We start from the raw sequence: 56,685 nt of genomic DNA on the forward strand, positions 1-56,685 counted from the left end.
AACCTAAGTCGATTTTAAGCTGCATGTCTGTTCTAAGGTCTGATATTTTGCGATAGTAGATCGATGAAGTGGATGCAGTGCAAAAATCATGTTTGGTGGCAATGGCGGAGGGGTTCCACACGTACCCATCTCGAACACGACCGTTAAGTCCTCCAGCGCCGATGGTACTTGGACCGCAGGGTCCTGGGAGAGTAGGACGTCGCCAAGCAACGGAAAAGCACTGCTGATCTCTGTATCAGCAGTGCTTTTTTGTATCCGATGAGATGCTGCACTTTACTGCGAACTTCGTCACTTTCCGTTTGATACTGTCATGCTGAATACTGCTATGTTACAAATTTTGCAATGCTTCAAAGCTGGAAAAAAGCAAGGTAGAGCTCGATTGCCGAAAAAACTTTCGTTGTTCAAATGATCGCTAAAGGTGGAAGTTCAGACTAAATGTATTTTATGCAGTAATTTTGCTACTTTTTTAAAAGGTACCTCGAACTAAATGTAATTCATACAGTAGTTTTTCCTTAATTTGCTTAAATCCTGATAATAGCTCCAAACTAAATGTAGGTTCTGCAGTTAGCTACCCCGAATAAGCCAAAACCTGTCAACTAAATGTAGGAAATACACTTAGATCATCCCTCCAATAGTGATATCTCCCCAGTATCCCCATCAGCGAAGAGTTCATTAGATGCGGACATGTTTAGAAATAACGTTTTGCTCCTGCATATGCTGCATTATAATATTCATCCCCAAAGATGTATTCCAGCTGGACGCCGTCCCGAGGATCCGTATCAGCGTTAATCATCAAATCATTCCCTAAATAGATAGCAACGTGAGTAATTGTTTCTGAACCATGCTCTTTAAAAAATACGAGATCGCCTTTTCTTAATTGATCTTTTGGTACATAGGTGCCATATTGGTATTGCCAATTGGACGTACGTGGCAATTTGATGCCAGCCCTGCCATACACGTATTGGGTGAATGACGAACAATCCAAAGAAACCCACGGTTTTTCACCACCCCAAACATAAGGAACATCAAACTGATCCTTTGCCACGGCGATGATGTAGTCCGCTTTTTCCTCCCAATTCGCGTTCGGTGATATTGAGGGTGGGGCAGTGGGGACATTAATCACTAGACCGGGAAGTATTTGATGAGGATCTTTTACCTTAGGATTGGCCTCAAGCAAATAGGAAAGAGGGATCCCATTGTGTTGAGCAATGTTCCAGAAGGTATCACCAGCTTGTACCTTATAAGTGGTTCTGGACACTTCGCTCGCAGGGATTAAACCGGATGCCGGTTTATGACCGTAAGGCAGGCTGATCAGCAGACCTCTCCAAATATTTTCCGGGTCAACTAAGGAATTGATCTTTTGTAGCTCGGACACATCTACATCAAATTCTTTGGCGATAGACCAAAACGTCTCGTTACCCTTGGCAGTATATTGATCATATGGAACCGCAAAACATGTTTGCGGGAGGATCGCAGTTACAAGTAGAACTGTGGCGATAATTAGCTTTTTCAAGTGAACCCCTCCGTTTATTTTTTTATAGAATATCCTGATATGCGGTTTACTTATCCAGAGAGAACATGTTTTTCTTGGACCCGCACTGATTTAATAATGGATTTACGAAATTCGTCTGGGACAGAATCGTAAACCTCTAGTGTCGATAGTAACAGGGTCGCAGGGGCTTGGGGAAAAGTAAGGCATCGTTAAGCAAATGGAAGAAGCATTGCTGTTTTGAATCAGTAGTGTTTTTTAATATTGCTCAGGGTTTTGACTATGATGTGGTACCTTAGGGACAGGAGATCCGCTATTTCCAGTTTTATTTCCAAAATGGCATCGTAAAGGACACAAGGTACGCTATTTACTGAAAAAGGTCTTCGAAGCCATCGATTTTGAGCGAATAAGGTCCGCTGTGTCCGTTAGGTCCCAAAAAAGCGTCAATTTTGATGAATAGCGGAACCAGGGTCCGTAAGAGTGCAGCTCTACAACTAATTGAAAAAAGCTGAACGACCTGACGGAAAGCCTTGACTCAAAGCCTAGACTCAAAGCCCTGACTTGAGCAGAAAGTCCGTAATCGCACCCTCCAGAATGCTTTCTTGAATAACTTCCCCGCCTCAGGTTACACTGAAATGTATAAGACACTCTTGGCAAAGTATGAAATTGTGATATAATAAAGTTAAAGTCAAAGAAAGTCAAAGTCAACAAACGGTAGCCATAAAACGAATTATACGGAGAACTTTGCCGAACGAGGCGGCATTTCGTGTCGGCTTAACGTTTGAGCATGGGAGGGATGTGGATTGCGTAATATCTCCGATATTATCGAACAATATCTCAAGGGTATTTTGCATCAAAGTCCTGAAGGAACCGTTGAAATTCAACGCAATGATCTGGCTGACCGGTTTTCCTGCGTTCCATCGCAAATCAATTATGTAATCAGTACGAGGTTTACTCTTGAAAAAGGGTACCTGGTGGAAAGCAAACGGGGCGGCGGCGGTTACATCAGGATTCGGCGAATCGAGCTGCCTGGTCCGACCAGTCTGCACACCCATTTGCATCACACGATTGGCGATGAAATGGGTCAATTAGCTGCAGAAGGGCTAATATATCAATTGGAGGAAGCCCGTTTTTTGAACAGCCGTGAGGCGGCCCTCATGCGAGCGGCCATCTCTAGGGAAGTATTAATGCTAAAATTGCCTGACCGCGATCGGCTTCGGGCAAGAATCATGAAAGCCATGTTGATTTCACTTTTAGGTTAACGAGTCTATCCGTAAGGGAGGGGACATTCCATGCATTGTCAGGAATGCGGCAAACGACCTGCAACATTGCATTTTACCAAAATTGTGAACGGCGAGAAGACGGAGTTTCATATATGTGAAGCCTGTGCCAGAGAAAAAGGCGAGCTTATTCCAGGGACTTCAGGCGGATTTTCAATCCACAACCTGCTGTCCGGACTGCTGGATTTCACCCCTGGCAGCCATGCCCATGGGAGCAAGGCTCCCGAGAACCTGCGTTGCGAGGAGTGCGGGCTGACGTATTCCCAATTCAGTAAGATTGGGCGTTTTGGATGCAGCTCCTGTTATAAATATTTCAATGACCGTCTTGATCCGCTCTTCAAGAGAGTACACGGCAATACGGTTCATGTGGGCAAAGTCCCCAAAAGGGTTGGCGGCCACATTCAAGTCAAGCGCAAGCTTGAGGATCTCCGCAAAGAGCTGCAGTATCGGATTCACCAGGAAGAATTCGAAGAAGCTGCGGCCCTAAGGGATCAAATACGCGAGCTTGAGAAGAACATTTCCGAGGAGTAGGAGGAGTGGGCGATGGCAAATCTTCGGTTTACAGAACAACCGCTTAGCGAATGGATGAGAAGCGGAGGCAAGGAGTCCGAAATCGTCATTAGCAGCCGTGTCCGAATTGCACGAAATTTGCTGAACAGGCCATTCCCTATGCTGGCAACCAACCAGCAATCCGAGGAAGTGCTGAATCAGCTGGAGAGCGTGCTGCAAGATCAAAGGATGCAGCAGTTCGGGCCGTTGTCATCGGTTCTTTTAGCCGATTTGGATGAGCTGGACAAACGGGTGCTTGTAGAAAAGCATCTCATCAGCCCGAATTTGGCTAATGAATCCAGACACGGCGCCGTCTTCATCAGCGATGACGAAAGTCTCAGCATCATGGTGAATGAAGAGGATCATTTGCGCATCCAATGCCTTTATCCAGGTCTGCAGATTGAAGAGGCATGGGAGAAAGCGACCGCAGTGGACGATATTTTTGAAGCTGAAGTCGATTATGCCTTTGACGATAACCGCGGCTTCCTTACCAGCTGCCCTACAAATGTAGGGACAGGACTTAGGGCTTCCGTCATGATGCATTTACCGGCGCTGGTTCTAACTCAGCAAATTAATCGGATTCTGTCGGCTGTCTCCCAGGTCGGATTGACGGTTCGCGGCATTTATGGGGAAGGCAGCGAAGCGACAGGGAACTTGTTTCAAATCTCAAATCAGATTACACTGGGACAAAGCGAATCTGAAATTATTGAAAATTTACACAGCGTCGTGATGCAGATCATCGAGCATGAGAAGTCGGCGAGAGAGAGACTGCTCTCGGAATCCCGCCTGCGGATGACCGACCGCGTCATGCGTTCCTATGGCATATTGTCATATGCAGCAATTATCGATTCCAAGGAGGCGGCTCAGCGGCTGTCCGACGTCAGACTCGGCTTGGATCTGGGATTAATCGATACGCTGCCTGTACAGGTGCTAAATGAATTGAATGTCATGACCCAGCCTGGTTTTTTGCAGAAAAAATATCAGGTCAGCATGTCTCCAGGCGAACGCGATATGTATCGCGCTAAGCTGATTCGAGAGAAATTGGGTAAATAAGAAACAACATTCATGGAGGTGTAGGAGTATGATGTTTGGAAGATTTACGGAGCGTGCCCAGAAGGTTTTGGCACTTGCCCAAGAAGAAGCCGTACGGCTTGGACATAACAATATTGGAACAGAGCATATTTTGCTTGGCTTGATTCGTGAAGGGGAAGGGATCGCAGCTAAGGCATTAATCGGACTTGGACTGGGCCTTGAGAAAATCCAGGATGAAGTCGAGACGCTGATCGGCCGCGGCCAGGAGCAGCCGGCAAATATCGCTTATACGCCGAGAGCCAAGAAGGTCATTGAATTATCCATGGATGAGGCTCGTAAGCTCGGCCATACCTATGTGGGAACGGAGCATATTCTGCTTGGCCTGATTCGTGAAGGCGAAGGCGTTGCCGCGCGGGTATTGAACAACCTCGGCATCAGCTTGAACAAAGCACGCCAGCAAGTGCTGCAGTTGCTGGGCAGCAGCGAGGCTGTATCCAGCCATCATGGTACTCCGGCTAATGTTAATACGCCAACGCTGGATAGCTTGGCTCGAGATTTGACGGAATCCGCCAAAGAGAGCAATCTTGATCCGGTTATCGGCCGAAGCAAGGAAATCGAGCGGGTCATTCAGGTACTTAGCCGCCGGACGAAGAACAACCCGGTGCTGATCGGTGAGCCAGGCGTAGGTAAAACGGCTATTGCCGAAGGATTGGCCCAGAAGATCATCAATAATGAAATTCCGGAAACGCTTCGTGACAAAAGAGTCATGACCCTCGATATGGGTTCTGTCGTAGCCGGTACGAAATATCGCGGAGAATTTGAGGATCGTTTAAAGAAAATTATGGACGAAATCCGTCAAGCCGGGAATATCATCCTGTTTATTGACGAATTGCATACCCTAATCGGCGCAGGCGGAGCGGAAGGCGCTATTGACGCCTCCAACATCCTGAAACCGGCGCTGGCCCGCGGAGAGCTGCAATGCATCGGGGCGACGACGTTGGATGAATATCGCAAGTACATCGAGAAGGATGCCGCGCTTGAGCGCCGTTTCCAACCGATTACGGTCGATCAGCCTTCCGTTGACGAAGCCATTCAAATTTTGCATGGACTTCGCGATCGCTATGAGGCTCATCACCGCGTTAAAATTACAGACGAGGCGATCGAACAGGCGGTTAAGCTATCCGACCGTTATATCCAGGACCGCTTCCTGCCGGATAAAGCTATCGACTTGATTGATGAGGCCGGCTCGAAGGTAAGGCTGAACTCTTACACGGTACCGCCTAATCTGAAACAGCTAGAGAACCGTCTTGAGGATATTCGCAAAGAGAAGGACGCGGCGGTACAGAGCCAGGAATTCGAGAAGGCAGCGGCGCTGCGCGATACGGAGCAGAAAATTCGCGAAGAGCTCGACATCACGAAGAATCAATGGAAAGAGAAGCAGGGCCGTACCGATTCCGAGGTAACACCTGAGGATATTGCGCAGGTTGTAGCAAGCTGGACCGGAATTCCGGTGAATAAGCTGAAGGAAGAAGAGACGCAAAGGCTGCTCAATATGGAGCAAATTCTGCATGAGCGCGTGATCGGGCAGGACGAAGCCGTTAAGGCGGTCAGCCGGGCGATTCGCCGGGCGCGTGCCGGACTGAAGGATCCGAAGCGTCCGATGGGCTCCTTTATCTTCCTAGGCCCAACGGGGGTCGGTAAGACAGAACTGGCTCGAGCCTTGGCCGAGGCCATGTTCGGCGACGAAAATGCCGTGATCCGGATCGACATGTCCGAGTATATGGAGAAGCACTCCACAGCCCGTCTCGTAGGTGCCCCTCCGGGATATGTCGGTTATGAAGAAGGCGGCCAATTGACGGAGAAAGTACGCCGCAAGCCTTATTCAGTCGTACTCTTGGATGAAATCGAGAAGGCTCACCCTGAAGTGTTCAATATTCTACTGCAAGTGCTGGAGGATGGCCGTTTGACGGACTCCAAAGGGCGCGTAGTTGATTTCCGCAATACATTGATCATTCTTACCTCGAACGTCGGGGCAGAGGCGATCAGACGAAATACGCGGCTTGGCTTTACGGCTGTAGACGATTCCGGGGCCGACTATGACAATATGAAGGGAAAAGTGATGGAAGAGCTGAAGAAGAGCTTCCGTCCGGAGTTCCTCAACCGGATCGACGAAATTATCGTGTTCCATTCGCTAGAGCAGAAGCATATCGGCGAAATCGTTACACTGATGGCGGAAGAGCTTCGCAAGCGGCTGCATGAATACGAGGTCGACTTCATTCTGACTGACCAAGCGAAGGAGTTCCTGGCTAAAGAGGGCTTCGATCCGGCTTATGGAGCACGTCCGCTCCGCAGAGCCATTCAGAAGCACATCGAGGACCGCTTGTCCGAAGAGCTCCTGACCGGCAACGTCAAGAAGGGCGATTCGCTGACGATTGATGTGGAGAATGGCAGCTTGACTGTGAACAAGACAGGTGCTTTTGCCAAAGAGGCCAAGTAAAATCTATAAATGAGCAATGCGGTCTGAATCATGTTTGCGAAGCGAACAATGCAAGACAGCCTGGGAAACTTCGGTTCCCGGGCTGTCTTTTCTTCGTATTTCCTATATTTCCGCAAAGAGCCCGAAAAGCCTTTACGTTAAATCAGAAACAATGGTAAACTTTGAGTGTTACCCTCAGTGGTTCGGGCTGCAAGGTTTGTTAAATTTTGCAGATATTCTAAGGAGAGAAAAATGGTTAAAGTAAAAACAAAGTTTTTTTGCACAGAGTGCGGATATGAATCGCCGAAATGGTACGGGAAATGCCCGGGCTGCGGTTCATGGAACTCCATGGTCGAAGAAACGGAGAAAGTCGTAAAGACGCAGGGCATGTCCTCTGGTCTATTTCATACGAAAGAAAAGCCGCTTCCCATCATAAACATAGAAAGCGGCAAAGAACCGCGCATCGTCACCGGAATCGGGGAGCTGAACCGGGTGCTTGGCGGCGGAGTCGTCCCCGGCTCGCTCGTCCTCGTCGGCGGTGATCCGGGAATCGGCAAATCGACGCTGCTTCTGCAGACGTCGCACGAAATGGCTCAAGCTGGATTGAAAGTATTGTATATATCCGGAGAAGAATCGATCCGGCAGACGAAGCTGAGAGCCGAGCGGCTTGGAGCCTTGTCGCAAGAGCTGTACGTTCTCTGTGAGAGCGACATGGAGTCGATTGAAGCTGCAATCGATGAGCTGAAGCCAAACTTCCTCGTCATTGACTCGATACAAACCGTATATCTGCCGGAAGTAACGAGCGCACCGGGAAGCGTATCTCAAGTTCGCGAATGCACGGCACGATTTATGCGCATTGCTAAAGGGCAGGGAATTGCCACGGTGCTGGTCGGGCACGTGACGAAGGAAGGGGCCATCGCCGGGCCGAGACTGCTGGAGCATATGGTGGATTGCGTGCTGTATTTCGAAGGAGAGCGGCATCATTCCTACCGATTGCTCCGGGCGGTGAAGAACCGCTTCGGTTCTACGAACGAAATCGGCATATTCGAAATGAACGAATCCGGCTTGACCGAAGTGACTAACCCTTCGGAGTTGTTCCTATCCGAGCGGCCGCTTGGCGTCGCAGGCTCTACCGTCGTGGCGAGCATGGAAGGAACCCGTCCGATGCTCGTGGAGCTGCAGGCCCTGATCGCTTCGACACATTTTCCTTCCCCGCGGAGGATGGCGACCGGTGTCGACCATCATCGGATGGGGCTGATCATCGCTGTACTGGAGAAGCGGATGGGCATGTTCCTGCAAAATCAGGATGCTTATGTGAACCTGGCTGGCGGAGTGAAGCTGGATGAGCCAGCCGTAGATCTTGCGATTGCCGTCAGCATTGCCTCCAGCTTTCGCGATATTCCGACCAAACCGGATGATGTCATCTTTGGGGAAGTAGGGCTTACCGGTGAAGTACGGGCCGTCTCAAGGGCCGAGCAAAGGGTCAAGGAGGCAGCGAAGCTTGGCTTCAAACGCGTTATTCTGCCCGAGAAGAGTATGAAAGGCTGGCAGAGTCCCGCAGGAATACAATTGATTGGCGTAAATACTGTTGCAGATGCGTTAGCTGTTGCTTTAGATTAGGGGGCATTAAGTTCATGAAGGAAAACACCCATGCGGAGAAAATGAATGATTTACTCAGGCTCGTTGCGCCCGGCACCGCTTTTCGCGACGGGCTTGAGAATGTACTCCGGGCCAAGACCGGAGGGTTGATCGTAGTGGGATACAGTCCAGAAGTAATGGAAGTTGTTGAAGGGGGCTTCTCCATTAACTGCGACTTCTCGCCGAACTACTTATACGAGCTGGCAAAAATGGACGGGGCCATCATCATGAGCGAGGACCTTAAGAGAATATTGTACGCGAATACGCAGCTCATTCCCGACTCCTCGATATCCTCGTCGGAGACGGGGATTCGCCATCGGACGGCGGAGCGGGTGGCGAAGCAGACGGGCAAGCTCGTCGTATCCATCTCCCAGCGGCGTAATATCATAACGTTATATCAAGGCGGGCTTCGTTATTCCCTGAAGGAGATTGGGGTTATCCTGACAAAAGCGAACCAGGCGATTCAGACCCTGGAGAAATACAGGGCTGTTCTGAACCAGGCGCTTACCAATTTGACGGCATCCGAGTTCGAAGAGCTGGTAACGGTGCCCGAGGTCATTAATGTGATCCAGCGGGTTGAAATGGTTATTCGGATTAAAATGGAGATCAAGCGGTTCATCAACGAGCTGGGCTCCGAGGGCCGATTGATCAGTATGCAAATGGAAGAACTGGTAAGCAATATGGAGGAAGAAGCGTGGCTGTTATACAAAGACTATGCTAAAGAAGACAGCGATGAAGCCATTCGGGAAATTATCCTCGGGTTGAAGCGGTCCAGCGATGATGAGCTGCTTGAAATGAGCCATATCACCAGACTGCTTGGTTATCCGGCCTCGGCGGCGACGTCAGAGGATTTAGTGTCTCCGCGGGGTTATCGCGTGCTGAACAAAATCCCGCGCCTGCCGAATGTTATCATCCACAACCTTGTCGAGCGTTTCAAGCAACTTCCAGGGGTGTTGATGGCGACGATCGACGAGCTAGACGAAGTGGACGGCATTGGCGAGGTTCGGGCCAGAACGATTAAAGAAGGCCTTAAACGACTGCAGGAACAAGCTTTTATCGATAGGCAAATTTAGAACCGCGGCCAAAATTTATTTTGGGAATTAAAGTAACTTGATTCATAATCCGATAATAAGATTATTGGAAATCTATACGAGGTGAAGAGATGATTACAAAATCACTTCCAAGTGTATTTACCCTAGGGAATTTATTCCTTGGGATGCTGGCCATTATTTTTGCATTCGACGGCAAATACAGCATGTCCGCGATCATGGTCATTGTTGCGATGCTGCTTGACGGCCTGGATGGGCGGGTTGCACGAGCGCTCAACGCCCAAAGCGACTTCGGTAAAGAGTTGGACTCATTATCGGATATTATTTCATTTGGCGTCGCCCCTGCCCTATTAATGTACACCCTTGCTTTTAGCGGGATTCATCCTGGAATCGCTTGGGCTGTCACAGCGATCTTCCCGATGTGCGGCGCGTTGAGATTGGCTCGGTTTAATGTGCAAAAAGGAATACCAGGGTATTTCATCGGCTTGCCGATCCCAGCAGCGGGCGGTGTTATTGCCACATTATCCTTGTTCCATAAGAACATGACGGCTCCCTACTTTATTTGCGGCATACTGCTCGTATCTTACTTGATGGTCAGTTCCGTAAGGTATCCGAACTTCAAGAAGATCGGCCTTCCCAAGAAAGGAATTGCTTTGGCGCCGCTCGTTATCCTGTTTGCGGTCATGGTCGCGGTACTTTTCCCGGAGGAATTATCCAAGCTTATCTTCATCCCGCTTGTCGTATATGCGGCCTATGGTCTTAAGCAGAGCTTCGACAAATTGCTTCACCGCGGCAAGCAAGTAGACGACGATGAAGCAGAGGAAGCTTATCACAACCGTTAATTTAAAAAGTAAAAGCATGAATGCCTGTAGTACGGCGTTCATGCTTTTTTTAATACACTTCTATAATGCAAGAAAAAACTACCGCTAGCTCGTACTAACATTCTGGAGATTGCGTTACGTCGATCGACGTTCTTCTTATATGATGGCGAGGGAGACAAACATCGGGGAGGGCAGTCCGCGCGCAGAGAGCGAAGACGGGGGAGCGAGGCATTACAATCTACGGCTAAGATTATACTCATCGAGTCCGGAGTTTTGACTTCGATTCTTGTCGCCGAAACTTAATCATACAGGTTCTGCGGTAATAAGGTCTGGTACTCGTCGATGCGGAGGAACCACCATGCACTTCGCAGGAGTCCTCCTACAGACGAACCTTACCATGCATTCGCAGAAGCCATCCTAGAGACGAACCCGCCATACACTTCGCAGGAGGCATCCGGCCGTTAGCCCGTTTTTAACCCGTTAGCCCGAGTCTAACGAATCTAAGCCACGTTATTCGTACATATTTGCTCTTAATGATAAATCTAACGATTCACAGCCACTCTATTTACGGTTTATCTTCTGTTTGGAGCTATAAACACTGAAATAACGTTACCAGGCTTCGTTACATTATGACAGGAGGGTGTATTTAAACAAATAGTGATCGTGAGATTCGTTATAAAGCTTCGGCCTCATGTCCCGGTCTCACATGCCGGCATTAGGGAGCTTGGAGGTTCGGCAGCGCAGTTTGCCACTTGCGATTAGCAGCAATCGTTTGCTGGCGAGATGTCGAAGATTCCTTCAATGTTCCATAGAGCGCATCTCCGCAAGGGGAGAGCGTGAAGGAACTCCACGTACCTCCGACGTTATATCCCCTTTGAGGAGTCCATGGGGCACAGCCCTTGGGCCCTCCCTAGACAGGGAGGGTCTGGGTGGTGCGAAGCTGCATTTATGATAAATTAAACAATCCTAGAGTGGAGCACTTCTGCGACTCCCGTTTGACGACTTCATCCATATCGATCTCAAGCAAGTTGCAGAGCGCTGACATATAGAAAAGGTTACGCCCTAACTCATTGGTAACTGCATCCCGGCAGTTCTCGCAAAGTTCTCCTTGAACATGCTTGCGGATCGTTTCCTTGGCATGCTGTAAATCCATGCCGGGTTCGAATTGCTGTTTTGTAGCGTGAAGCTCGATGCAACCGCATTCAGTCACCGATTTCGTGACGGAGCGGACGACGGACGCATTGGTTTGTCCCAACTTGGACAGGACATCTAGCAGACTGCGGTGACGGAGTAACAAATCGGAAACTTGTTCTTGAAAAGATTGAAGGCTTTGAGCGCTCATTTTTCCATCCACCTCAAATATTATGAATTGAGTTCATTATATGCCACAATTTCCCCTCATATCAAGCCGGAATTGCCGTGATGATGGGGATTGTCCCCTATTTTCATCCGAAAAAAAGCTCGAATTTTGTAGGTTGTCTTAGGTTATCGATATGAAGCAACCAGGGGCTCTCATCAGAAATACAAAACAGCCTGGCATAAGAGGGGCCGTATAATTGACCCTTATGCCAGGCATTGTGTCGAGCATCGAAAAATTTGAGAATTTAGAAAATGTCCCGTTACCTATGAATTAGTGAATTATTTGAAGCTATTCTGGTATTCCACTAAAGCTGCTTCCATGGCTTGTGCCCATTCATCCAGGAAGTCCTGCGCGCTCACTTTTCCCAAGAGTACGGATTGGAAGCCGGGCTCCAGTACGTTTAGCTGGATGGAGGAGTAATCCGGCAAATAAATGGGCGGGATCAGCACCTTGGTCGTCGGATCGGCGATCGCTTCGGACAGCGCAAGAATATGCTGGCTGTTCTTTACCCAATCACTGTTCAGGGAGTCGGCGTGAGTCGGCATTTGGCCGATGTTTTGATTCCAATAGTTTTGGCTCTCTTCACTCGCCAGGAAGGTCAGGAATTTCCAAGCAGCATCTTTGTTTTTGGAAGATTTAAAAATTGCTATGCCTACATTGTCACCACCGGTAACGACCCGATAGCCTTGCTGTGATTTTGGCAATGGAGAAGCTTTAAATTCTGAGGCATTCGCCCCGAATGCCTTGGTGTGTTCGCCGAAGGAGCCTAAATTATGCTGAAGCATGGCGGCGATTCCCGTATCGAAAACAGCGACCATTTCCTTATAACCGTTGGTTACATCACTGGTTGGCGTGTTTTTTCCATATAGCTGCACATATTTGTTCAGAAATTCTACGTGTGCTGGATCGTTGACCGTGGCTTTGCCGTCCTGATCAAAGTAATCGGTAATCCCGGAATAAGCATATAAAATTTCTGTCAGCTGCTTGGAGCTGCCCGAACCGCCGCGAATTGTAAAGCCATAACGGTCCTTTGAGGCATCCGTCAGTTGATCTGCCGCAGCAAAAAACTCATCAAAGGTTTGCGGCACGCTTACGCCTGCATCTTCGAACCAGTCGGCACGATACCACAGCGTACTGTAGTTGCTAGTATTCGGAATTTGATACAGCTTCCCATCCGGTGCGGAGCTGCGGCTGCCGTCGATTGCGGAGGCAGCGATTTTGTCCTTCTCGCTCCAACTGCCGAAGTAATCCTCCAGGTCCAGCAGAACCCCTTTGGCTACGAAGTCGGAAATCCAGAACTGGTTGATGCCGCCGATATCCGGCATATCATCAGAGGCAATGGCGACATCGTACTTTTGCTTGGCACTTGAAGCGGGCAAGCCTACGTATTCGACCTTAATATTCGGATTGGCCGTCTCAAAGCGTTTGATCAACTCTTCGTAATGCGGGGTGCGCTGCGGGCCGGAGTTCTCGTCCCAAAATGTAATCGTCACTGGTTTGTCGGGGCTGCTGCTGCCACTGCTACCACTGCCGCTATTGCCGCTGTTACTTCCGCTTTGGCTCTCAGCTTTATTTGAACCGCAGCCGGTTAGAGCTAAAGAAAGGATTAAAACGATGGCCAGTACTACGCCTGCATATTTTCTCATGTGCATCATGCGAGATTACCCCCTATAATCGCTCGAATAACTTCTTATTGGTCTAGCTCAAAGCTAATAAACCTGAAACATCAAATTCCTTAACCTTTTACCGCTCCGGCGCCGAGTCCTTGCACCAGGTATTTCTGTACGTAGGAAAACAGGATGACGACGGGCACGAGGGCAATGACACTGCCTGCGGCGAGAGCGCCGTAGTTAATATCGAACTCCCCTTGCATATAGCTCAGACCGACGGGCAGGGTGAATAATGATTTCTTGGTGATGAACATTAGCGCGAATAAGAACTCATTCCATGCTCCGATAAATGTAAAGACGGAGGTAGCCACAAGACCAGGTATCAAAATAGGGAGGATAACATGGAATATTGCCTGTAAGCGATTGCAACCATCGACTTCGGCAGCCTCCTCCAGCGCTTCCGGAATGCCGCGAATGAATCCGCTCATCAGTATGGCATTGAAGGGCAGCTGAAACGCAGAATACGTGATGATTAATCCAAGATGCGTTCCTGTCAGCTGCATCGCCTTGAACTGCATAAACAGCGGGATCAGCAGCATGGCGCCAGGTACGAATTGCGTACAGAGGAGCAGGAGCATGAAGGCGTTTTTCCCTTTAAAGCTGAAGCGGGAAATGGCGTACCCGGCCAGAATGGAAAGGACAAGCACGATCAATACGGTAGATAAAGCGATGAACATACTGTTCTTAAAAAACAACGAGAAGCCGACATTGTTCCACGACATAATAAAATTATCGAAGGTGGCCGGGGTCGGCAAGTATTTAATCGGCATTTTCGTGACGTCCGATTCATGCTTCAGCGACGTATTCAGCGTCCAATAGAATGGGACCATAATAAACAGGAGCAGAAGGGTAAGAGGGAGATAGCGATAGATGAAGAGACTGTAGTATTTTTCAAACTTGTGATTCATCCCTACTCCTCCTTCCCAAAGCCGCTGAATTTAAGGTACAACGCCGCAAATATTGTCAAGAGTATAACGCCGATCACAGTAAGCGCAGAGCCGTAACCGTAATTATTCGATTTAATCGCCTGATTGGCGATATACATCGGCAGGGTCATGGTCATGTTAGCGGGTCCGCCGCCGGTCATTGTAAAGATTAGGTCGACGTTGTTGAATTCCCATACCGCTCTAAGCAGGGTGGTGAGGATGATGGTATCTTTTAAATAGGGAAGCGTAATGCTGAAGAATGAACGCCACCTACCGCCGCCGTCCACTTTACAGGACTCGTACAGCTCGCCTGGAATGTTCTGCATCGCGGCCAGCAGTGTAATGGCGAAGAAAGGGATGCCCCGCCACAGCTCGGCCGTTACGATGGAACCGAATGCGGTACTCGGATTTGCAGTCCAGGCCATGTTCTGCGATAGGAAGCCGATCCGTTTGAGCAGATCGTTGATTACGCCAAAATGCTCATTAAACATAATGGACCACATCGTTGCCGTGATGACCCCCGAGATAGCCCAAGGGAGAAAGGCCGCCGCCCGGGCCAGCCCGCGGAACCGGAACGTCTGATTAAGCAATAGCGCAAGGATCAGGCCCAGGAGCAATTGCAGGACGACCTCGGACAGTACCCATTTTAAAGAGATGACTAAGGTAGAGTAGAAAATTTTATCGTTCGTAAATATTTGCGTGAAATTATCGAACCCGGTAAAGCCGTTAGCATAAGGTTTTGTAGGATTGTAATTCTGCAGGCTGAGTACAAACACGTTGGCAATCGGGTAAAAAAGAAATCCGACCAACAGGATGACCGACGGTGCGATGAACAAATATGGCCACCATTTCTTGTTGTTGATGACATTCATGAAGGCGATCACCATCTCCTTTAGAACAAATTTGCGGTCCGAAGCGCTATCGGATTGGCACAAATTTATTATAAAATTCGAAGATGGGCTCAGGAATGCAATATCTTATGACGAGTGTTTCATATTTTAGGAATCACCTTTAAAGGCTGAAGGCGAGCAGCCGGCATACTTCTTAAAGCAGGTGCTGAAATATTGCGCATTGCTGTAGCCGACCAGCTCGGCGACTTCATAGGATTTCAAATCTTTCATGCGCAGCAGTTCCATGGCCACTTTCATGCGCGTTTCCAACAGATAGTCGCTAAAATTGATGTTCTGCTCTTTTTTGAAAATATAGCTCAAATAAGTTGGGCTGATATGGACCTCGTCGGCCACGTCCTGCAAAGAAAGACGCTCCCGCATATAGTTTTGTTCGATGAAGTCCATCGCCTGCTTGACGATCTCTTTCTGCTGGTTTTCTCTGCTGGCATTAATGGCATTCGCCAAGAGAGCGACCATCTGCCGGATTTCCGCGAAAACCTCTCTAACCGTCTGCTTCTGGTGAATCAGCTCAGTTAGCCGGTTGAAATCATCTTCGTGAACGAGCTCGCGCAAATCGGCATCGGCGTAAATGAGGACGGCCGTTTCCAGCGCTTTTAGCTTTACTTGCTGCAGCGTAATGGAGCGCGCGCTTAGCAGCTTAGCTTCGATCTGCTCCAGAACCTGCTCGGCGTCTTTCTCCAGCCCTAGCTTGACCTTGAGCGTAAGAGCCTTCTCCAGGTCAAGAATATCAACGGATTGGGGGGAGAGGGGCAGTCCTGTATCCTGAATGGAGATCACCTGGTTTTTGCCGATGATGTGGCGAATTTCCAGTGCTGATTTAGCGTCCGAATAGGATTTGGTTACGCTAGCAAGCTGCCCGTACAGAAAGCCCATGCCGGCTGTTACCGTCGTTTTCAGGTACAGCTCAACACTGGCCCGGATTTCTTCGGTGAGCTCGAAGGCACGGGACTGCAGATGCTCATCCGGCCCTTTCCAAGCAAACAGCACGATGATTTCATCGTCGATTGACTCGAACACGAACCCAGCCTGCTCCCGCGCAATGATTTCCTCGGCTACGTTCTCGATACAGTACTTCAGCATTTCCCTGCCGAACCGGTGATGGGAATGATCGGCTGCATAATCGTCAGCCTTGAGAATGACCGTCATGTAGAAATCGTAATTGAAATTTAAGTCGAGCATGTCGGCTTGAAAGGTTAAATTCTCCTCCGACAGCTTGCCCCGAATCAAGCGCTCGAAAAATCTTTGCTTCAGCAAAGGGATTCCTTCCAGAAGCTTCAGCTTCAATTGATGGTCACGATTCCATTCGGCGGCTGCCCTCTGAACGGTATCCAGCAAGTTTTGGTTATCGACCGGCTTTAATAAATAGTCGAACACTTTCATCTTTAACGCTTCTTTGGCAAATTCCAACTCGTCATATCCCGTCATTAATATGACTTTCATTTCGGGATATTTGGACTTCACAATGCTTGTCAACGTCAGCCCGTCCATAATGGGCATGCGAATATCGGCAATAATGATGTGCGGTTCTGTCTCTTCGATCAATTCAAGTCCTCGTTCTCCGTCACCGGCCGTACCTATCAGCTCGATGTCTAATTCCTCCCAGCGAATCGTGTGGCTGAGTCCACGGCGAATCAATCCGTCATCATCAATAATGATCAGCTTTAACATAGAGCACGCTCCTTATGGGTTCAGATGAATTATTCTTGCTGTTGGATCATGACCGTAACGCAGGTCCCTTGATTTAGCTCGCTTGCATAGGATAATCCACATTTAGGGCCGTACTGCATGCGCAGCCGCATTTGGACGTTCCGCACGCCGTATCCGATCTGTGAATGCTCAGATTCCGGATTCTCGAGGCTTTGGGTGATTTCGGCGAGACGTTCGGCGGGCATGCCCACACCGTTATCGGTCACCTGGAATCGGATTTGTCCATGCTGAAAAGTGCCCGTTACGCGGATCTCTCCTTTTTTACGCTGCTGCTTAACACCATGATAGAGAGCATTCTCCAGCAAAGGCTGGAGCGTCAGCTTAAGAATTTTATAAGGATACAGCGCGGGATCCACATCGATTTCATAATCGAAATCGTCCCCGTATCGCATGTGCTGAATGTATAAGTAATTTTCGATGTGCTCCAGCTCTTCCTTGATCGTAATGATCTCGATCCCCCGGCTGATGCTGATCCGGTAATAGTTGGACATCGCCTGCACCATTTTGCTCGCGTCGTCGGCTAATCCCATATCGCACAGCTGCCGGATGGAATATAAGGTGTTATACAGGAAGTGGGGCTGGATTTGCGCTTGCAGCACCTTGAACTCCGCGTTTTTGACCTGGATTTGTTTGTGCTCCACTTGGAGGAGCAAGTCTTCGATCCGCAGGATCAAGTTTTGAATTCCACTGCTTAGCACGCCAATTTCATTCGGGAGTTCTTTGTCGAAATGAAGCTTTAAATTGCCGTTTCCAATTTTGTTGACGATACGTGTCAGCTTAATTAGCGGCTGGGTCAGCAGCCTCGCTAAAATCATCGAGAAAAACATGGCGAAAATGATCATAATGCCCATGGATACAAGGGTGACGTACTTGATCGACTCGATTTTTAGCAGCAGTTCATTTCTTGGAAAAACAGCGGCGATGCGCCATTTATTAATTTCTATCGTGTCGTAGAGAACGACTAAATTAACGCCGTCTGCGCTTTTGATCTCTTCCATGCCGGAGGGGGAGGCGGACAGCTGAATCTTGTTAATGACCTCGGGTTGAAGAGAGTAGCGATTATCCACGGGTTTGAAGTAAATATCGCTATCCGGGCTAATCAGCATTAAGTAACCGCTTTCAATAATTTGCGGACTGGCGAGAAAATCGGTAAAGAACTGCTCATTTAACTGAAACAGAATGAATCCGTCCGGATGCGTCCGGTGATTGTCGATGAATTTGTACATACTGATGAACGTGACCTGCTCATCTGTCTGATCGGCATCAGCATCAGCTTCTACTTGCTGAAATCCTTTCCACTGTACGATTACCGAGTTGGGGTCATAATCGCTGAAAGGAATATAGTCGTAATCGTAGGTGGTATAGTAGTCGTATTTTTTCTGAAAAATCGTTTGTCCGTTGTTGAGAGAGACGTAAATCGTATCGACGATGGAGTAATAGTCTGAATAAATTTTGTTCAGCTTCGCGTTGATCGTGACATGATCCTCCGGGGTCAGCGTGTAATCCGGGTCCTGAAGCTTTTTGATGAGCATGTTCAAATCATAGTCTTTGGATAAAATATTGAGTTCCGTAAACAGGGCAGTTAAGCGATCGTTAATAAAATGGCTGGTTTGGGCTACTGTATTGCTGATGCTCGTATAAGCATTTTCTTTCAGCTGCTCCGCGGCCAATTGATAGGATATGAGCCCGGATAACAGGATAAATGCAGAAATCGTCGGCACAAACAGCCATAATATGGTCGTTCGTAAAGAGCGGAATCGAGGGAATCTCATATTTACGCTTCCTTTCGTGCAGCGATCATTTGCGAGGGCATCATGACAGCCGATTGTCCAGAGTTATATGAAAGAATAGCATGCTGATATGGATTAGGGAAGTAGAAAACGCCAGGAGATGCTTGCTTGGAAATATTTTTCAACCGAAGATTACGCCTCCAAAAATTGGATCATACTGGATAAAGAACATACTAAATTTTGGAGGTGAAGAGAGACATGGTCAAAAGATGGTTCATGACCCTGTCCGCTATATGCGGGGCATGGCTCGGGTATACGATGGAGGGGCTGACCGGCTTGTTTCCGGGGCCGCTGCGCGCCTGGTTTGGCGGGATGAGTCCTCTGGCGTCGCATCTGCTGCTTGCGGCTGCAGGAGCAATTTTGGGCGCATTCATGTTCTCCCTTGTTGCGGATATCGCATCCGCACGAATCAGACGGTGGATCGAAGCGATTACGGAAATACCGATGAATGAAATGATGGCCGGCGCGGCCGGATTGACTGCAGGACTTCTACTATCTTTAATGGTCTACCCCGTATTGTCCTTGCTGGGGTCTATGGAGAGTTTTGCGCAGTTCGCGGTATCGGCGCTGTTCGGCTATATGGGGCTGACAGTGGGGCTGGCGAAGAAGGAAGAGCTCTCCTCGTTCTGGAAATCAGGCAAATGGGGGAGTGCTGGACAAGGGGAAGAACGAAAGCTGGAGGAGCATAAAATTCTTGACACCAGCGTCATTATTGATGGGCGGATCGCTGATATTTGCAAGACGGGGTTTATTGAAGGAACGATCGTCATTCCCGAATTCGTACTGGAGGAACTGCAGCATATCGCTGATTCTTCGGATTTGCTCAAGCGCAACCGCGGGCGGCGCGGGCTCGATATTTTGAATAAAATCCAGAAGGAGCTGGACGTTAAAGTCATGATCTACGAAGGGGATTTCGAGGAAATCTCCGAAGTGGACAGCAAGCTGGTCAAATTGGCCAAGGTGCTCCAGGGTAAGGTGGTTACAAATGATTTCAACTTGAACAAGGTGTGCGAGCTCCAGGGCGTGTCCGTCCTCAATATCAACGATTTGGCGAATGCCGTTAAGCCGGTCGTGCTGCCGGGAGAAGAGATCATGGTTCAGGTCATCAAAGACGGCAAGGAGCATGGTCAAGGGGTGGCCTATCTGGATGACGGCACGATGATCGTCGTTGAAGGGGGCCGGGATTACATCGGAACCATTACCGAGGTGCTAGTCACCAGTGTGCTGCAAACTTCAGCGGGCCGGATGATTTTCGCCAAACCAAAACTGTTGGAAAAAGCCCAGTAAAAGCGGTATGATGGGAGTATCTGCGCAGCGCTGGCGGGTCCCCTGAAGCGGGATGGCCAGACCAGATAGCTCGCGCAATTCCAACGGATGAGGCAGGGAAGCATGGTGGCACAAGCAAACAGCGCCGGAGCCGGAGCGATCATCGTCGCGGCCGGGCGCGGTACACGCATGGGTACGAAGGAAAGCAAACAGTATCTCATGCTGCAGGACAAGCCGATCATCGTTCACACGCTGGAGGTGTTTGACCGCCATCCTCTGATTACTGAGATCGTCCTTGTGACCGGTGAGCAGGATGTAGAGCGGGTTCAGGCGTGGATCGATGAATATGGCATCACAACTCCAATTAAAGTTATTCCGGGCGGCGCCGAGCGTCAGCACTCCGTATACCAAGGGCTGCTTCAACTAAGCTCAACTTGGGTACTGGTGCATGACGGCGTCCGCCCTTTTGTCACGGAAGAACAGGTCACTGCCTGCTATGAAGCTGCAGTTAAGCATCAGGCGGCCGTGCTGGCCGTGCCGGTGAAGGATACGGTCAAGCAAGTGGATGAGCAGGGCTGGGTGACTGCGACGCCGGACCGGCGCAGCCTTTGGGCCATTCAGACGCCGCAGGCTTTTCGCCGCGCGGATCTCCTGCAGGCCCATGAAGAGGCCGCCAAGGATGGGTTCGTGGGCACCGATGATTCGATGCTTATAGAGCGGCTGGGTATTCCGGTTCGCGTAGTAGAAGGTGCGTACAGCAACATTAAAATCACTACGCCGGACGATTTGGATTACGCGGAGTTTGTCCGCGGGCAGAAGGAAGCTAGAGGGAGAGGTAACGGATGATTAGAATTGGACAAGGATTTGACGTGCATCAGCTCGTAGAGGACAGACCTTGCATTATCGGTGGGGTAACGATACCTTTCGAGAAAGGGCTTCTGGGTCATTCCGACGCGGATGTGCTGCTGCATGCAATCACGGATGCAGTGCTTGGGGCGCTCGGGCTAGGAGATATCGGCAGGCATTTTCCCGATACGGACCCGGCCTATAAGGACGCGGACAGCTTGAAGCTTCTGGAGCGGGTGTGGGCTATGGCTGTGGAACGCGGCTACCGCCTTGGGAACTTGGACGCGACCATTATCGCCCAGCGTCCGAAAATGGCTCCGTATATCCCGCAAATGGTCGAGGTTATTGCTGGCGCGCTGCAGGCGGAACCGGAGCTCGTGAACGTAAAGGCGAGCACGACGGAGCAGCTCGGCTTCAACGGGCGAGGGGAAGGCATTACCACTTTGTGTGTTGTATGCCTGACGAAAGATATGCTATCATCTTAAAATAATTTTTGAAGATTCGATTCGCTATTCATTTCAGGAGGGGATTCATTATGACGGAGGTTCGCGTGCGTTATGCTCCGAGTCCGACGGGGCATTTACATATCGGAAATGCGAGAACCGCGCTGTTTAACTATTTGTTTGCGAGACATCACGGGGGTAAAATGATCATCCGCATCGAGGATACCGACGTGAAGCGCAATGTTGCCGGCGGGGAAGAGAACCAGCTGACTTATTTGAAGTGGCTCGGCATCGATTGGGATGAGAGCGTTGACGTCGGCGGAGACTACGGTCCGTATCGCCAGACCGAGCGGCTGGATATTTACCGCAAATATTGGGAGGAGCTTCTCGACAAAGGGCTGGCCTACCGTTGCTATTGCACGGAAGAGGAGCTGGAGCAGGAGCGCGAGGAGCAGATGGCCCGCGGAGAGACGCCGCGCTATTCCGGCAAGCACAGGGATTTGACGCCGGAGCAATGCGCGGCTTACGAAGCCGAGGGGCGGCAGGCAAGCATCCGCTTCCGCGTGCCGGAGGGACGCACGTATACGTTCGATGATTTGGTCAAAGGGCAGATCACGTTCCAATCCGAGACGAGCGGCGATTTCGTCATCGTCAAGAAGGATGGCATTCCAACCTATAACTTCGCGGTCGTGCTCGATGATCACCTGATGAACATTACGCATGTGCTTCGCGGAGAAGATCACGTATCTAACACGCCGCGCCAGTTGATGATCTATGAGGCGTTCGGCTGGGAGCCGCCGGTGTTCGGCCATATGACGCTCATCGTCGGCGAGAACCACAAGAAGCTGAGCAAACGCGACGAATCGGTTATCCAGTTTATCGAGCAGTACGATGATCTGGGATATTTGCCGGAAGCGATGTTCAACTTCATCACGCTGCTCGGCTGGTCGCCGGAAGGCGAAGAGGAGATCTTCTCGAAGGAAGAGCTGGTCTCGATTTTCGATGCGAAGCGGCTGTCCCGCAGCCCTGCCGTGTTCGATACGAACAAGCTCGCACACTTGAATAACCATTACATCAAGAATGCCGACCCTGAACGCATTGCTGCGCTTGCGATTCCGCATTTGCAGAAGGCTTCGCGCCTGCCTGCTGAGCTTACGCCGGAGCAAGAGGCTTGGGCCAAGGCATTGGTTGCCCTGTACCAGGAGCAGATGACCGCTGCCTCCGACATCGTCGAGCTGTCCGATCTGTTCTTCCGCACGCATTTGGAGCTTGATGCGGAGGCAGCAGTCGTTCTGGCCGGAGAGCAGGTGCTGGAAGTGCTGAGCGCTTTCCTCGCGAAGGTTGAGACGCTCGCCGATTATACGGCCGAGAACATCGCCGCGCTGATCAAAGAGGTGCAGAAAGAGACCGGGCATAAAGGCAAGAACCTGTTCATGCCGATTCGCGTTGCTTTGACCGGTCAAATGCACGGCCGCGATTTGAACCAGACGATTTATTTGCTTGGCCAAGACCGGACGATCGATCGGCTGAAGGCGCAAATCCGCGGGGCTTAGTCGATAAATCAAATGTTGTCATTTTTGGAGCCTTTCGGGTAATATATAGACAGATGAATTGAATTACCCCTATATCTTGTAAATGCATAGATCGGGAGAAGTACGACAGACCATTGTATTGTCCAGAGAGGATAACCGAGGAGCCGACAAGCGGCACCGGGGTGGAAGTTATCTCAATACATGCTTCGGAAATGCACCCGGGAGCAGTGAAGTTGAGCGCGGTCTTGGCTTAGCGTGACGGTGATGAACCGCATGTGAAGAGCCTGGCGCAGGTAGATTTTGCCGCATCGTCCCCGTTAAGGACGCCAAGAGGGATAGAGGAACGTGAAAACCGTTGTGCCTGCGGGCAGGCAGCGGGAGTCCGGCCTTGCGTCCGAAGCAGAGTGGAACCGCGCGTCAAGCGTCTCTGCAGCGAAAGCTGCAGGGGCGCTTTTTTTTGCAGATATTTTGCAGACAACTATAGAGATAATCACGGGAGGACTGGAGTCTTCTCACACCGCGCAAGGTTAAGAGCAAGACGAGAGACCGGAAGAGAAAAGAGGGAAGCATGATGTTTACAAGGATAAGATCCGATATTCAAGCCGTTTTCGATAACGACCCGGCTGCTAGAAGCTGGTTCGAGGTCATTTTCACCTACTCCGGGCTGCATGCCATATGGAGCCATCGGCTGGCGCATGCTTTCTATCGTCACCGGTGGTTTACGATCGCCCGGATCATTTCGCAGACCAGCCGCTTTTTTACGGGAATCGAGATTCACCCGGGAGCGCGGATCGGCAATCGGCTATTCATTGACCATGGCATGGGCGTAGTCATTGGGGAAACTTGCGAAATAGGGGACGATGTGGTTATCTATCAAGGGGTTACGCTGGGCGGGAGCGGTAAGGAGAAGGGCAAGCGCCACCCGACCATTGGCAACAACGTCGTCATCGGATCGGGTGCTAAAATTCTCGGTTCCTTCAAAATCGGGGACCAATCGAATATCGGGGCCAATTCCGTTGTCCTGAAGGAAGTGCCGTCTGAGAGCACGGTGGTCGGGATTCCCGGCAAAGTGGTGCGTCTTCGCGGGAAGCCGCTTGACCGGCTTAGCCATCAGCTTCCAGACCCGGTCATCGATTCGATGAAGGCGCTGCAGCGACAGATCGAAGAGCTGCAATCTGAGCTTACCGATCTGAAAGGGCAGTTGCGCCAAGAGCATGTGACATCAGAGTAAATCATACCAACAACAGCTTGCGAAAGGAACGTGAGTATGGCACTGCAAATATATAACACATTGACCCGTATGAAAGAAACCTTTGTGAGCCGGGAGCCGGGCAAGGCGAACGTTTATGTGTGCGGCCCGACCGTATACGGTTATATCCATATCGGGAATGCGCGTCCGATGATCTTTTTTGATGTGGTAAGAAACTATTTGGAGAATCAGAAATATGAGGTCAATTATGTCGTCAATTTTACCGATGTGGACGACAAGCTGATCCGTAAAGCCGAAGAAATGAACACGACGGTGCCTGAAGTGGCGGAAAAGTTCATTAAGGCGTATTACGAGGACTTGGATGGCCTCGATATTCCCCGGGCGACCGCTAATCCCCGTGTAACGGACAGCATGGAGACCATCATTGACTTCATCAAGGACCTGGAGAGCAAGGGGTACGCATACGCCAGCGGCGGGGATGTCTTCTTCCGGACGAAGAAATTCCCAGATTACGGCAAGCTGTCCGGCCAGAATCTGGCGGAGCTGCAGTTCGGCATCCGCATTGACGTCGATGAGCGCAAGGAGAATCCCGAGGACTTCGTGCTCTGGAAGGCGGCGAAGCCAGGAGAAATCCACTGGTCAAGTCCGTGGGGCGAAGGCAGACCGGGCTGGCATATCGAATGCTCTGCGATGTCACGTGAGCTGCTCGGCGATACGCTCGACATTCACGGCGGCGGGCAAGATCTTCAATTCCCGCATCACGAATGCGAAATCGCTCAATCGGAAGCGGCAACCGGCAAACCGCTTGCAAGTTATTGGATGCATAATGGTTATATTAATATCGATGGCGAAAAAATGTCGAAATCACTCGGCAACGGCGTGCTCGTCAAGGACCTGCGGACCGAATATAAATGCGAGGCCATCCGCTATTTCATGCTGTCGACGCATTACCGCAACCCGCTCAACTTCTCGGAGAAGATTATGGAGCAGGCCGAACGGAGTGTGGAGCGCATCGCTAATACCGTTAGCAATTTGCGCCATCGGCTGCAGACAGCTGCCGCGGGTACGGACGAAGTTACGCCCGAGTGGGAGGCGAAGCTGCACGAAATTTGGACGCTGTTTCATGCGAAGATGCAGGACGATTTCAATACGCCGGATGCCATCACTGCGGTATTCGAGTGGGTGAACGAAGTGAATTCCCTGCTGCAGCGCCCGGTCGTCAGCCGGGCCGACCTGGAAGCAGCGCAGAAGTTGTTCGCCGAGATGAACGGCGTGCTGCGCGTCGCCAAAGAGGAAGAGGCGGATTTACTGGATGATGACGTGGATGCGCTGATCGTCGAACGGACTGAGGCGCGCAAAGCCAAGAACTGGGCCCGGGCCGACGAAATCCGCGATCTGCTTGACGCTAAAGGCATCATCCTCGAGGATACGCCGCAGGGCATGAGATGGCGGCGGAAATGAGCGGACATGGGTACGAGGAAGGGAACGATAAGGTGAGCGGCGAGGTACTGGATGAAGGGCTTGCTGAGAAACGAGAAGCGGCTTGTGAGGAGGCAGAGGGGATAAGAGCCCCTTCAGCTTCAGACGGCGCTTTGGCCGCGCTTTGGTTCCCCGATCCGCCGTCCAAGCCGGCGAGGCTGCTGCCGCCGCTGGCGCTGGCCTATATCGGAGACGCCGTATACGAGGTTGCCGTGCGCCAGCATGTCATAGCCCGGCCAAACCTGCGTCCGCACCATCTGCACCGCGAGTCGACGAAGTTCGTCTCCGCCAAGGCGCAAGCCAGGCTGCTCGCGCTTATCGAGCCCCAGCTTACGGAGCAAGAGCAGGATGTGGTGAGGCAAGGGCGGAATGCGAAATCCGGAACGGTTCCCAAAAATGCGGACGTGCTCGATTATCGTCATGCGACGGCCTTTGAGAGCTTGGTCGGCTACCTCTATTATACCGGGGCGCATGATCGTCTCCGGGGACTGATCTTACAGGGCTTCGAACTGCTGGAACAGGATAACGGTTAACGATAAGATTAAATTACAACAAGGGAAACGAAGCGGAATTGCTCGAAATCCCCGGGAGGATGTCGTATGGACGATCAAGAATGGATCGGCGGGAAGCATTCGCTGCTGGAAGCGATGCGGGCCGGACGGACGATCAATAAAATATGGGTTGCGGAAGGTGCCCAGAAGCATTTGACCCAGCCGATTATCGCTGAGGCCAAAAAACATGGAATCATCGTGCAATTTGTCGACAAGCGCAAGCTGGATCAAATGGCGCCTGGCCTTCAGCACCAAGGGGTTGTCGCACAGGTTGCCCCTTATGCTTATGCCGAAGTGGAAGATCTCCTGCAGAGGGCGGAGGAGCGGGGAGAGCCCCCTTTTCTGCTGATTTTGGATGAAATTGAAGACCCCCACAACTTAGGGTCGATTCTTCGTACGGCAGAATGTACCGGCGTGCATGGGGTGATTATCCCGAAACGCCGCTCTGCGTCCATAACGGCTACGGTGTCGAAGACGTCGGCTGGTGCAGTGGAATACGTGCCGGTAGCCCGAGTGACGAATCTGGCCCAGACGATGGAGCAGCTGAAGGAAGCTGGTGTATGGATCGCCGGTACGGATGTGGATGCCAAAGAGGACATGTACGCCTCAGGCCAGGTGCTTTCTGGAGCTGTTGCTATCGTGATCGGCAATGAGAACAAGGGAATGGGGCGTCTTGTTCGCGAGAAATGCGATGTCCTGCTTAAGCTGCCTATGGCGGGAAGACTTAACTCTCTGAACGCTTCGGTCGCGGCGGGCGTTATTATGTACGAAGCGCTGCGCAGACGCCGCGCCCAAGGTTAGGCGGCATGCGCGAAATGCGCGACATCCTTCTGGTGGATGGCTACAACATGATTGGCGGATGGCCCGAGCTTGCCGCACTGTCCAGGGTGGGAATGCAAGAGGCCCGCGACCGTCTGTTGGAGAGGCTGGCCAATCATCAAGCCTTCTCCGGAAGGAGAGTGATCGTGGTATTCGATGCCTATCGCGTGCCCGGTCTGGGGAAATCTTTTAAACAGAGTCAGGTAGAGGTTCATTTTACGAAAGAGAAAGAAACGGCGGATGAATCCATCGAACGCCTGGTTCGCGAGCTGTCGCACCGGCGCAGGCAAATCTACGTCGCCACGAACGATACAGTAGAGCAGCATGTTATATTTGGACAGGGAGCACTTCGGGTCTCAGCGCGGGAATTGCTGAACCAAGTCGAAGAGAATGAGAGAGAGATTCAATCAAAAATTGCCGAACGCAGCTCCAAATCAAGTCGAAATAGTATTGATGCCAAGCTTAGCCCAGAGGTACGGATGCTGTTTGAACGTTGGCGCAGGGAATGAAGGGGCAATAATAAGTTATCCTTCCAAATGCTCTTGACAAAGTTCGACCTTACATCTTTTGGTACTTTTATAGTTGACGCTAATATACGCCATCATATATACTGATCGTATTACTTGACTGAAGTGACGGGGCACCGTGCGTTGCAGCCGGAGGGATTTGTGGTGAGTGTCAATCTCGAGACGTGGGTTAGGTTTGACTATGAGATCCAAAGTGACGAAGACATTGTCGAAGCGGTCCGCGAAGGCGACAGTGAAGCGCTAGAGTACTTGATCAACAAGTACCGGAGTTTCGTGCGCGCAAAGGCTAGATCCTATTTTCTGATTGGCGCTGACCGGGAGGATATTATCCAGGAAGGGATGATCGGCCTATATAAGGCGATCCGGGACTTTCGTGGTGACAAGCTTGCCTCGTTCAAGGCGTTCGCTGAGTTATGCATAACTCGGCAAATCATTACAGCGATCAAGACGGCAACGCGGCAGAAGCATATTCCGCTGAATTCGTATGTATCTTTGGACAAGCCGATCTATGATGAGGATTCGGATCGGACGTTGTTGGATGTCATTTGTGGTTCCCAGGTATGTGATCCGGAAGAATTGATCATTAACCAGGAAGAGTTCGTTGGTTTGGAAGATAAAATGTCGGAAATTCTTAGCGACTTGGAACGCAAAGTGTTGATGCTGTATCTGGATGGACGATCGTACCAGGAAATTGCAGTGGATTTAGATCGCCATGTTAAGTCGATTGACAATGCCCTGCAGCGAGTAAAACGCAAATTGGAACGATATTTGGAAGTTCGTGATGGAGCGGTATAAGGCAGCTGTGCAGATAGCACGGCCCATTGAACAGAATAGCCAGCGCAAAGACGACTATGACTATAGTCGTTCTTTTTTTAAATTATAGAATTGATGATTTGTAATTTATGGAAAGTGGGAAACCGTCAAATATGTTGCCGATAGCCGGAACATTTAGTAGGATAAGTTCAGATAAGGGTTTATCTTGGAAAACGATGTGTTATACTGTTAATAATCGAATAAAGAGAAGCTCGAAGCCTCGTTGACATGGATATGGCCTTATGATAAAGTGTTTTAGGTAGGCCTAAATTTGCGTTTTTTGGATGTTTAGGCTCAATTAAGAGACTTCTCAAATTTGATGAAGGTCTTCGGGAGGTGCACATCATGCGGGTAATTATTACGTTAGCTTGTACGAATTGCAAACAAAGAAACTACACAACGACGAAGAACAAGCGTAACCACCCCGACCGCATGGAGATGAAGAAATTTTGCAAGTTTTGTAACGAGCAAGTTCCTCATCGCGAAACCAGATAGTCTGTGGAGGTGTAGTCGCGTATGAAACGAAGTTTCAAATCGTTGTTCTCTTTTTTCTCTGAAAGCTGGGCTGAGCTTAAAAAGGTTCGCTGGCCTAATCGTAAAGAGCTGACCAATTATACGATGATTGTGCTCGGTACAATTGTAGTAGTCGCGATTTATTTTTGGGTACTTGATATCGGCATCTCCGCTGTGATCGAAGCGATAATTTAAGAAGGGTCCATAGGTGGCTTGATATGGAGAAAAGATGGTATGTAGTACATACCTATTCTGGGTATGAGAACAAAGTCAAAGCCAATTTGGAGAAACGCGTTGAGTCCATGGGCATGGAAGACAAGATATTCCGCGTGCTTGTTCCGATGGAAGAAGAAGTGGTGAACAAAGACGGGAAGAAGAAGACCGTCATGCGTAAAGTTTACCCCGGTTATGTCTTGGTGGAAATGATCCAGACCGATGATTCTTGGTACGTTGTCCGCAACACGCCAGGAGTTACGGGATTCGTTGGCTCGACAGGTTCCGGTTCCAAACCGACTCCGCTGCTTCCTGAAGAAGTAGATCAGATTTTGCGGCATATGGGCATGGAAGAACCGAAGCCAGTCATCGATTTCGAAGTCAAAGAATCCGTACGTATCAAGGTTGGCCCGTTTGCTAATTTTGTCGGATCGATTGAAGAAATTCTCGTCGACAAGAGCAAACTCAAGGTACACGTCAACATGTTTGGACGAGAAACCCCGCTTGAACTAGATTACACTCAAGTGGAAAAGATATAGGTTTCTTAGGTTTTTTCGTGGGAGGGGAGAAATTCCCGTCGACCACTATTAGGGCAAGGAGGTGTCTTACATGGCAAAAAAGGTTATCAAAATGGTAAAGCTGCAAATTCCCGCAGGTAAAGCGAATCCTGCACCTCCGGTAGGTCCGGCGCTGGGTCAAGCAGGTGTCAACATCATGGCATTCTGTAAAGAGTTTAACGCTCGTACTGCCGATCAAGCAGGTTTGATTATTCCGGTTGAAATCTCGGTGTTTGAAGACCGTTCTTTCACTTTCATCACCAAGACTCCACCAGCTGCCGTTCTGCTTCGCGTTGCTGCGAAAGTCGAGAAGGGATCCGGTGAACCGAACAAGAAGAAAGTAGCTACCGTTAAACGCGACGATGTTCGTCAAATTGCGGAGCAAAAAATGCAAGACCTTAACGCAGCTTCTGTTGAAGCAGCTATGCGTATGGTCGAAGGTACTGCTCGCAGTATGGGTATCGCTATCCAAGACTAATTCTTGGGGCGACCGAGCAACGAAAGTTGCCTCTAAATTGCATATTAGCCTTAGGGTGACTATGTAATTTAGAGATCAGTGGGAGGAATTTCCGCTAACACCACACAAGGAGGAAAATTAACATGGCTAAACACGGTAAGAAATACCTTGAAGCTGCTAAGCTGATCGATAGCGAAGCAACTTATGAGCCTTCCGAAGCCGTTGAATTGGTTAAGAAGGCAGCAAGCGCTAAATTCGACGAAACCGTTGAAGTAGCAGTTCGTTTGGGCGTAGACCCGCGTAAACAAGACCAAGCCGTTCGCGGTATCGTTGTCCTGCCTCACGGCACGGGTAAAACGCAACGCGTATTGGTATTCGCCAAAGGTGAGAAAGCGAAAGAAGCGGAAGCGGCTGGAGCAGACTTCGTTGGCGATCAGGACATGATCAACAAAATTCAACAAGGCTGGTTCGACTTCGACGTCTGCGTAGCGACACCAGACATGATGAGTGAAGTTGGTAAACTTGGACGCTTGCTCGGTGGTAAAGGCCTTATGCCTAACCCTAAAGCTGGTACGGTTACGTTTGACGTAGCTAAAGCGGTTCAAGAAATCAAAGCGGGTAAAATCGAATACCGTTTGGATAAAGCAGGCCAAATTCATGCGCCGATCGGCAAAGTATCTTTCAATGCCGAACAGCTTGACGAGAACCTGAAGGCTCTCATCGACGCATTGAACCGTGCTAAACCGGCTGCTGCCAAAGGTGTTTACTTGAAGAACATCGCGGTTTCTTCCACGATGGGACCAAGTGCTCGCGTTAACGCAGCTGCATTCAGATAATACCTCCCGCATTTCGTGGGAAAGGGTTTGACATATGTTCTTTCCCTTGGTATACTGAACAAGTTGTTTTGAAAAGTAATTAAATTTGAATATGCTTACCGTAGACAGTAGGTGCCCCGCAAGGCTTAATTTCCTACCGAGGTGTTGTGATAGAACGTCAACATGCTGCAGGATAACTGTGGAATGATGATTCATCAGGCCTTCGTGATTCTACGAAGGCTTTTTTGTGGGCTGTGGACGGACCTCGGTTCGTCAGGTTCTTTAAAAGTCTTTCTAGAGCGAGGTTATGAACCGCTACGGAAGGGGACGTTAGCCGGGAACAAACCGGCCCGTACCCAGCATATCTATCAGGAGGTGTACAGTTTGGCAAACGCAAAAGTGATTCAAGCAAAGCAGGAAGCCGTTGACGTGGTTACAGCTAAGCTTCGCGAGAGCGCAGCAACCGTTGTTGCTGACTACCGTGGACTTAACGTTACTCAAGTTACGGAACTGCGTAAACAGCTTCGTGAAGCTGGCGTAGAATTCCAAGTACTGAAAAACACGCTCGTTCGCCGTGCAACTGCGGCTGCGGAACTTTCTGAACTGGACGAAGTATTGACTGGTCCTACAGCAATCGCGTTCAGTGCTGACGATGCAGTAGCTCCGGCTAAAATCATCAGCGATTTCGCAAAGAAGAACGACGCGCTTAAAGTAAAAGGTGGCGTGGTTGAAGGCCGTGTAGTCGGCGTCGACCAAATCAAAGAGCTCGCGGATCTTCCTTCCCGCGAAGGTCTCCTTTCGATGCTCCTCAGCGTGCTTCAAGCTCCAGTTCGCAACTTCGCGCTGGCAGTCAAAGCCGTTGCAGAGAAAGAAGAAGGCAGCGCAAGCGCGTAAGCTTGCTTTTCATGCAGTAAGTTAATGAATTTAAACTCATATCAACTATAAAATGGAGGTTCTACCATGAGCAAAGAAACAATTTTAGAAGCAATTAAAGGTATGTCCGTTCTTGAACTGAACGACTTGGTTAAAGCAATCGAAGAAGAATTCGGCGTAACTGCAGCAGCTCCTGTTGTTGTAGCTGGCGGCGGCGGCGGTGCTGCTGAAGCAGCTGAGCAATCCGAGTTCGATGTAATCCTGACTAGCGCTGGTGCATCCAAAATCAACGTTATCAAAGTTGTTCGCGAAATCACAGGTCTTGGCCTGAAAGAAGCGAAAGAACTTGTTGACAACGCTCCGAAACCACTGAAAGAAAAAGTGGGCAAAGAAGAAGCAGAAGCAGTAAAAGCAAAATTGGAAGAAGCAGGCGCAACTATCGAAGTAAAATAGTTCTTCGTCTCTTCTATGACAACCCCCTTGAACCAAGTTCAAGGGGGTTGTTTGCAAGTGCATGAACTTTGGCATGTATCCTGTCATATGAAAATGGAAATAAACATGATGATTCTAGGTTAAAATGGAATGACAAGATTAATTCAATATATCTGATTTCGCTGTAAGACTTATTAGGTGGAGGTACGCCAGATGGCAGATCACTATTATACCAATCAACCTTCTACGGCACATGACCGGAAAATTTGGGATGCTCAATTACGTGGACAGAAATTTCGTTTCATTAGCGATGCAGGGGTTTTTGCGAAAGGCGGAGTAGATTACGGGAGCAAAGTGTTGATTGAAGCGATGGATATTCCGGAAGCAGCGCAGGTGCTTGATGTCGGCTGCGGTTATGGCCCCATCGGACTCACGGCAGCGAGGCTTGCCAACCGCGGCCACGTCACGATGGTCGACGTCAACCAGAGAGCGGTTGAGCTCGCGAAGGAGAATGCGGCGAATAATAAAGTAGATAACGTAACGATCAGGGAAAGCGATCTGTTCGCGGCGCTAGGGGAACAGCAATTTGACGTAATATTGACGAACCCGCCTATTCGGGCTGGTAAGGAAATTGTTCATGCCATATTCGAAGGGGCCTGTGCCCGGCTGCGCGAGGGTGGAGCTCTGTGGATCGTGATACAGAAGAAGCAAGGGGCGCCATCGGCGAGAGAGAAGCTGGAGTCGTTGTTTGGGCAGGTTGAGGAAGTAACGAAGGACAAAGGATACAGAGTGTATCGGGCGGTAAAATAAAAACAGCCTTGGAATCAAAGCAGAAAAAGGTTGACTCGAAAGCCTGGTTGTGATATTATTATAAAATGTCAGTATTAGGATGGACTCTGTAGCTTTAGTTTGCTGAAATGTCAAGGGTTTTTAGGAAATAATGAATAAAATCACCTTGTTTAACGTATAATGTGTACATTTTGGGCAAATCTACTGAATACAGGGGATGTTAGGCAGAAACGACACGGATAATGGTGCTCTTTTTTCGAAAGCATTCGATAAGGGCTTTTCTTTATTTGTGCAGCAGCTGCAATCCGTCTTGAACCTATTATATAGGTGCAAACACGGGTTCGCAATGTATTTTTTTAAAGTGAGTAGACATGAGGGGTGAGTATAAGTTGGCAGGACATCTTGTTCAATATGGTCGACGCACTCGGCGGAGTTATGCACGAATTAACGAGGTACTCGAAGTTCCGAACCTGATCGAAATCCAACAGAAATCCTATGATTGGTTCCTGGAGGAAGGTCTCCGTGAAATGTTCCAAGACATTTCGCCGATTCAGGATTTTACCGGAAATTTGGTGTTGGAATTTATCGATTACAGCCTCGGTGAACCGAAGTATACGGTTGACGATGCGAAGGAACGAGACGTGACGTATGCGGCTCCGCTTCGGGTTAAAGTCCGGCTGATTAACAAAGAAACCGGCGAAGTCAAAGAGCAGGAAGTGTTTATGGGAGATTTCCCGCTGATGACGGAAACCGGCACCTTTATTATTAACGGTGCGGAACGGGTTATTGTCAGCCAGTTGGTGCGCTCTCCTAGCGTCTATTTCAGTACGAAAATCGATAAGAACGGCAAGAAGACGTATACTGCCACAGTGATTCCAAACCGCGGTGCATGGCTGGAGCTTGAGATGGACGCGAAGGACATTATCTATGTCCGGATCGACCGTACTCGTAAAATTCCAGTAACCGTGCTGCTTCGTGCGCTTGGCTTCGGTACGGATGCTGAAATATTGGATTTGCTGGGCAATGATGAATATATCCGCAACACACTGGACAAAGACAACACGGACTCCACGGAGAAAGCGCTGATCGAGATTTATGAGCGCCTCCGTCCGGGCGAACCGCCGACGCTTGATAATGCGAAGAGCTTGCTGGTGGCTCGTTTCTTTGATCCGAAACGCTATGACCTGGCCAATGTCGGCCGTTACAAAATCAATAAGAAGCTTCATATCAAGAACCGTCTATTCAATCAGCGTCTCGCTGAGAGCTTGATTGATACCAATACGGGTGAAATTGTTGCTGAAGCGGGCCAAATCGTTGATCGCCGTCTATTGGACGAGATCCTTTCTTACTTGGAGGAAGGTGTTGGCTTCAAGAACTATCACGTAGCTAACGGCGTTCTTGATTCCGTCGATGTGCCTCTGCAAACGGTCGATATTTTCTCGCCGATTGAAGATGGCAAGGTCGTTAAGGTTATCGCGAACCGCAATATCGACAAATCGGTCAAGCACATTACGCCAGCCGATATCATTTCGTCGATCAGCTACTTCTTGAATCTGTTGCATGGTGTCGGTGATACAGATGATATCGACCACCTCGGCAACCGCCGTCTGCGTTCTGTTGGCGAACTGCTGCAGAACCAGTTCCGCATCGGTTTGTCCCGGATGGAACGCGTTGTGCGCGAGAGAATGTCGATTCAGGATGCGAACGTAATTACGCCGCAGGCGCTCATTAATATCCGTCCGGTTATCGCGTCGATTAAGGAGTTCTTCGGAAGCTCCCAGTTGTCCCAGTTCATGGACCAGACGAACCCGCTTGCTGAGCTGACGCATAAACGCCGTCTCTCCGCGCTGGGGCCTGGTGGTCTGACTCGTGAACGTGCGGGCTTTGAGGTTCGCGACGTTCACCACAGTCATTATGGCCGGATGTGTCCGATCGAGACGCCGGAGGGGCCGAACATCGGTCTGATCAACTCCCTTTCGACGTTTGCCCGCATTAACGAGTACGGCTTCATCGAAGCGCCGTATCGCTGGGTCGATCCGAAGACGGGTAAAGTTACCGATCAAATCGCTTATTTGACGGCAGATGAAGAAGATAACTACATCATTGCGCAAGCGAATGCTGTTCTTAACGAAGACAGTACGTTCCAGGATGAGAACGTTATTGTTCGTTACAACAAGCAGTCGGATAACATCCTGACGATGCCGAGCGAGCGCGTCGACTACATGGACGTATCGCCGAAGCAGGTTGTATCCGTAGCTACCGCATTGATCCCGTTCCTGGAGAATGATGACTCCAACCGTGCGCTGATGGGTTCGAACATGCAGCGGCAAGCCGTGCCGCTTCTGATTCCTAAAGCTCCGCTTGTGGGTACGGGTATGGAACATAAAGCCGCAAAAGATTCCGGTGTATGTATTGTGTCCAAATACGATGGAATTATCGAGCGTTCCGCAGCGAACGAAGTCTGGCTGCGCCGCGTTGAAGCCGTGGATGGCAAGGAAGTGCGCGGTGACCTTGTTAAACATAAATTACACAAATTTATGCGTTCGAACCAAGGAACTTGCATTAACCAGCGTCCAATTGTTAAACGCGGTGATGTGATCAAAAAAGGTGATATTCTTGCTGATGGTCCGTCCACGGAAATGGGCGAATTGGCGCTGGGCCGCAACGTTGTCGTTGCCTTCATGACTTGGGAAGGCTACAACTATGAGGATGCGATTTTGCTTAGCGAGAAGCTCGTGAAGGAAGATGTATACACTTCTATTCACATTGAAGAATATGAGTCCGAAGCCCGCGACACGAAGCTGGGACCTGAGGAAATCACCCGCGATATTCCGAACGTAGGGGAAGAGGCGCTTCGCAATCTGGATGAGCGCGGCATTATCCGCGTAGGTGCGGAAATCAGCGCTGGCGATATTCTCGTCGGTAAAGTGACGCCGAAGGGCGTGACGGAACTGACGGCGGAAGAACGCTTGCTGCATGCCATCTTCGGCGAGAAGGCGCGTGAAGTTCGCGATACTTCACTGCGTGTTCCACACGGAACGGACGGAATCGTCGTTGACGTCAAGGTGTTTACGCGTGAGAACGGCGATGAATTGCCGCCGGGCGTTAATCAGCTCGTTCGCGTCTACATTGCCCAGAAGCGTAAAATCTCCGAAGGGGATAAAATGGCCGGACGTCACGGTAACAAAGGTGTCGTAGCCCGTATTCTGCCAGAGGAAGATATGCCGTTCATGCCGGACGGCACACCGGTTCAAGTCGTGCTCAACCCGCTTGGGGTTCCTTCGCGGATGAACATCGGACAGGTGCTGGAAATCCACCTTGGCATGGCCGCGCTTCAGCTCGGAATTCACGTTGCTACACCGGTATTCGACGGTGCAAACGAGTATGACGTGTTTGATACGATGGAAGAAGCCGGTATGCAGCGCAACGGTAAGACCGTGCTTTATGACGGAAGAACCGGCGAAAGATTTGAACGTGAAGTTACCGTTGGCGTCATGCACATGATTAAACTGGCGCACATGGTTGACGATAAAATCCATGCTCGCTCCACGGGTCCTTACTCACTGGTTACACAGCAGCCGCTCGGCGGTAAAGCCCAGTTCGGTGGACAGCGGTTCGGGGAGATGGAAGTGTGGGCGCTTGAAGCATACGGTGCAGCTTACACGCTCCAAGAAATCCTTACAGTTAAATCCGATGACGTCGTCGGTCGGGTGAAAACCTATGAATCGATCGTCAAAGGTGAGAATGTACCGGAACCTGGCGTGCCAGAATCGTTCAAGGTCTTGATTAAAGAGCTTCAAAGTTTAGGTATGGATGTTAAAATCCTGACCGAAAACGAAGAAGAGATCGAGATGAGAGAAATGGACGATGAAGAGGATGCGGCTGGAGATAAACTGAGCCTGAACCTGGAAGGCGCGGAAGTCGGCGTAGAATAACACCTGACGATATGCCGTCATGTGATAATGATAACCGCAGCAGAAGCTGCCTGCCTGGATTATCGGCCTACCTTTGGGAGGCCGATATTTCCCTAGACAGATAGATCGAATAGAGGGTGAAGATCAGTTATTTTGATCTATGTAGAATGCTAAAATCAGGACTTGGTTAAGGAGGGATGCTCCTTGTTGGACGTCAACAACTTCGAGTTTATGAAAATTGGGCTTGCTTCCCCAGATAAAATTCGTTCTTGGTCCCGCGGAGAAGTGAAGAAACCGGAAACGATCAACTACCGTACACTGAAGCCGGAAAAGGAAGGGCTGTTTTGTGAGAAAATCTTTGGCCCAACCAAAGACTGGGAATGTCATTGCGGTAAGTATAAGCGTGTCCGTTATAAAGGCGTAGTCTGTGATCGCTGCGGCGTTGAAGTGACAAGAGCCAAAGTTCGCCGTGAGCGTATGGGGCACATTGAGCTGGCTGCCCCGGTATCCCATATTTGGTATTTCAAAGGGATTCCGAGCCGTATGGGCCTTGCGCTCGATATGTCGCCACGTTCGTTGGAAGAGATCATTTATTTTGCATCTTATGTAGTTACTGATCCAGGTGAAACTCCGCTGGAGAAAAAGCAGCTTCTGTCCGAAAAAGAATACCGCAGCTACCGTGAGAAATACGGCTACGGATTCCAAGCGGGCATGGGAGCTGAAGCAGTTAAAAAACTGCTCCAGGATATCGATATCGATAAAGAGCTGGAGTTTTTGAAAGAAGAGCTTCGTACGGCTCAAGGCCAACGCCGTAATCGTGCGATCAAACGTCTGGAAGTGATCGAAGCTTTCCGTAACTCTGGCAATGAACCGGAATGGATGATTCTCGATGTGCTTCCTGTTATTCCACCAGAGCTTCGTCCAATGGTACAGCTCGACGGGGGCCGTTTTGCAACGTCTGACCTGAATGACTTGTACCGTCGTGTAATTAACCGTAACAACCGTCTAAAACGTCTGCTTGATCTCGGTGCACCTGATATTATCGTGCAAAATGAGAAGCGGATGCTGCAGGAAGCGGTTGATGCTTTGATCGACAACGGCCGTCGCGGCCGTCCGGTGACAGGCCCGGGTAACCGTCCGCTGAAATCCCTCAGCCATATGCTGAAAGGGAAGCAAGGACGCTTCCGTCAGAACCTGCTCGGTAAACGGGTTGACTACTCCGGTCGTTCCGTTATCGTCGTAGGTCCTTACTTGAAGATGTACCAATGCGGTCTGCCGAAGGAAATGGCGCTTGAACTGTTTAAGCCGTTCGTGATGAAGGAACTGGTCAACAAAGGCCTGGCTCACAACATCAAGAGCGCGAAACGCAAAGTCGAGCGTGTCAGTCCTGAAGTATGGGACGTACTCGAAGAAGTGATTAGGGAACATCCTGTTCTGCTTAACCGTGCGCCAACGCTTCACCGCTTGGGAATCCAGGCGTTCGAGCCGATTCTTGTTGAAGGTCGCGCAATTCGTCTTCACCCACTGGTATGTACCGCATATAATGCGGACTTTGACGGTGACCAAATGGCGGTTCACGTACCACTCAGCGCGGAAGCTCAAGCTGAAGCACGGATTCTGATGCTTGCCTCCGGCAACATTCTGAATCCAAAAGACGGTAAGCCGGTTGTTACACCTTCACAGGATATGGTTCTTGGCTCTTTCTATCTAACGATGGATAATAAGGAAGCTCAAGGCTCAGGTATGATTCTTGGTTCGGTAAATGAAGCGGTATCCGCTTATCAACGTGGAACAGTATCTCTGCATGCGCGTGTAGCAATCCCGGCCAAGGCACTTGGCAAAACAGGATTTACAGACGCTCAGCAGGATGCACTCCTCGTTACGACGGTCGGCCGGATTATTTTCAACGAAATATTCCCATCCAGCTTCCCGTACATTAACGAACCGACACGGAGCAACTTGTTCCATGGAACACCAGATCATTTCTTTATCTATGACAAAGGCGCCAATGTATTAGAGCGTATTATGGAAACGCCGCAAACCGGGGGAATCGGTAAAGAATACCTCGGGGAAATTATTGGACGCTGCTTTGAAATTTACCATACGACGGAAACGTCGGTTATTCTCGATAAAATTAAACAAACCGGCTTTACGTATTCAACTCGTGCGGGTGTTAGTATTGCAGTCTCTGACGTTATCGTTCCAGACGAGAAGCAAGAAATCCTGCGTGAGTCGGATGAGAAGGTTCGTGTAGTAACGAATCAGTACCGCCGTGGTTTGATTACAAATGAAGAGCGCTATGACCGCGTTATCGATATCTGGTCCAAGTCGAAGGATCAAATTACCGATGTGCTCATGAAATCGATGGATCGCTTTAACTCCATTATGCTCATGGTTGATTCCAAAGCGCGGGGTAACAAATCCCAGATTACACAGCTTGGTGGTATGCGGGGTCTGATGGCTAACCCATCCGGACGCATTATCGAGCTTCCGATCAAATCGAACTTCCGTGAAGGCCTGACTGTCCTCGAGTACTTCTTGTCGACACACGGTGCGCGGAAAGGTCTGGCAGATACCGCACTTCGTACCGCTGACTCCGGTTACTTGACTCGTCGTCTCGTTGACGTTGCGCAAGACGTTATCGTTCGCGAGGAAGATTGCGGTACGGATAAAGGCTTTACCGTCAGCGTGATTCAGGATGGTAAAGAGGTTATTGAGGATCTGTATGACCGTATCGAAGGACGTTATTCCTTCGAGACGATCAAACATCCACAAACGGGTGAGATTATCGTTAACCGCAATGAACTGATCGATTCCGACAAGGCGCATGAAGTCGTTAACGCTGGCGTTGCTAAGCTGCAAATTCGCTCCGTTCTCAGCTGCCGTGCTCGGCATGGTGTTTGTAAGAAATGCTACGGGCGCAACCTGGCAACAGGCAAGCACGTGGAGATCGGTGAAGCGGTTGGTATCATCGCTGCGCAATCCATCGGTGAACCGGGAACTCAGCTCACGATGCGTACGTTCCACACCGGGGGTGTTGCAGGTGACGACATTACCCAAGGTTTGCCGCGTATTCAGGAACTTTTCGAGGCGCGTAACCCGAAAGGGCAAGCCACGATCAGTGAAATCGACGGCGTAATCAAAGAAATCCGTGAAGCCAAAGACCGTCGCGAAATCGAGGTCCAAGGCGAAGCGGAAACGAAGGTCTATTCCGTAACCTACGGATCCCGCCTGCGCGTAAGCGAAGGACAGGAAATCGAAGCGGGCGACGAGCTGACAGACGGTTCCATCGACCCGAAAGAAATTCTGCGTATCAAAGGGATCCGCGGCGTTCAGAACTATATTCTTCAGGAAGTTCAGCGCGTATACCGTAACCAAGGTGTTGAGATCAACGATAAGCACATTGAGGTTATGATTAAGCAAATGCTGCGCAAGATCCGTATTGTTGATGCAGGGGATACGCCTCTACTGCCGGGAGCCTTCGTCGATCTCTATGAATATGAGATGGCGAACAAGGAAGCGATTCTATCCGGCCAGGAGCCGGCGGTTGCTAAACCTGTTCTCCTTGGGATTACGAAAGCATCGCTTGAGACGGATTCCTTCCTGTCGGCCGCTTCCTTCCAGGAAACGACTCGGGTACTTACCGATGCCGCTATCAAGGGTAAAGTAGATAAACTGCTTGGCCTGAAGGAGAACGTCATTATCGGTAAGCTCATCCCGGCTGGTACGGGCATGAACCGCTACCGCAGCGTACAGTTCGAAGAGCCGGAAAATGCCGAAGCTGAAGAAAGCCAGGAGCAGCCGGTAACGGTTGAATAAATAACCTGTAAAGCGGTGCAGCCGAAAGAGGATACATGTACTCGGCTGCACCGCTACTTTGTTCAAGATTCGAGGCGGGTATTTTTATGTAAATAAATTGCTTGACACCGCCTATAGCAAAATGCTAATATATCAAAGTGCGTGAGTACGGTGAATCCCTGTAAATTGGAGGACTACATGATGTCTAACGATAGAGGGCTACAGGACGCTCATGTCAAAATCGGTACGAAACAAACGATGCGGGCAGTTGAGCTCGGTCGTGCCGAAGAAGTATATGTGGCTGAAGATGCAGATCCGCATCTTACATCGAAGATTATCGCTCTGTGTAGCCAACATGGTGTCAAATTGACTTATGTGGATACGATGCACAATCTCGGAATTGCTTGCGGGATTGAGGTAGGGGCAGCGATGGCTGCGATTGTAAAGAGATAGCTTGAGAAAATCGTTTTTGCTGATTTAGGGCAATCCTCTCGGCAAAAACTTTTCCTTTGTTCTTTTATGAACCGCCTGGGTCTGTGGGCTTAAGAAAAGGTTTGTAAAGAAACATCTATTACTGAGGAAGGGGGTGGCAACAACATGCCAACAATCAACCAATTGGTACGTAAAGGTCGTCAAGACAAGGTTTACAAATCCAAATCACCAGCATTGCATAGAGGGTTCAACGCTCTCAAACGCGAAGCTACAGAATTGAAATCTCCTCAAAAACGCGGTGTGTGCACTCGGGTAGGGACAATGACTCCTAAGAAACCGAACTCCGCACTTCGTAAATACGCGCGTGTTCGCTTGACGAACCGTGTTGAGGTGACTGCTTATATCCCTGGTATCGGACACAACCTGCAAGAGCACAGTGTCGTGCTGATTCGCGGTGGCCGGGTCAAAGACCTTCCGGGGGTACGTTATCATATCGTTCGCGGAGCGCTGGATACGGCTGGAGTGAACAACCGTATGCAAGCTCGTTCCAAATACGGCGCGAAACGTCCAAAAGCAAAAAAATAATTAGCTAGAGTCATAGCTTACGTTTGAACTAATACTGAAAGGGGGATAACTATGCCACGCAAAGGTCCAGTTGCCAAAAGAGACGTATTGCCGGATCCGGTGTATAACAGCAAGCTTGTTACTCGCTTGATCAACCGCATTATGCTTGATGGTAAACGCGGTGTTGCTCAAAGCATCCTATATAACGCTTTTAACCTTATTCAAGAGCGTACGGGGAATGACCCGATGGAAGTATTTGAAGCAGCAATCAAGAACATCATGCCGGTATTGGAAGTTAAAGCTCGTCGTGTGGGCGGATCCAACTACCAAGTACCTATCGAAGTAAAACCAGAGAGACGTACTGCTCTGGGGCTACGTTGGCTCGTAAACTACTCCCGCAACCGCGGAGAGAAGACAATGGAAGAGCGTTTGGCTGCCGAGATTATCGACGCATCCAACAACACGGGTGCTTCCGTTAAGAAACGCGAAGACACTCACAAAATGGCCGAAGCGAACAAAGCGTTCGCACACTACCGCTGGTAGGATTCGGTTGATTCACAACATAAACTTATAATTCGAAGGGAGAAAATTTCATGGCAAGAGAGTTCTCCTTGAAGAATACACGTAACATCGGGATCATGGCGCATATTGACGCTGGTAAGACAACGACCACGGAGCGTATTTTGTTCTACACAGGCCGTACGCATAAAATCGGCGAAACCCACGAGGGTTCCGCTACGATGGACTGGATGGAGCAAGAGCAGGAGCGCGGAATTACGATTACTTCCGCTGCTACTACCGCTTCTTGGAAAAATCACCGCGTCAATATCATTGATACCCCGGGACACGTCGACTTCACGGTTGAAGTTGAACGTTCCCTTCGTGTATTGGACGGGGCAGTAGGTGTATTTAGTGCCAAGGAAGGCGTAGAGCCTCAGTCGGAAACCGTATGGAGACAGGCTGACAAATATAGCGTTCCTCGTATTGCTTATGTCAACAAAATGGATATTATCGGTGCAGATTTCCTCAACGTTGTAAAGGATATGCGCGAGCGTCTGCAAGCGAACGCAGTTGCAATTCAACTACCAATCGGTGCAGAGGACAATTTTGTCGGTATCATCGACATTGTTGCTGAGAGAGCGCACATGTACAAAGACAACATGGGCCAAAACATCGAAGAGACCGATATTCCTGAGGAGTACAAAGCTCAAGTAGAGGAACTTCGTGCTGAGCTGATTGAGAAGGTTGCAGAACTGGACGAAGAATTGACAATGAAATACCTCGAAGGCGAGGAAATCACTGTCGATGAAATTAAAGCAGCACTTCGCAAGGGTGTTGTTGAAGTTAAAATCTTCCCAGTTATTTGCGGATCTTCCTACCGTAACAAAGGGGTTCAGCTGATGCTGGATGCCGTTGTAGATTACCTGCCTGCTCCGATTGATATCCCGAGCATTAAAGGTCATCTTGAAGACGGTTCGGAAGTAGAGCGTCATTCTTCTGATGAAGAGCCGTTCGCGGCATTGGCGTTCAAAATCATGACTGACCCTTACGTTGGTAAACTGACGTTCTTCCGCGTATACTCCGGTATTCTTCAATCCGGTTCTTACGTGCTGAATGCAACGAAAGGCAAACGTGAGCGGATCGGCCGTATCCTGCAAATGCACGCAAACAGCCGTCAAGAGATCACTGAAGTTTACGCTGGTGATATCGCTTCTGCGGTTGGTTTGAAAGATACAGGCACAGGTGATACACTGTGTGATGAGAAGAATCCGGTTATCCTGGAGTCCATGAACTTCCCTGATCCGGTTATCGAAATCGCAGTTGAACCTAAAACTAAAGCTGACCAAGACAAGATGGGCGTTGCCCTCGGCAAATTGACCGAGGAAGATCCTACGCTTCGTGCTCATACAGACGAAGAAACTGGTCAAACGATCCTTGCTGGTATGGGTGAGCTTCACCTCGATATCATCATCGAGCGTATGCGCCGCGAATTCAAGGTTGAGACCAACGTGGGTAAACCACAGGTTGCATACCGTGAGACATTCAAAGTTCCTGCGCGCGTTGAAGGTAAGTTCGTACGTCAGTCCGGTGGTCGTGGACAATACGGTCACGTTTGGGTTGAATTCGAACCGTTGGAAGCTGGTTCTGGTAACCAGTTCGACAGCAAAATCGTCGGTGGTTCGGTACCACGGGAGTATATTGCTCCTGCACAACAAGGTATCGAAGAAGCTATGAAGAACGGTGTTCTTGCAGGCTTCCCGCTTGTAGACGTTAAGGCTACAATCGTCGACGGTTCTTACCACGATGTTGACTCCAGTGAGATGGCGTTTAAGATCGCTGGTTCTATGGCTTTGAAAGCAGCTAAAGACAAATGTCAAGCTGTTCTTCTTGAGCCAATCATGAAAGTTGAAGTTACGGTTCCGGAAGAGTACATGGGTGACGTTATGGGTATGCTGAACTCCCGTCGCGGACGTATCGAAGGTATGGATTCCCGCGGTAGTGCGCAAATCATTCGTGCCAAAGTACCTCTTTCCGAAATGTTCGGATATTCAACAACACTTCGTTCCGGTACGCAAGGACGCGGTGTGTTCTCGATGGAGCTTTCTCACTACGAAGAAGTTCCTAAGAACATCTCCGAAGAAATCGTATCGAAGCATAGAGGCGAAGAATAATTTTTGTATCTGCTGATTCGGAGGGGCTCCTTCAACGAAGCCTCTTCGATCAGTCCAACATAACAATCCATATTTAAGGAGGAACTGTTTAAAATGGCAAAGGCAAAATACGAACGTACAAAACCGCACGTTAATATCGGTACAATCGGTCACGTTGACCATGGTAAAACTACTTTGACTGCAGCAATCACTACCGTTTTGACAAAAACTTACGGTGGAGGTAGCGCGATCGCTTACGATCAAATCGACAAAGCTCCAGAAGAGCGCGAACGCGGTATCACAATTTCCACTTCCCACGTTGAGTATGAGTCGGCTAACCGCCACTACGCTCACGTTGACTGCCCAGGTCACGCCGACTATGTTAAAAACATGATCACTGGCGCGGCTCAAATGGACGGCGCAATCCTGGTTGTATCCGCAGCTGACGGCCCAATGCCGCAAACTCGCGAGCACATCCTGTTGTCCCGTAACGTAGGCGTTCCTTACATCGTTGTATTCTTGAACAAATGCGACATGGTTGAAGACGAAGAGCTTCTGGAACTGGTTGAAATGGAAGTTCGCGACCTGTTGAACGAATATGAGTTCCCAGGCGATGACACTCCAATCGTTCGTGGATCCGCTCGTGAAGCACTTCAAAACCCAGATGGCGACTACGCTAAGAAAATCATCGAAATGTTCGAAATCATCGACGAGTACATTCCGCTTCCAGAGCGTCCGGTTGACAAACCGTTCTTGATGCCAGTTGAGGACGTATTCTCCATCACTGGTCGTGGTACGGTTGCTACAGGCCGCGTTGAGCGTGGTACTGTTAAAGTCGGCGACGAGATTGAAATCGTTGGTATTGCTGAAGAAACTAAGAAATCCGTTGTTACGGGCGTTGAAATGTTCCGTAAATTGCTTGATTCCGCTGAAGCGGGCGACAACATCGGTGCATTGCTCCGTGGTGTAGACCGTACACAAATCGAGCGCGGTCAAGTTCTTGCTAAGCCAGCTTCCGTTAATCCGCATACTGAGTTTACTGCTCAAGTATACGTATTGACTAAAGAAGAGGGCGGACGTCACAAACCTTTCTTCACAGGTTACCGTCCACAATTCTATTTCCGTACAACTGACGTTACAGGTATCATCAACCTGCCAGAAGGTACTGAAATGGTTATGCCTGGCGACAACATCGAAGTTACTGTATCCCTGATCGCTCCTATCGCGATTGAAGAAGGAACTCGCTTCTCCATCCGTGAAGGTGGCCGTACAGTTGGATCCGGTGCGGTTGTTACTATCCAAAAATAATAAGGTTTCTTAAACCTTATTACCAGAGCTGCCCTGAGGGTCATCAGATCCTTAGGGTAGCTTTTTGCGTTGTCTGCGTTAGTGATACCTATAGTTGGCTCTGGGATGTTAATAGCGTAATGCTAGAGCGCCAATAAAGCATAAGTCTAACGGACCTTCATTCCGTTATTTTGATAAAATAGCCTATTTGTAAGTGCTAACGGACACTGGAGACCTTATTAGGCGAAAAAGCATCTAACTCGGGTCTTTTTTCAGCGAATAGCGTCCTCTGTGTCCGTAAGTATATTGAATAGGTGCGAATTAGCGAAAATAGGGTCTTTCCAGTCCGTTAGAATGCAGTTAGTCAGCGGATTGGCCGTCAATCGCGTTTTTTCGTGCCTATCTTTATACTTTGATCTAATCCATTTCTTCATTATCGTTTTATGTCCCTTAGTTGTCATTTTACGGCTATAGAGAAATGATTTCCTTCTATATATACGTGCCCGAGAAATGCCGATGAAAATGTCTAATATTTTGCTTGCATTACATCTATCTTTTCTATATAATAATGAATGTTGTTCTGTGACTGTGCGATGATGTGAGAGGTTACTGACACACCCGGCCCCTTTGCCATGGGAGGGCGGTCAGAAAATTTTCACGGAGTATGTCCGATAATAAATTGGGCGATAGAAGGAGGGACTAAAATGGCAAAGCAAAAAATTCGTATTCGTTTGAAAGCTTATGATCACAGAATTCTTGATCAATCCGCAGAGAAAATCGTTGAAACGGCAAAACGTTCAGGTGCTGGCGTATCCGGACCGATTCCGCTTCCGACTGAGAAACAAATCATTACTGTTCTCCGTGCGGTACACAAGTACAAGGATTCCCGGGAGCAATTCGAAATGCGTACACACAAACGTCTGATCGACATTGTGAACCCGACTCCACAAACTGTGGATGCCTTGATGCGCTTGGACCTGCCGTCCGGTGTAGATATCGAAATCAAATTGTAATATCAATCGTAAGTTGATTAGGAAAGGAAAAGAGGTGTCAACATGAAAGGTATCTTAGGGAAAAAACTCGGAATGACTCAAGTGTTTACCCCAGAAGGAATTGTTATTCCTGTAACGGTAATCGAAGCTGAGTCCAACATCGTTCTTCAGAAGAAAGATGTAGAAAACGATGGCTATGAAGCGATTCAAATCGGTTATACCGATAAGAAAGAAAGCAGAGCCAACAAACCTGAAGTAGGTCATGCTAAGAAGGCGAACACAGCACCTAAGCGCTACGTTCGTGAAATTCGCGGTATTGATTTGGCAACATATGAAGTTGGCCAAGAGGTCAAAGTTGATGTTTTTGCTGAAGGCGAATTTGTTGACGTAACAGGTATTTCTAAAGGTAAAGGATTCCAAGGTAACATCAAACGCTGGGGTCAAAGCCGCGGACCTATGTCTCACGGTTCCCGTTACCATCGTAGACCTGGTTCCATGGGTTCCATCCAAGCGAACCGCGTTCCTAAAGGCAAACGCCTTCCAGGACACATGGGTAGCGAAACGATTACGATCCAGAACCTTGAAGTTATCCGTGTGGATGCAGAACGTAACGTATTGCTCGTTAAAGGATCCATTCCAGGACCTAAAAATAGCCTAGTGAAAATCAAACAAGCGATTAAGAAGTAATCGCCTTAAGGAAAGGAGGAACAAGCAATGCCTAAAGTAGCACTATATAATGTCAGTGGTAGCCAAGTAGGCGAAGTTGAACTGAATGACGCGGTATTCGGTATTGAGCCGAACGTTCACGTTCTTCACGACGCAGTTGTTATGCAGCGCGCTTCCCTGCGTTTGGGTACTCATAAAGTAAAAGGACGCTCCGAAGTTCGCGGCGGCGGCCGTAAACCATGGAAACAAAAAGGCACAGGTCGTGCTCGTCAAGGTTCGATCCGCTCCCCGCAATGGGTTGGCGGCGGAATCGTGTTCGGTCCGACTCCACGCAGCTATGCGTTTAAATTGCCTAAGAAAGTTCGTCGTTTGGCGATTAAATCGGCTCTTTCTTCGAAAGTGATCGATCAAGACATTATCGTATTGGATGCGCTCAGCCTGAACGCTCCTAAGACGAAAGAGTTCGCAGCGATCCTGAACAACCTGAAAGTAGACCGCAAAGCATTGATCGTAGCGCCTAGCTATGATGACAATGTAGCGTTGTCCGCACGCAACATCCCAGGTGTTAAATTCGTTGCAGCTGACGGCATTAATGTTCTTGACGTGCTGACGCACGACAAACTGATCATTACGAAAGAAGCAGTTCAGAAGGTAGAGGAGGTGCTCGCGTAATGAAAGATCCTCGTGATATAATTAAACGTCCGGTGATTACGGAACGTACGGCTGACTATATGGCTGAGAACAAATATGTTTTCGAAGTTGACATTCGTGCGAACAAAACCGAAATCAAAAAAGCTGTAGAAGCGATCTTCAATGTAAAAGTGAGCAATGTGAATACACTGCGTGTTCCTGCCAAGCCTAAACGTTACGGACGCCACTTCGGGTATACTCCTGAATGGAAAAAAGCATTCGTTACGCTGACGGCTGACAGCAAGCCGCTTGAGTTTTTTGAATCGGTATAATAGAACGTTAGAGCAAGGAGGGAAAAACAGTGCCAATTAAAAAGTATAAACCGACATCTCCAGCAAGACGGAACATGTCTGTATCCACTTTTGAAGAAATTACTACGGATCGTCCGGAGAAATCGTTGCTTGCTCCACTGAGCAAAACGGCTGGACGTAACAACCACGGTAAAATTACGGTTCGCCACCATGGTGGAGGACACAAACGTAGCTACCGGATCATCGACTTCAAACGTAACAAAGATGGAATTCCAGGTCGCGTTGCTACGATCGAGTACGACCCTAACCGTACTTCCAACATCGCCCTGATCCACTATGTGGACGGTGAGAAACGCTACATTCTGGCTCCTAAAGGCCTGAAAGTTGGCGATATGATCGAGTCTGGACCGAATTCCGACATCAAAATCGGTAATGCTCTTCCTTTGGAGAACATTCCAGTAGGTACAGTTATCCACAACATTGAACTTCAACCAGGCAAAGGCGGACAACTCGTTCGTGCAGCTGGTACAGAAGGACAATTGCTCGGTAAAGAAGATAAATACGTATCTGTTCGCTTGTCTTCTGGCGAAGTTCGTAAAATCCTCAAAGTTTGCCGTGCAACGATCGGATCTGTAGGTAACCAAGACCATGAATTGATCAAGGTTGGTAAAGCCGGCCGCAGCCGTTGGCTCGGAAATCGTCCTTCCGTTCGCGGTGTGGTAATGAACCCTAACGATCACCCACACGGTGGTGGTGAAGGTCGTGCGCCAATCGGACGTAAGTCTCCGCTATCTCCATGGGGCAAACCGACGCTTGGTTACAAAACGCGTAAAAAAGGCAAAGCTTCTGATAAATATATCGTTCGCGGCCGTACGAAGTAATCCGCTGCTAGCGGATCACTTCCTGGTTGCGGCAACGGGAGATATCAACAGCTGGCATAAGCCGGCTTAGCCCGAAATAAGGCGAAGTCATTTTTTTAAAGTGGCGAAGGGAGGAAAAATACATGAGTCGCAGTCTGAAAAAGGGACCATTCATCGATGGTTACCTGTTGAAGAAAGTGGAAGAAGCGAGCGCATCGAACAAGAAGGTAGTTATCAAAACTTGGTCCCGTCGCTCTACGATTTTCCCGCAATTCATTGGACATACATTCGGTGTATATGATGGCCGCAAACATGTTCCGGTATATGTTACTGAGGATATGGTCGGACACAAACTCGGCGAATTTGCTCCAACCCGTACCTATAAAGGTCATACGGACGACGATAAGAAAACGAGACGTTAAGGTATAAGTTCTTCGTTTGAGAGGAGGTAACACACAATGGAAGCTAAAGCACATGCAAGGTCCATCCGTATTGCTCCGCGGAAAGCTAAATTGGTTATCGATTTGATCCGTGGCAAGCAAGTTGGCGATGCTATCGCGATTCTTCGTCACACGCCTAAGGCTGCTTCCCCAATCGTGGAGAAGCTTTTGAATTCGGCGATTGCGAATGCTGAGCATAACTATTCTCTGGATGTAAATAAATTGGTTATTACGGAAGCGTACGTAAACCAAGGTCCTACAATGAAACGTTTCCGCCCGCGGGCAATGGGACGTGCAAGTCGGATCAACAAACGCACCAGCCACATTACTTTGGTGGTATCCGAAAAATAAGGAGGGAAAACGCGTGGGCCAAAAAGTAAATCCGGTCGGACTACGAGTAGGGATTATCCGTGACTGGGAATCCAAATGGTACGCAGGCAAAGATTTCGGTGATCTTTTGCTTGAAGACGTAAAAATTCGTGAGCACCTGAAAAATAAACTGAAAGACTCCGCGGTATCTCGTATCGAAATCGAGAGAGCGGCTAATCGTGTGAATGTAACGATCCATACTGCTAAGCCGGGCATGGTTATCGGTAAAGGCGGTTCGGAAGTTGAAAACCTGCGTAATCAAATTACGAAAATTGCAGGCGGCAAAAAAGTTCACATCAACATCTCTGAAATCAAAAACCCTGATCTTGACGCGATTCTTGTCGCTGAGAGCATCGCACAACAACTGGAGCGTCGCGTATCTTTCCGTCGTGCGCTTAAACAAGCGATTCAAAGAACTATGCGCTCAGGTGCTAAAGGGATCAAAACAGCAGTCAGCGGTCGTCTTGGCGGTGCTGAGATTGCTCGTTCGGAAGGCTACAGCGAAGGAACTGTTCCACTTCATACGCTTCGCGCTGATATCGACTACGGTACGGCTGAAGCTCATACGACCTATGGACGTATTGGCGTAAAAGTATGGATTTATCGTGGAGAGGTTCTTCCTACGGCTAAGAAACAACAAGCTGCCCAGGAAGGAGGCAATTAATCATGTTGGTACCTAAACGTGTAAAACACCGCAAGCAGCAGCGCGGTAGTTTGAGAGGCCAAGCTAAAGGCGGAACTGAGCTGAACTTCGGCGAATACGGCCTGCAAGCTCTTGAGCCTACATGGATTACGAACCGCCAAATCGAGGCTGCGCGTATCGCGATGACTCGTTACATCAAACGGGGCGGTAAAGTATGGATCAAAATTTTCCCTGACAAGCCAATTACTCAAAAGCCTCTTGAAGTGCGGATGGGTAGCGGTAAAGGTAACGTCGAGAAATGGGTTGCAGTTGTGAAACCGGGCAAAATCATGTTTGAGCTTGCCGGTGTATCCGAGGAAATTGCTCGTGAAGCTATGCGGCTTGCCGCTCACAAACTGCCAATCAAAACGAAGTTTGTGAAACGTGAAGAATTGGGTGGTGAAGCAAATGAAAGCTAATGAACTTCGCAACTTAACCACTGCTGAAATCGAACAAAAGATCGCGGGTTTTAAGGAAGAGCTTTTCAACCTCCGTTTTCAATTGGCCACCGGCCAGCTTGATAACCCGACTCGGATCCGTGACGTGCGGAAAGATATAGCTCGTGCTAAAACCATTTTACATGAAAGAGAACTTGGTATTACTAGCTAATATTGCGCTCCAAGTAAGCGAAGCGCCTAAGTCCAGGAAGGAGGCTAACCATGAGCGAACGCAATGCCCGTAAAGTGCAGGTTGGTAAAGTTGTCAGCGACAAAATGGATAAAACTATTGTTGTAGCTGTTGAGACTTACAAGAAACATGATTTGTACCATAAACGCATTAAATATACGAAGAAATTCAAAGCGCATGATGAGAATAATTCTGCGAAAATTGGTGACGTAGTTAAAATCATCGAGACTCGTCCGCTGTCCAAAGACAAGCGTTGGAGACTTGTTGAGATTGTCGAAGAAGCTGTAATTATCTAATAGCGCGAAAGCTTGAGACGAAAGGAGGAAACAACCATGATCCAACCATTCTCACGTTTGCATGTAGCAGACAACTCCGGTGCGAAGGAATTGATGTGTATCCGCGTCCTTGGCGGTACGGGTCGTCGTTCGGCGCAAATTGGTGATTTGATCGTTTGTTCCGTAAAACAAGCAACACCAGGCGGCGTTGTCAAAAAGGGAGACGTAGTTAAAGCGGTTATCGTTCGTACGAAACGTGCTGTTCGCCGTAAAGACGGTTCCTATATTGCTTTTGACGAAAATGCAGCGGTTGTTGTTAAAGAAGACAAGAGCCCACGCGGAACACGTATTTTCGGACCTGTTGCTCGTGAACTTCGCGATAGAGATTTCATGAAAATCATTTCCTTGGCTCCGGAAGTTATTTAGTACGTATGTGAAACATGAAGTTTCGACGAAACAGGAGGTGTAAAGAATGCCTAGACTGAAGAAAGTTCTAGAATCCCATAACAATAAACTGCACGTCAAAAAAGACGACACGGTTATCGTGATTACGGGTAAAGACAAAGGCAAAAAAGGCCGCGTCATCGCTGCGTATCCTCGTGAAAACCGCGTGCTTGTGGAAGGCGTGAACATGGTTAAGAAACACCAAAAACCAAATCAGCTGAACCCACAAGGCGGAATTATTGAGAAGGAAGCTCCGATTCACGTTTCGAACGTTATGCACGTTGATCCTAAGAGCGGAAGCGTAACCCGTATCGGTTACAAAGTATTGGACAACGGCAAAAAAGTTCGTGTTGCTAAAAAATCGGGTGAAGTAATCGACTAATCCAGTAACGCAAAGAAAGGAGGTCCATGATTCATGGCAACAAGATTGAAAGAACGTTTTTTGAATGAAGTAACGCCTGCTTTGGTTCAAAAATTCAACTATACAACGGTAATGCAAGTACCTAAAGTTGAGAAGGTAGTTATCAACATGGGTGTTGGCGAAGCCGTAGCAAACTCGAAAGTGCTTGATTCTGCGGTTAACGATTTGCAGCTGATCTCTGGTCAAAAGCCAGTAATCACGCGTGCTAAGAAATCCATCGCTGGATTTAAGCTTCGTGAGAACATGCCAATCGGCGTGAAGGTAACTCTTCGCGGCGAGCGTATGTACCATTTCCTCGACAAATTGTTCAACGTAACGCTTCCGCGTGTACGTGACTTCCACGGCGTATCGAACAAAGCGTTTGACGGACGCGGTAACTACACACTTGGTTTGAAAGAGCAATTGATTTTCCCTGAGATCGAATACGATCAAGTCGACAAAGTTCGCGGTATGGACATTGTTATTGTAACGACGGCTAAAACGGATGAAGAGTCCCGTGAATTGCTCACTGGACTGGGCATGCCTTTCGTAAAATAAGTAGGTCGTAACGAATTCTCCGAAACTATTTAGGAGGTGTCAGGCTAAGTGGCAAAAACTTCGATGAAAGTTAAACAACAACGCACACCGAAATTCAAAGTACGGGCATATACCCGCTGTGAGCGTTGCGGTCGTCCACATTCGGTACTGCAAAAGTTTAAAATATGCAGAATTTGTTTCCGTGAATTAGCTTATAAAGGCCAGATTCCTGGCGTGAAAAAAGCAAGCTGGTAAACAATCAACAACGGGAAGGAGGTTTACACGTATGACTATGTCAGATCCAATTGCAGATATGCTTACTCGTATTCGTAACGCGAACACAGTTCGCCACGAAACGGTGGAACTGCCTGCCTCAACGATCAAAAAGCAAATCGCCGAGATTCTGAAGCGTGAAGGCTTCATCCGCGATGCAGAATATATTGATGACAACAAACAAGGGATGATCCGTCTTTTCCTGAAATACGGCCCTAACAACGAACGCGTTATTACTGGCTTGAAAAGAATCAGTAAACCAGGTCTTCGCGTTTACACTAAGAGCACTGAGGTTCCTCGTGTTCTGGGCGGACTGGGAATCGCGATTATTTCCACTTCCAAAGGTGTTATGACCGACAAAGAAGCACGTCAGTCTAAAGCCGGCGGCGAAGTTGTCTGCTACGTTTGGTAATTAACGTCACAAAACAAGGAGGTGCAGCAAATGTCTCGAATTGGTCGCAAACCAATTACAGTACCAAGTGGTGTGGATATCACACTTGATAATAACGTGATTACAGTAAAAGGACCGAAAGGTTCTTTGACTCGTGAACTTCACAAGGACATGAAAGTTACTGTTGAGAACAATGAGATCACAGTAGAACGTCCTTCTGATCATAAAACGCATCGTTCCCTGCACGGTACAACACGCAGTGTAGTGAGCAACATGGTGAGTGGAGTAACTGAAGGTTTCACTAGAAATCTTGAGCTGGTTGGGGTCGGATACCGCGCAAGCAAATCCGGAGAGAAGCTCGTACTCAACGTAGGGTACTCTCATCCAGTAGAAATCACTCCAGAACCAGGCATTACATTTGAAGTGCCTGCTAACACGAAGATCATCGTAAGCGGAATTAACAAAGAGCGTGTCGGTGAATACGCTGCTAAAATTCGTTCCGTGCGCGAGCCTGAGCCGTACAAAGGTAAAGGGATCAAGTACGAAGGTGAACGTATTATCCGTAAAGAAGGTAAAGCCGGTAAGAAGAAATAACTTTCTTCTTAGCGGACCAATCCTTCTGGCGAGTTGAACGATTTGTGTTGTTTAGGTAAACCGAAGGGAGTGAAATGGAAGTCATGATTACAAAAGCTGACAAGAACAAAGCTCGTCTGAAAAGACATTTGCGCGTACGGAGAAAAATCCAAGGAACGGCTATTCGTCCTAGATTGAACGTATTCCGTTCTTCCAAACATATCTATGCACAGCTGATCGATGATGTGGCTGGGGTAACTCTGGCATCGGCATCGACGCTTGACAAAGAATTGAGCGGAAGCATCACCACCGGCGGCAACGTTGAGTCTGCTAGCAAGGTTGGCGAACTGATCGCAAAACGTGCTCAAGATAAAGGCTTCAAGAACGTTGTGTTTGACCGTGGAGGATACTTGTATCATGGACGTATTCAGGCTCTGGCTGACGCAGCTCGCGAAGCAGGCCTTGAATTCTAAAATAATCACTAAAAGGAGGTTAACGACTTGCGTGTAGATCCGAATACTTTAGAACTGACTGAAAGAGTTGTAAACATTAACCGCGTAGCTAAAGTAGTAAAAGGCGGACGCCGTTTTAGCTTCAGTGCGCTAGTAGTTGTCGGGGACGGCAAAGGCTGGGTTGGCGCTGGGATCGGTAAGGCAGGCGAGGTTCCTGATGCGATTCGCAAAGGAATCGAAGATGCTAAGAAAAACCTTGTATTCGTTCCGCTTGTAGGAACGACAGTCCCTCACCAAGTAATCGGTCACTTCGGTGCAGGCCGCGTGCTTCTTAAACCGGCTTCCGAAGGTACCGGGGTAATCGCAGGCGGACCAGTTCGTGCGGTACTCGAACTTGCTGGCGTAGGCGACATTCTAACAAAATCTTTAGGTTCTTCGAATTCCATCAACATGGTTAACGCGACTTTGGAGGGCTTGTCCCGTCTAAAACGCGCTGAAGATGTTGCGAAATTACGCGGTAAAACCGTCGAAGAACTTCTCGGTTAAGGAGGGAATCTCATGGCAAAGCTGAAAATTACCCTCGTACGTAGTTTGATCGGCACATCGGAGAAACAACGCACGACTGTTAATACACTGGGACTGCGTAAAGTAAACAAATCCGTGGTTCAACAAGACAATCCTGCCATTCGTGGCATGATCAATCATGTAAGCCACCTGGTATCCGTTGAAGAAATCCAAGGATAACTCCCTGAAAAGTATTAGCGGATTAAGCTAACGAATGATATTGGTGGCCCTAGGGTTTACCATTACTCGCAAGTGAAACAATAAATAAGGAGGTGCAACGAACGATGAAGTTACATGAGCTTTCCCCAGCTCCTGGTTCCCGCAAAGAACGCAAACGCGTAGGACGCGGTACAGGAAGCGGTATGGGTAAAACATCAACACGTGGTCACAAAGGTCAAAATGCTCGTTCCGGCGGCGGCGTCCGTCCGGGCTTCGAAGGCGGTCAAAACCCGTTGTATCGTCGCTTGCCAAAACGCGGATTTACGAATCCAACGCGGAAAGAGTATGCGATTGTGAACACCCAGGAATTAAACAACTTTGCGGCGGATACAGAGGTTACTCCTGAGCTGTTGTTTGAACAAGGAATCGTGAAAGACGCAAAAAGCGGCATCAAGATTCTTGGCAACGGTGAACTGACTGTCAAATTGACGGTTAAAGCGAATAAGTTCTCTCAATCCGCGGTAGAGAAAATCGAGGCTGCCGGCGGTAAAACCGAGGTGATCTAATGTTTAAAACCATGAAGAACATTTGGCACGTTAAGGATCTGCGGACCCGTATATTGTTCACTCTCTTTATCTTTATTATCTACCGGATCGGTTCGTTTGTTCCGGTTCCGGGCGTTAATAAAGACGTGTTCAAGACGACTAACACTGCGGGAAGTGATTTGCTCGGGATGTTGAATATCTTCTCGGGCGGCGCGCTGCATAACTTCTCGATTTTTGCAATCGGGATTTTCCCTTATATCACCGCCTCCATTATCATACAGCTCCTGTCCATGGATGTTATTCCAAAGCTGGCAGAGTGGGCGAAGCAAGGTGAGCATGGCAAGAAGAAGTCGGCCCAAGTCACCCGTTATTTAACGGTGGTCTTGGCCCTCATTCAAGCCTTTGCGACATCGATCGGTTTCAACCGTCTGTATTATACAGAGATGGTGCCGAACGCAACGTTCGGGGATTATATGTTGATCGCGATTGTCTTGACCGCGGGTACGTCGTTCTTGATGTGGCTTGGTGAACAAATCACGGAGAAGGGAATCGGTAACGGTATTTCGCTGATTATCTTCGCAGGTATCGTCGCTTCGATGCCAACTCATATTCAAAACATCGCAATGTCCGATTTCATTGTTTCTGGGCAAACGTTCATGAACATCGTCAAATCGCTTGCGATTGTCATTGTGTTCGTGTTGATTATTATCGGTGTAATTTACATCCAGCAAGCCATTCGTAAAATTCCTGTACAATATGCTAAGCGTGTTGTCGGAAACAAAATGTATGGCGGGCAGAACACGCACATTCCGCTCAAAATTAACGCAGCGGGTGTTATTCCTGTTATCTTCGCTTCATCCTTGTTGCAGTTTCCGATAGTCATTGCAAGCTTTTGGTCAACACACACTTGGGCACAATGGGTCAGCAGCAATATGAACATTGACCGTCCACTTGGTATTGTGTTGTATGTAGTCATGATTATTGGTTTCACGTTCTTCTATACTTTCGTACAGATG

At 49.0% G+C, this 56,685-nt stretch carries 62 protein-coding genes, 1 rRNA gene and 1 other annotated feature (1 of these 64 only partly in view); of the genes, 56 read left to right on the plus strand and 7 right to left on the minus strand.

The window, feature by feature from the left end; all coding sequences use genetic code 11:
- Positions 1-91: 91 nt before the first annotated feature.
- Positions 92-208, plus strand: a 5S ribosomal RNA gene (gene rrf, locus ACYUJT_RS23795).
- Between the two features lie 480 nt (positions 209-688).
- On the opposite strand, the gene ACYUJT_RS23800 is transcribed toward rrf, so the two are convergent.
- Positions 689-1,513: a C40 family peptidase gene (locus tag ACYUJT_RS23800; RefSeq protein ID WP_460327111.1), complete on the minus strand. Its 825-nt coding sequence runs from the start codon at positions 1,511-1,513 to the stop codon at positions 689-691.
- A 779-nt stretch (positions 1,514-2,292) separates the two neighbouring features.
- Between ACYUJT_RS23800 and ACYUJT_RS23805 the strand changes: the two genes are divergently transcribed.
- The 7 genes from ACYUJT_RS23805 to pssA all read left to right on the plus strand — a co-directional run bounded on the left by ACYUJT_RS23805 (position 2,293) and on the right by pssA (position 10,355).
- Positions 2,293-2,751 (plus strand): CtsR family transcriptional regulator, encoded by a 459-nt coding sequence (locus tag ACYUJT_RS23805; protein WP_460327113.1) that lies wholly within the window; start codon positions 2,293-2,295, stop codon positions 2,749-2,751.
- A 30-nt stretch (positions 2,752-2,781) separates the two neighbouring features.
- Positions 2,782-3,300: a UvrB/UvrC motif-containing protein gene (locus tag ACYUJT_RS23810; protein WP_460327115.1), complete on the plus strand. Its 519-nt coding sequence runs from the start codon at positions 2,782-2,784 to the stop codon at positions 3,298-3,300.
- Between the two features lie 12 nt (positions 3,301-3,312).
- Entirely contained in the window at positions 3,313-4,371 is a 1,059-nt protein-coding gene (locus ACYUJT_RS23815) for a protein arginine kinase (RefSeq protein WP_460327117.1), read from the plus strand.
- A gap of 28 nt (positions 4,372-4,399) precedes the next feature.
- A complete protein-coding gene (clpC, locus tag ACYUJT_RS23820; RefSeq protein ID WP_460327119.1) occupies positions 4,400-6,847 on the plus strand; it encodes an ATP-dependent protease ATP-binding subunit ClpC in 2,448 nt (815 codons plus the stop codon).
- 231 nt (positions 6,848-7,078) lie between these two features.
- The gene (gene radA / locus ACYUJT_RS23825) at positions 7,079-8,446 is read left to right on the plus strand and encodes a DNA repair protein RadA (protein WP_460327121.1); all 1,368 of its coding nucleotides are present in this window, start codon (positions 7,079-7,081) and stop codon (positions 8,444-8,446) included.
- A 14-nt stretch (positions 8,447-8,460) separates the two neighbouring features.
- A complete protein-coding gene (gene disA / locus ACYUJT_RS23830; protein WP_460327123.1) occupies positions 8,461-9,537 on the plus strand; it encodes a DNA integrity scanning diadenylate cyclase DisA in 1,077 nt (358 codons plus the stop codon).
- 89 nt (positions 9,538-9,626) lie between these two features.
- A complete protein-coding gene (gene pssA / locus ACYUJT_RS23835; RefSeq protein ID WP_460327125.1) occupies positions 9,627-10,355 on the plus strand; it encodes a CDP-diacylglycerol--serine O-phosphatidyltransferase in 729 nt (242 codons plus the stop codon).
- A gap of 925 nt (positions 10,356-11,280) precedes the next feature.
- Here pssA and ACYUJT_RS23840 read toward each other — a convergent pair.
- From ACYUJT_RS23840 to ACYUJT_RS23865, 6 genes are all read right to left on the minus strand, one after another.
- Entirely contained in the window at positions 11,281-11,676 is a 396-nt protein-coding gene (locus ACYUJT_RS23840; RefSeq protein ID WP_460327127.1) for a nucleoside triphosphate pyrophosphohydrolase family protein, read from the minus strand.
- Positions 11,677-11,972: 296 nt separating this feature from the next.
- On the minus strand, positions 11,973-13,349 hold the full coding sequence (locus ACYUJT_RS23845; protein ID WP_460327130.1) for an ABC transporter substrate-binding protein: 1,377 nt from the start codon (positions 13,347-13,349) through the stop codon (positions 11,973-11,975).
- 80 nt (positions 13,350-13,429) lie between these two features.
- Positions 13,430-14,272 carry a carbohydrate ABC transporter permease gene (locus tag ACYUJT_RS23850; protein WP_460327132.1) on the minus strand — a complete coding sequence of 281 codons (843 nt, stop codon included), beginning with the start codon at positions 14,270-14,272 and terminating at the stop codon, positions 13,430-13,432.
- Between the two features lie 2 nt (positions 14,273-14,274).
- Positions 14,275-15,162 (minus strand): carbohydrate ABC transporter permease, encoded by an 888-nt coding sequence (locus tag ACYUJT_RS23855; RefSeq protein ID WP_460327134.1) that lies wholly within the window; start codon positions 15,160-15,162, stop codon positions 14,275-14,277.
- A gap of 126 nt (positions 15,163-15,288) precedes the next feature.
- Positions 15,289-16,869, minus strand: a complete 1,581-nt coding sequence (locus ACYUJT_RS23860; protein ID WP_460327136.1) for a response regulator — start codon at positions 16,867-16,869, stop codon at positions 15,289-15,291.
- A 29-nt stretch (positions 16,870-16,898) separates the two neighbouring features.
- Positions 16,899-18,680, minus strand: coding sequence for a cache domain-containing sensor histidine kinase (locus tag ACYUJT_RS23865; protein WP_460327138.1), 1,782 nt, complete (start codon positions 18,678-18,680; stop codon positions 16,899-16,901).
- Positions 18,681-18,896: 216 nt separating this feature from the next.
- On the opposite strand from ACYUJT_RS23865, the gene ACYUJT_RS23870 reads away from it, so the two are divergent.
- From ACYUJT_RS23870 to secY, 48 genes are all read left to right on the plus strand, one after another.
- Positions 18,897-19,985: a PIN domain-containing protein gene (locus ACYUJT_RS23870; RefSeq protein ID WP_460327140.1), complete on the plus strand. Its 1,089-nt coding sequence runs from the start codon at positions 18,897-18,899 to the stop codon at positions 19,983-19,985.
- A 102-nt stretch (positions 19,986-20,087) separates the two neighbouring features.
- Positions 20,088-20,810, plus strand: a complete 723-nt coding sequence (gene ispD, locus ACYUJT_RS23875; RefSeq protein WP_460327142.1) for a 2-C-methyl-D-erythritol 4-phosphate cytidylyltransferase — start codon at positions 20,088-20,090, stop codon at positions 20,808-20,810.
- Positions 20,807-21,295 (plus strand): 2-C-methyl-D-erythritol 2,4-cyclodiphosphate synthase, encoded by a 489-nt coding sequence (gene ispF, locus ACYUJT_RS23880; RefSeq protein ID WP_460327144.1) that lies wholly within the window; start codon positions 20,807-20,809, stop codon positions 21,293-21,295. The genes ispD and ispF overlap by 4 nt, the downstream gene beginning before the upstream one ends.
- A gap of 47 nt (positions 21,296-21,342) precedes the next feature.
- Positions 21,343-22,806, plus strand: a complete 1,464-nt coding sequence (gene gltX / locus ACYUJT_RS23885; RefSeq protein WP_460327246.1) for a glutamate--tRNA ligase — start codon at positions 21,343-21,345, stop codon at positions 22,804-22,806.
- Positions 22,807-23,130: 324 nt separating this feature from the next.
- Entirely contained in the window at positions 23,131-23,316 is a 186-nt protein-coding gene (locus tag ACYUJT_RS23890) for a hypothetical protein (protein WP_460327146.1), read from the plus strand.
- 40 nt (positions 23,317-23,356) lie between these two features.
- Entirely contained in the window at positions 23,357-24,016 is a 660-nt protein-coding gene (gene cysE / locus ACYUJT_RS23895; RefSeq protein ID WP_460327148.1) for a serine O-acetyltransferase, read from the plus strand.
- Positions 24,017-24,052: 36 nt separating this feature from the next.
- Positions 24,053-25,456, plus strand: coding sequence for a cysteine--tRNA ligase (gene cysS, locus ACYUJT_RS23900; protein ID WP_460327150.1), 1,404 nt, complete (start codon positions 24,053-24,055; stop codon positions 25,454-25,456).
- The gene (locus tag ACYUJT_RS23905) at positions 25,453-26,007 is read left to right on the plus strand and encodes a Mini-ribonuclease 3 (protein WP_460327152.1); all 555 of its coding nucleotides are present in this window, start codon (positions 25,453-25,455) and stop codon (positions 26,005-26,007) included. The genes cysS and ACYUJT_RS23905 overlap by 4 nt, the downstream gene beginning before the upstream one ends.
- A 66-nt stretch (positions 26,008-26,073) precedes the next feature.
- Positions 26,074-26,826, plus strand: coding sequence for a 23S rRNA (guanosine(2251)-2'-O)-methyltransferase RlmB (gene rlmB / locus ACYUJT_RS23910; protein ID WP_460327155.1), 753 nt, complete (start codon positions 26,074-26,076; stop codon positions 26,824-26,826).
- 5 nt (positions 26,827-26,831) lie between these two features.
- Complete coding sequence (locus tag ACYUJT_RS23915) at positions 26,832-27,353, plus strand: NYN domain-containing protein (RefSeq protein ID WP_460327157.1); 522 nt, start codon at positions 26,832-26,834, stop codon at positions 27,351-27,353.
- Between the two features lie 159 nt (positions 27,354-27,512).
- Positions 27,513-28,166 (plus strand): RNA polymerase sporulation sigma factor SigH, encoded by a 654-nt coding sequence (gene sigH / locus ACYUJT_RS23920; protein ID WP_392391549.1) that lies wholly within the window; start codon positions 27,513-27,515, stop codon positions 28,164-28,166.
- Between the two features lie 363 nt (positions 28,167-28,529).
- The gene (gene rpmG, locus ACYUJT_RS23925; RefSeq protein WP_071784256.1) at positions 28,530-28,679 is read left to right on the plus strand and encodes a 50S ribosomal protein L33; all 150 of its coding nucleotides are present in this window, start codon (positions 28,530-28,532) and stop codon (positions 28,677-28,679) included.
- Positions 28,680-28,700: 21 nt separating this feature from the next.
- Complete coding sequence (gene secE, locus ACYUJT_RS23930) at positions 28,701-28,892, plus strand: preprotein translocase subunit SecE (RefSeq protein WP_055105057.1); 192 nt, start codon at positions 28,701-28,703, stop codon at positions 28,890-28,892.
- Between the two features lie 23 nt (positions 28,893-28,915).
- The gene (gene nusG, locus ACYUJT_RS23935; RefSeq protein ID WP_055105058.1) at positions 28,916-29,449 is read left to right on the plus strand and encodes a transcription termination/antitermination protein NusG; all 534 of its coding nucleotides are present in this window, start codon (positions 28,916-28,918) and stop codon (positions 29,447-29,449) included.
- A gap of 70 nt (positions 29,450-29,519) precedes the next feature.
- On the plus strand, positions 29,520-29,945 hold the full coding sequence (gene rplK / locus ACYUJT_RS23940) for a 50S ribosomal protein L11 (RefSeq protein WP_460327162.1): 426 nt from the start codon (positions 29,520-29,522) through the stop codon (positions 29,943-29,945).
- A 122-nt stretch (positions 29,946-30,067) separates the two neighbouring features.
- On the plus strand, positions 30,068-30,760 hold the full coding sequence (gene rplA, locus ACYUJT_RS23945; RefSeq protein WP_460327165.1) for a 50S ribosomal protein L1: 693 nt from the start codon (positions 30,068-30,070) through the stop codon (positions 30,758-30,760).
- An 80-nt stretch (positions 30,761-30,840) separates the two neighbouring features.
- Positions 30,841-30,995: a sequence feature (ribosomal protein L10 leader region), on the plus strand.
- Between the two features lie 128 nt (positions 30,996-31,123).
- Entirely contained in the window at positions 31,124-31,633 is a 510-nt protein-coding gene (rplJ, locus tag ACYUJT_RS23950; protein ID WP_460327167.1) for a 50S ribosomal protein L10, read from the plus strand.
- 66 nt (positions 31,634-31,699) lie between these two features.
- A complete protein-coding gene (gene rplL / locus ACYUJT_RS23955; protein WP_460327170.1) occupies positions 31,700-32,065 on the plus strand; it encodes a 50S ribosomal protein L7/L12 in 366 nt (121 codons plus the stop codon).
- A gap of 192 nt (positions 32,066-32,257) precedes the next feature.
- Positions 32,258-32,854 (plus strand): class I SAM-dependent methyltransferase, encoded by a 597-nt coding sequence (locus ACYUJT_RS23960; protein WP_460327172.1) that lies wholly within the window; start codon positions 32,258-32,260, stop codon positions 32,852-32,854.
- Between the two features lie 368 nt (positions 32,855-33,222).
- Complete coding sequence (gene rpoB, locus ACYUJT_RS23965) at positions 33,223-36,768, plus strand: DNA-directed RNA polymerase subunit beta (protein WP_460327174.1); 3,546 nt, start codon at positions 33,223-33,225, stop codon at positions 36,766-36,768.
- 183 nt (positions 36,769-36,951) lie between these two features.
- Complete coding sequence (gene rpoC, locus ACYUJT_RS23970; RefSeq protein WP_460327176.1) at positions 36,952-40,566, plus strand: DNA-directed RNA polymerase subunit beta'; 3,615 nt, start codon at positions 36,952-36,954, stop codon at positions 40,564-40,566.
- 180 nt (positions 40,567-40,746) lie between these two features.
- Positions 40,747-40,998, plus strand: a complete 252-nt coding sequence (locus ACYUJT_RS23975; RefSeq protein WP_460327178.1) for a ribosomal L7Ae/L30e/S12e/Gadd45 family protein — start codon at positions 40,747-40,749, stop codon at positions 40,996-40,998.
- 144 nt (positions 40,999-41,142) lie between these two features.
- On the plus strand, positions 41,143-41,562 hold the full coding sequence (gene rpsL / locus ACYUJT_RS23980; protein WP_019635764.1) for a 30S ribosomal protein S12: 420 nt from the start codon (positions 41,143-41,145) through the stop codon (positions 41,560-41,562).
- A gap of 51 nt (positions 41,563-41,613) precedes the next feature.
- Positions 41,614-42,084 carry a 30S ribosomal protein S7 gene (rpsG, locus tag ACYUJT_RS23985; protein ID WP_460327181.1) on the plus strand — a complete coding sequence of 157 codons (471 nt, stop codon included), beginning with the start codon at positions 41,614-41,616 and terminating at the stop codon, positions 42,082-42,084.
- Positions 42,085-42,134: 50 nt separating this feature from the next.
- Positions 42,135-44,213, plus strand: coding sequence for an elongation factor G (gene fusA, locus ACYUJT_RS23990; protein WP_460327183.1), 2,079 nt, complete (start codon positions 42,135-42,137; stop codon positions 44,211-44,213).
- 93 nt (positions 44,214-44,306) lie between these two features.
- Positions 44,307-45,500, plus strand: coding sequence for an elongation factor Tu (gene tuf, locus ACYUJT_RS23995; RefSeq protein ID WP_460327185.1), 1,194 nt, complete (start codon positions 44,307-44,309; stop codon positions 45,498-45,500).
- Between the two features lie 683 nt (positions 45,501-46,183).
- Complete coding sequence (gene rpsJ / locus ACYUJT_RS24000) at positions 46,184-46,492, plus strand: 30S ribosomal protein S10 (protein WP_006037947.1); 309 nt, start codon at positions 46,184-46,186, stop codon at positions 46,490-46,492.
- 42 nt (positions 46,493-46,534) lie between these two features.
- Positions 46,535-47,158, plus strand: a complete 624-nt coding sequence (gene rplC, locus ACYUJT_RS24005; protein ID WP_460327188.1) for a 50S ribosomal protein L3 — start codon at positions 46,535-46,537, stop codon at positions 47,156-47,158.
- 27 nt (positions 47,159-47,185) lie between these two features.
- The gene (rplD, locus tag ACYUJT_RS24010) at positions 47,186-47,809 is read left to right on the plus strand and encodes a 50S ribosomal protein L4 (RefSeq protein ID WP_019635769.1); all 624 of its coding nucleotides are present in this window, start codon (positions 47,186-47,188) and stop codon (positions 47,807-47,809) included.
- Entirely contained in the window at positions 47,809-48,099 is a 291-nt protein-coding gene (gene rplW / locus ACYUJT_RS24015) for a 50S ribosomal protein L23 (RefSeq protein WP_460327191.1), read from the plus strand. Before rplD ends, rplW begins: the two co-directional genes overlap by 1 nt.
- Positions 48,100-48,128: 29 nt before the next feature.
- Positions 48,129-48,959 carry a 50S ribosomal protein L2 gene (rplB, locus tag ACYUJT_RS24020; protein ID WP_460327193.1) on the plus strand — a complete coding sequence of 277 codons (831 nt, stop codon included), beginning with the start codon at positions 48,129-48,131 and terminating at the stop codon, positions 48,957-48,959.
- A gap of 122 nt (positions 48,960-49,081) precedes the next feature.
- On the plus strand, positions 49,082-49,360 hold the full coding sequence (gene rpsS / locus ACYUJT_RS24025) for a 30S ribosomal protein S19 (RefSeq protein ID WP_019635772.1): 279 nt from the start codon (positions 49,082-49,084) through the stop codon (positions 49,358-49,360).
- 36 nt (positions 49,361-49,396) lie between these two features.
- On the plus strand, positions 49,397-49,729 hold the full coding sequence (gene rplV / locus ACYUJT_RS24030; protein WP_055105077.1) for a 50S ribosomal protein L22: 333 nt from the start codon (positions 49,397-49,399) through the stop codon (positions 49,727-49,729).
- Between the two features lie 13 nt (positions 49,730-49,742).
- Entirely contained in the window at positions 49,743-50,411 is a 669-nt protein-coding gene (rpsC, locus tag ACYUJT_RS24035) for a 30S ribosomal protein S3 (protein WP_460327197.1), read from the plus strand.
- Positions 50,412-50,413: 2 nt separating this feature from the next.
- On the plus strand, positions 50,414-50,848 hold the full coding sequence (rplP, locus tag ACYUJT_RS24040; protein ID WP_019635775.1) for a 50S ribosomal protein L16: 435 nt from the start codon (positions 50,414-50,416) through the stop codon (positions 50,846-50,848).
- Positions 50,838-51,038 (plus strand): 50S ribosomal protein L29, encoded by a 201-nt coding sequence (rpmC, locus tag ACYUJT_RS24045; protein ID WP_019635776.1) that lies wholly within the window; start codon positions 50,838-50,840, stop codon positions 51,036-51,038. Before rplP ends, rpmC begins: the two co-directional genes overlap by 11 nt.
- A 50-nt stretch (positions 51,039-51,088) precedes the next feature.
- Complete coding sequence (gene rpsQ / locus ACYUJT_RS24050; protein WP_460327199.1) at positions 51,089-51,352, plus strand: 30S ribosomal protein S17; 264 nt, start codon at positions 51,089-51,091, stop codon at positions 51,350-51,352.
- Between the two features lie 36 nt (positions 51,353-51,388).
- Positions 51,389-51,757, plus strand: coding sequence for a 50S ribosomal protein L14 (gene rplN, locus ACYUJT_RS24055; RefSeq protein WP_460327201.1), 369 nt, complete (start codon positions 51,389-51,391; stop codon positions 51,755-51,757).
- A 46-nt stretch (positions 51,758-51,803) separates the two neighbouring features.
- Positions 51,804-52,157, plus strand: coding sequence for a 50S ribosomal protein L24 (gene rplX / locus ACYUJT_RS24060; protein ID WP_055105082.1), 354 nt, complete (start codon positions 51,804-51,806; stop codon positions 52,155-52,157).
- A gap of 33 nt (positions 52,158-52,190) precedes the next feature.
- Positions 52,191-52,733 carry a 50S ribosomal protein L5 gene (rplE, locus tag ACYUJT_RS24065; RefSeq protein ID WP_460327203.1) on the plus strand — a complete coding sequence of 181 codons (543 nt, stop codon included), beginning with the start codon at positions 52,191-52,193 and terminating at the stop codon, positions 52,731-52,733.
- Between the two features lie 48 nt (positions 52,734-52,781).
- On the plus strand, positions 52,782-52,967 hold the full coding sequence (locus ACYUJT_RS24070; protein ID WP_013312154.1) for a type Z 30S ribosomal protein S14: 186 nt from the start codon (positions 52,782-52,784) through the stop codon (positions 52,965-52,967).
- A gap of 31 nt (positions 52,968-52,998) precedes the next feature.
- Positions 52,999-53,397, plus strand: a complete 399-nt coding sequence (gene rpsH / locus ACYUJT_RS24075; protein ID WP_155613348.1) for a 30S ribosomal protein S8 — start codon at positions 52,999-53,001, stop codon at positions 53,395-53,397.
- A 30-nt stretch (positions 53,398-53,427) separates the two neighbouring features.
- A complete protein-coding gene (rplF, locus tag ACYUJT_RS24080) occupies positions 53,428-53,970 on the plus strand; it encodes a 50S ribosomal protein L6 (RefSeq protein ID WP_460327206.1) in 543 nt (180 codons plus the stop codon).
- Between the two features lie 83 nt (positions 53,971-54,053).
- A complete protein-coding gene (rplR, locus tag ACYUJT_RS24085) occupies positions 54,054-54,422 on the plus strand; it encodes a 50S ribosomal protein L18 (protein ID WP_460327208.1) in 369 nt (122 codons plus the stop codon).
- 27 nt (positions 54,423-54,449) lie between these two features.
- Complete coding sequence (gene rpsE, locus ACYUJT_RS24090) at positions 54,450-54,947, plus strand: 30S ribosomal protein S5 (protein ID WP_055105086.1); 498 nt, start codon at positions 54,450-54,452, stop codon at positions 54,945-54,947.
- Between the two features lie 12 nt (positions 54,948-54,959).
- Positions 54,960-55,145: a 50S ribosomal protein L30 gene (rpmD, locus tag ACYUJT_RS24095; protein WP_460327211.1), complete on the plus strand. Its 186-nt coding sequence runs from the start codon at positions 54,960-54,962 to the stop codon at positions 55,143-55,145.
- Between the two features lie 104 nt (positions 55,146-55,249).
- On the plus strand, positions 55,250-55,690 hold the full coding sequence (gene rplO / locus ACYUJT_RS24100) for a 50S ribosomal protein L15 (protein WP_055105088.1): 441 nt from the start codon (positions 55,250-55,252) through the stop codon (positions 55,688-55,690).
- Positions 55,690-56,685 carry the 5' portion of a preprotein translocase subunit SecY gene (secY, locus tag ACYUJT_RS24105; RefSeq protein ID WP_460327214.1) on the plus strand. The gene runs 303 nt beyond the window's last position, so the window shows 996 of its 1,299 coding nt (coding positions 1-996); it begins with the start codon at positions 55,690-55,692; the stop codon falls past the right edge of the window. Before rplO ends, secY begins: the two co-directional genes overlap by 1 nt.

The organism is Paenibacillus sp. YSY-4.3, from assembly GCF_054767475.1.

What these genes read in the sequence shown, in the direction of transcription:
- ACYUJT_RS23810 (WP_460327115.1), top strand. Translation starts at nt 2,782, where the DNA reads ATGCATTGTCAGGAATGCGGCAAACGACCTGCAACATTGCATTTTACC.
- ACYUJT_RS23815 (WP_460327117.1), top strand. Translation starts at nt 3,313, where the DNA reads ATGGCAAATCTTCGGTTTACAGAACAACCGCTTAGCGAATGGATGAGA.
- clpC (WP_460327119.1), top strand. Translation starts at nt 4,400, where the DNA reads ATGATGTTTGGAAGATTTACGGAGCGTGCCCAGAAGGTTTTGGCACTT.
- radA (WP_460327121.1), top strand. Translation starts at nt 7,079, where the DNA reads ATGGTTAAAGTAAAAACAAAGTTTTTTTGCACAGAGTGCGGATATGAA.
- disA (WP_460327123.1), top strand. Translation starts at nt 8,461, where the DNA reads ATGAAGGAAAACACCCATGCGGAGAAAATGAATGATTTACTCAGGCTC.
- pssA (WP_460327125.1), top strand. Translation starts at nt 9,627, where the DNA reads ATGATTACAAAATCACTTCCAAGTGTATTTACCCTAGGGAATTTATTC.
- ACYUJT_RS23840 (WP_460327127.1), bottom strand. Translation starts at nt 11,676, where the DNA reads ATGAGCGCTCAAAGCCTTCAATCTTTTCAAGAACAAGTTTCCGATTTG.
- ACYUJT_RS23845 (WP_460327130.1), bottom strand. Translation starts at nt 13,349, where the DNA reads ATGATGCACATGAGAAAATATGCAGGCGTAGTACTGGCCATCGTTTTA.
- ACYUJT_RS23850 (WP_460327132.1), bottom strand. Translation starts at nt 14,272, where the DNA reads ATGAATCACAAGTTTGAAAAATACTACAGTCTCTTCATCTATCGCTAT.
- ACYUJT_RS23855 (WP_460327134.1), bottom strand. Translation starts at nt 15,162, where the DNA reads ATGAATGTCATCAACAACAAGAAATGGTGGCCATATTTGTTCATCGCA.
- ACYUJT_RS23860 (WP_460327136.1), bottom strand. Translation starts at nt 16,869, where the DNA reads ATGTTAAAGCTGATCATTATTGATGATGACGGATTGATTCGCCGTGGA.
- ACYUJT_RS23865 (WP_460327138.1), bottom strand. Translation starts at nt 18,680, where the DNA reads ATGAGATTCCCTCGATTCCGCTCTTTACGAACGACCATATTATGGCTG.
- ACYUJT_RS23870 (WP_460327140.1), top strand. Translation starts at nt 18,897, where the DNA reads ATGGTCAAAAGATGGTTCATGACCCTGTCCGCTATATGCGGGGCATGG.
- ispD (WP_460327142.1), top strand. Translation starts at nt 20,088, where the DNA reads ATGGTGGCACAAGCAAACAGCGCCGGAGCCGGAGCGATCATCGTCGCG.
- ispF (WP_460327144.1), top strand. Translation starts at nt 20,807, where the DNA reads ATGATTAGAATTGGACAAGGATTTGACGTGCATCAGCTCGTAGAGGAC.
- cysE (WP_460327148.1), top strand. Translation starts at nt 23,357, where the DNA reads ATGTTTACAAGGATAAGATCCGATATTCAAGCCGTTTTCGATAACGAC.
- cysS (WP_460327150.1), top strand. Translation starts at nt 24,053, where the DNA reads ATGGCACTGCAAATATATAACACATTGACCCGTATGAAAGAAACCTTT.
- ACYUJT_RS23905 (WP_460327152.1), top strand. Translation starts at nt 25,453, where the DNA reads ATGAGCGGACATGGGTACGAGGAAGGGAACGATAAGGTGAGCGGCGAG.
- rlmB (WP_460327155.1), top strand. Translation starts at nt 26,074, where the DNA reads ATGGACGATCAAGAATGGATCGGCGGGAAGCATTCGCTGCTGGAAGCG.
- ACYUJT_RS23915 (WP_460327157.1), top strand. Translation starts at nt 26,832, where the DNA reads ATGCGCGAAATGCGCGACATCCTTCTGGTGGATGGCTACAACATGATT.
- rpmG (WP_071784256.1), top strand. Translation starts at nt 28,530, where the DNA reads ATGCGGGTAATTATTACGTTAGCTTGTACGAATTGCAAACAAAGAAAC.
- secE (WP_055105057.1), top strand. Translation starts at nt 28,701, where the DNA reads ATGAAACGAAGTTTCAAATCGTTGTTCTCTTTTTTCTCTGAAAGCTGG.
- nusG (WP_055105058.1), top strand. Translation starts at nt 28,916, where the DNA reads ATGGAGAAAAGATGGTATGTAGTACATACCTATTCTGGGTATGAGAAC.
- rplK (WP_460327162.1), top strand. Translation starts at nt 29,520, where the DNA reads ATGGCAAAAAAGGTTATCAAAATGGTAAAGCTGCAAATTCCCGCAGGT.
- rplA (WP_460327165.1), top strand. Translation starts at nt 30,068, where the DNA reads ATGGCTAAACACGGTAAGAAATACCTTGAAGCTGCTAAGCTGATCGAT.
- rplL (WP_460327170.1), top strand. Translation starts at nt 31,700, where the DNA reads ATGAGCAAAGAAACAATTTTAGAAGCAATTAAAGGTATGTCCGTTCTT.
- ACYUJT_RS23960 (WP_460327172.1), top strand. Translation starts at nt 32,258, where the DNA reads ATGGCAGATCACTATTATACCAATCAACCTTCTACGGCACATGACCGG.
- ACYUJT_RS23975 (WP_460327178.1), top strand. Translation starts at nt 40,747, where the DNA reads ATGTCTAACGATAGAGGGCTACAGGACGCTCATGTCAAAATCGGTACG.
- rpsL (WP_019635764.1), top strand. Translation starts at nt 41,143, where the DNA reads ATGCCAACAATCAACCAATTGGTACGTAAAGGTCGTCAAGACAAGGTT.
- rpsG (WP_460327181.1), top strand. Translation starts at nt 41,614, where the DNA reads ATGCCACGCAAAGGTCCAGTTGCCAAAAGAGACGTATTGCCGGATCCG.
- fusA (WP_460327183.1), top strand. Translation starts at nt 42,135, where the DNA reads ATGGCAAGAGAGTTCTCCTTGAAGAATACACGTAACATCGGGATCATG.
- tuf (WP_460327185.1), top strand. Translation starts at nt 44,307, where the DNA reads ATGGCAAAGGCAAAATACGAACGTACAAAACCGCACGTTAATATCGGT.
- rpsJ (WP_006037947.1), top strand. Translation starts at nt 46,184, where the DNA reads ATGGCAAAGCAAAAAATTCGTATTCGTTTGAAAGCTTATGATCACAGA.
- rplC (WP_460327188.1), top strand. Translation starts at nt 46,535, where the DNA reads ATGAAAGGTATCTTAGGGAAAAAACTCGGAATGACTCAAGTGTTTACC.
- rplD (WP_019635769.1), top strand. Translation starts at nt 47,186, where the DNA reads ATGCCTAAAGTAGCACTATATAATGTCAGTGGTAGCCAAGTAGGCGAA.
- rplW (WP_460327191.1), top strand. Translation starts at nt 47,809, where the DNA reads ATGAAAGATCCTCGTGATATAATTAAACGTCCGGTGATTACGGAACGT.
- rpsS (WP_019635772.1), top strand. Translation starts at nt 49,082, where the DNA reads ATGAGTCGCAGTCTGAAAAAGGGACCATTCATCGATGGTTACCTGTTG.
- rplV (WP_055105077.1), top strand. Translation starts at nt 49,397, where the DNA reads ATGGAAGCTAAAGCACATGCAAGGTCCATCCGTATTGCTCCGCGGAAA.
- rplP (WP_019635775.1), top strand. Translation starts at nt 50,414, where the DNA reads ATGTTGGTACCTAAACGTGTAAAACACCGCAAGCAGCAGCGCGGTAGT.
- rpmC (WP_019635776.1), top strand. Translation starts at nt 50,838, where the DNA reads ATGAAAGCTAATGAACTTCGCAACTTAACCACTGCTGAAATCGAACAA.
- rpsQ (WP_460327199.1), top strand. Translation starts at nt 51,089, where the DNA reads ATGAGCGAACGCAATGCCCGTAAAGTGCAGGTTGGTAAAGTTGTCAGC.
- rplN (WP_460327201.1), top strand. Translation starts at nt 51,389, where the DNA reads ATGATCCAACCATTCTCACGTTTGCATGTAGCAGACAACTCCGGTGCG.
- rplX (WP_055105082.1), top strand. Translation starts at nt 51,804, where the DNA reads ATGCCTAGACTGAAGAAAGTTCTAGAATCCCATAACAATAAACTGCAC.
- rplE (WP_460327203.1), top strand. Translation starts at nt 52,191, where the DNA reads ATGGCAACAAGATTGAAAGAACGTTTTTTGAATGAAGTAACGCCTGCT.
- rpsH (WP_155613348.1), top strand. Translation starts at nt 52,999, where the DNA reads ATGACTATGTCAGATCCAATTGCAGATATGCTTACTCGTATTCGTAAC.
- rplF (WP_460327206.1), top strand. Translation starts at nt 53,428, where the DNA reads ATGTCTCGAATTGGTCGCAAACCAATTACAGTACCAAGTGGTGTGGAT.
- rplR (WP_460327208.1), top strand. Translation starts at nt 54,054, where the DNA reads ATGATTACAAAAGCTGACAAGAACAAAGCTCGTCTGAAAAGACATTTG.
- rpmD (WP_460327211.1), top strand. Translation starts at nt 54,960, where the DNA reads ATGGCAAAGCTGAAAATTACCCTCGTACGTAGTTTGATCGGCACATCG.
- rplO (WP_055105088.1), top strand. Translation starts at nt 55,250, where the DNA reads ATGAAGTTACATGAGCTTTCCCCAGCTCCTGGTTCCCGCAAAGAACGC.